50 protein-coding genes (2 of these 50 running past the window's edge) are annotated in these 57,671 nt (G+C 64.8%); 26 read left to right on the top strand and 24 right to left on the bottom strand.

Going from position 1 to position 57,671, the window contains the following annotated elements; genetic code table 11:
• On the top strand, window positions 1–9 hold the 3' end of the coding sequence (mltF, locus tag ACODS5_RS11375) for a membrane-bound lytic murein transglycosylase MltF (protein ID WP_134691722.1). The gene continues 1,449 nt to the left of window position 1, outside the view; the window shows 9 of its 1,458 coding nt (coding positions 1,450–1,458); its start codon lies off the left edge, out of view; it ends in the stop codon at window positions 7–9.
• A 146-nt stretch (window positions 10–155) separates the two neighbouring features.
• Here mltF and tadA read toward each other — a convergent pair whose 3' ends face one another.
• From tadA to ACODS5_RS11395, 4 genes are all read right to left on the bottom strand, one after another.
• On the bottom strand, window positions 156–635 hold the full coding sequence (tadA, locus tag ACODS5_RS11380) for a tRNA adenosine(34) deaminase TadA (RefSeq protein WP_134691665.1): 480 nt from the start codon (window positions 633–635) through the stop codon (window positions 156–158).
• Window positions 635–2,017: a multicopper oxidase family protein gene (locus ACODS5_RS11385; protein ID WP_489108711.1), complete on the bottom strand. Its 1,383-nt coding sequence runs from the start codon at window positions 2,015–2,017 to the stop codon at window positions 635–637. Before ACODS5_RS11385 ends, tadA begins: the two co-directional genes overlap by 1 nt.
• Before the next feature lie 115 nt (window positions 2,018–2,132).
• Window positions 2,133–2,912 carry an APH(3') family aminoglycoside O-phosphotransferase gene (locus tag ACODS5_RS11390; RefSeq protein WP_489108712.1) on the bottom strand — a complete coding sequence of 260 codons (780 nt, stop codon included), beginning with the start codon at window positions 2,910–2,912 and terminating at the stop codon, window positions 2,133–2,135.
• A 137-nt stretch (window positions 2,913–3,049) separates the two neighbouring features.
• A complete protein-coding gene (locus tag ACODS5_RS11395) occupies window positions 3,050–3,637 on the bottom strand; it encodes a TetR/AcrR family transcriptional regulator (RefSeq protein WP_489108713.1) in 588 nt (195 codons plus the stop codon).
• Window positions 3,638–3,759: 122 nt separating this feature from the next.
• Between ACODS5_RS11395 and ACODS5_RS11400 the strand changes: the two genes are divergently transcribed.
• Window positions 3,760–4,962 (top strand): MFS transporter, encoded by a 1,203-nt coding sequence (locus ACODS5_RS11400; RefSeq protein ID WP_489108714.1) that lies wholly within the window; start codon window positions 3,760–3,762, stop codon window positions 4,960–4,962.
• A gap of 68 nt (window positions 4,963–5,030) precedes the next feature.
• On the opposite strand, the gene guaA is transcribed toward ACODS5_RS11400, so the two are convergent.
• From guaA to ACODS5_RS11420, 4 genes are all read right to left on the bottom strand, one after another.
• Complete coding sequence (gene guaA / locus ACODS5_RS11405; protein WP_134691670.1) at window positions 5,031–6,608, bottom strand: glutamine-hydrolyzing GMP synthase; 1,578 nt, start codon at window positions 6,606–6,608, stop codon at window positions 5,031–5,033.
• A gap of 77 nt (window positions 6,609–6,685) precedes the next feature.
• On the bottom strand, window positions 6,686–8,155 hold the full coding sequence (guaB, locus tag ACODS5_RS11410) for an IMP dehydrogenase (RefSeq protein WP_134691671.1): 1,470 nt from the start codon (window positions 8,153–8,155) through the stop codon (window positions 6,686–6,688).
• A gap of 86 nt (window positions 8,156–8,241) precedes the next feature.
• Window positions 8,242–8,799, bottom strand: a complete 558-nt coding sequence (locus ACODS5_RS11415) for a sugar ABC transporter ATPase (RefSeq protein ID WP_134691672.1) — start codon at window positions 8,797–8,799, stop codon at window positions 8,242–8,244.
• A 50-nt stretch (window positions 8,800–8,849) separates the two neighbouring features.
• Window positions 8,850–9,605 carry a sulfite exporter TauE/SafE family protein gene (locus tag ACODS5_RS11420; protein ID WP_489108715.1) on the bottom strand — a complete coding sequence of 252 codons (756 nt, stop codon included), beginning with the start codon at window positions 9,603–9,605 and terminating at the stop codon, window positions 8,850–8,852.
• A gap of 97 nt (window positions 9,606–9,702) precedes the next feature.
• Between ACODS5_RS11420 and ACODS5_RS11425 the strand changes: the two genes are divergently transcribed.
• From ACODS5_RS11425 to leuA, 4 genes are all read left to right on the top strand, one after another.
• Window positions 9,703–10,581, top strand: coding sequence for a LysR family transcriptional regulator (locus tag ACODS5_RS11425; protein WP_489108716.1), 879 nt, complete (start codon window positions 9,703–9,705; stop codon window positions 10,579–10,581).
• Between the two features lie 76 nt (window positions 10,582–10,657).
• The gene (gene xseA, locus ACODS5_RS11430) at window positions 10,658–12,037 is read left to right on the top strand and encodes an exodeoxyribonuclease VII large subunit (protein WP_134691674.1); all 1,380 of its coding nucleotides are present in this window, start codon (window positions 10,658–10,660) and stop codon (window positions 12,035–12,037) included.
• A gap of 3 nt (window positions 12,038–12,040) precedes the next feature.
• On the top strand, window positions 12,041–12,868 hold the full coding sequence (locus ACODS5_RS11435) for a M23 family metallopeptidase (RefSeq protein ID WP_134691675.1): 828 nt from the start codon (window positions 12,041–12,043) through the stop codon (window positions 12,866–12,868).
• A 347-nt stretch (window positions 12,869–13,215) separates the two neighbouring features.
• Window positions 13,216–14,889 (top strand): 2-isopropylmalate synthase, encoded by a 1,674-nt coding sequence (leuA, locus tag ACODS5_RS11440; protein ID WP_134691676.1) that lies wholly within the window; start codon window positions 13,216–13,218, stop codon window positions 14,887–14,889.
• 250 nt (window positions 14,890–15,139) lie between these two features.
• On the opposite strand, the gene ACODS5_RS11445 is transcribed toward leuA, so the two are convergent.
• Genes ACODS5_RS11445 through zwf form a run of 3 tightly spaced genes read right to left on the bottom strand, consistent with a single transcriptional unit; the run spans window position 15,140 to window position 18,001 of the window.
• Window positions 15,140–15,814, bottom strand: coding sequence for a bifunctional 4-hydroxy-2-oxoglutarate aldolase/2-dehydro-3-deoxy-phosphogluconate aldolase (locus tag ACODS5_RS11445; protein WP_134691677.1), 675 nt, complete (start codon window positions 15,812–15,814; stop codon window positions 15,140–15,142).
• Window positions 15,815–15,831: 17 nt separating this feature from the next.
• Window positions 15,832–16,545 carry a 6-phosphogluconolactonase gene (gene pgl / locus ACODS5_RS11450; protein ID WP_489108717.1) on the bottom strand — a complete coding sequence of 238 codons (714 nt, stop codon included), beginning with the start codon at window positions 16,543–16,545 and terminating at the stop codon, window positions 15,832–15,834.
• A complete protein-coding gene (gene zwf / locus ACODS5_RS11455; protein WP_134691679.1) occupies window positions 16,532–18,001 on the bottom strand; it encodes a glucose-6-phosphate dehydrogenase in 1,470 nt (489 codons plus the stop codon). Before zwf ends, pgl begins: the two co-directional genes overlap by 14 nt.
• A gap of 190 nt (window positions 18,002–18,191) precedes the next feature.
• Between zwf and hexR the strand changes: the two genes are divergently transcribed.
• On the top strand, window positions 18,192–19,055 hold the full coding sequence (gene hexR / locus ACODS5_RS11460; RefSeq protein ID WP_218568155.1) for a DNA-binding transcriptional regulator HexR: 864 nt from the start codon (window positions 18,192–18,194) through the stop codon (window positions 19,053–19,055).
• Here the strand turns inward: hexR and ACODS5_RS11465 are convergent.
• The 11 genes from ACODS5_RS11465 to edd all read right to left on the bottom strand — a co-directional run bounded on the left by ACODS5_RS11465 (window position 19,048) and on the right by edd (window position 32,196).
• On the bottom strand, window positions 19,048–19,902 hold the full coding sequence (locus ACODS5_RS11465) for a D-hexose-6-phosphate mutarotase (RefSeq protein WP_134691681.1): 855 nt from the start codon (window positions 19,900–19,902) through the stop codon (window positions 19,048–19,050). The two genes, hexR and ACODS5_RS11465, sit on opposite strands and share 8 nt — an antisense overlap.
• Window positions 19,903–20,019: 117 nt before the next feature.
• Window positions 20,020–21,363: a carbohydrate porin gene (locus ACODS5_RS11470; protein WP_134691682.1), complete on the bottom strand. Its 1,344-nt coding sequence runs from the start codon at window positions 21,361–21,363 to the stop codon at window positions 20,020–20,022.
• 43 nt (window positions 21,364–21,406) lie between these two features.
• A complete protein-coding gene (locus ACODS5_RS11475) occupies window positions 21,407–22,561 on the bottom strand; it encodes an ABC transporter ATP-binding protein (protein ID WP_134691683.1) in 1,155 nt (384 codons plus the stop codon).
• 3 nt (window positions 22,562–22,564) lie between these two features.
• Entirely contained in the window at window positions 22,565–23,410 is an 846-nt protein-coding gene (locus tag ACODS5_RS11480) for a carbohydrate ABC transporter permease (RefSeq protein WP_489108718.1), read from the bottom strand.
• On the bottom strand, window positions 23,403–24,311 hold the full coding sequence (locus ACODS5_RS11485) for a carbohydrate ABC transporter permease (protein WP_023630395.1): 909 nt from the start codon (window positions 24,309–24,311) through the stop codon (window positions 23,403–23,405). Before ACODS5_RS11485 ends, ACODS5_RS11480 begins: the two co-directional genes overlap by 8 nt.
• A gap of 134 nt (window positions 24,312–24,445) precedes the next feature.
• A complete protein-coding gene (locus ACODS5_RS11490) occupies window positions 24,446–25,732 on the bottom strand; it encodes an ABC transporter substrate-binding protein (protein WP_489108719.1) in 1,287 nt (428 codons plus the stop codon).
• A 115-nt stretch (window positions 25,733–25,847) separates the two neighbouring features.
• Window positions 25,848–27,065 carry a D-mannose isomerase gene (locus tag ACODS5_RS11495; protein WP_489108720.1) on the bottom strand — a complete coding sequence of 406 codons (1,218 nt, stop codon included), beginning with the start codon at window positions 27,063–27,065 and terminating at the stop codon, window positions 25,848–25,850.
• 122 nt (window positions 27,066–27,187) lie between these two features.
• Entirely contained in the window at window positions 27,188–28,642 is a 1,455-nt protein-coding gene (locus ACODS5_RS11500) for an ATP-binding protein (protein ID WP_489108721.1), read from the bottom strand.
• A complete protein-coding gene (locus ACODS5_RS11505; protein ID WP_267967174.1) occupies window positions 28,626–29,321 on the bottom strand; it encodes a response regulator in 696 nt (231 codons plus the stop codon). The genes ACODS5_RS11500 and ACODS5_RS11505 overlap by 17 nt, the downstream gene beginning before the upstream one ends.
• A gap of 95 nt (window positions 29,322–29,416) precedes the next feature.
• A complete protein-coding gene (locus ACODS5_RS11510) occupies window positions 29,417–30,373 on the bottom strand; it encodes a glucokinase (protein WP_489108722.1) in 957 nt (318 codons plus the stop codon).
• Window positions 30,370–32,196, bottom strand: a complete 1,827-nt coding sequence (gene edd / locus ACODS5_RS11515; protein ID WP_489108723.1) for a phosphogluconate dehydratase — start codon at window positions 32,194–32,196, stop codon at window positions 30,370–30,372. The genes ACODS5_RS11510 and edd overlap by 4 nt, the downstream gene beginning before the upstream one ends.
• A 265-nt stretch (window positions 32,197–32,461) precedes the next feature.
• Here edd and gap point away from each other — a divergent pair, with 265 nt between their 5' ends.
• From gap to ACODS5_RS11550, 7 genes are all read left to right on the top strand, one after another.
• Window positions 32,462–33,463 carry a type I glyceraldehyde-3-phosphate dehydrogenase gene (gene gap, locus ACODS5_RS11520; RefSeq protein ID WP_134691689.1) on the top strand — a complete coding sequence of 334 codons (1,002 nt, stop codon included), beginning with the start codon at window positions 32,462–32,464 and terminating at the stop codon, window positions 33,461–33,463.
• A 239-nt stretch (window positions 33,464–33,702) separates the two neighbouring features.
• Window positions 33,703–34,215, top strand: coding sequence for an RNA polymerase sigma factor (locus ACODS5_RS11525; RefSeq protein WP_134691690.1), 513 nt, complete (start codon window positions 33,703–33,705; stop codon window positions 34,213–34,215).
• A 93-nt stretch (window positions 34,216–34,308) separates the two neighbouring features.
• Window positions 34,309–35,271: a FecR family protein gene (locus ACODS5_RS11530; RefSeq protein ID WP_489108724.1), complete on the top strand. Its 963-nt coding sequence runs from the start codon at window positions 34,309–34,311 to the stop codon at window positions 35,269–35,271.
• A 125-nt stretch (window positions 35,272–35,396) separates the two neighbouring features.
• The gene (locus tag ACODS5_RS11535) at window positions 35,397–38,006 is read left to right on the top strand and encodes a TonB-dependent receptor (protein WP_134691692.1); all 2,610 of its coding nucleotides are present in this window, start codon (window positions 35,397–35,399) and stop codon (window positions 38,004–38,006) included.
• A gap of 188 nt (window positions 38,007–38,194) precedes the next feature.
• Entirely contained in the window at window positions 38,195–38,800 is a 606-nt protein-coding gene (locus ACODS5_RS11540; RefSeq protein WP_489108725.1) for a biliverdin-producing heme oxygenase, read from the top strand.
• A gap of 49 nt (window positions 38,801–38,849) precedes the next feature.
• Window positions 38,850–39,263 (top strand): YbaN family protein, encoded by a 414-nt coding sequence (locus tag ACODS5_RS11545; RefSeq protein ID WP_489108726.1) that lies wholly within the window; start codon window positions 38,850–38,852, stop codon window positions 39,261–39,263.
• 58 nt (window positions 39,264–39,321) lie between these two features.
• Window positions 39,322–40,656: a CoA transferase gene (locus ACODS5_RS11550; protein WP_489108727.1), complete on the top strand. Its 1,335-nt coding sequence runs from the start codon at window positions 39,322–39,324 to the stop codon at window positions 40,654–40,656.
• Between the two features lie 29 nt (window positions 40,657–40,685).
• Here the strand turns inward: ACODS5_RS11550 and arcD (ACODS5_RS11555) are convergent, their stop codons facing one another.
• The gene (arcD, locus tag ACODS5_RS11555; protein ID WP_134691696.1) at window positions 40,686–42,113 is read right to left on the bottom strand and encodes an arginine-ornithine antiporter; all 1,428 of its coding nucleotides are present in this window, start codon (window positions 42,111–42,113) and stop codon (window positions 40,686–40,688) included.
• A 425-nt stretch (window positions 42,114–42,538) separates the two neighbouring features.
• Here arcD (ACODS5_RS11555) and arcD (ACODS5_RS11560) point away from each other — a divergent pair, with 425 nt between their 5' ends.
• The 12 genes from arcD (ACODS5_RS11560) to ACODS5_RS11615 all read left to right on the top strand — a co-directional run bounded on the left by arcD (ACODS5_RS11560) (window position 42,539) and on the right by ACODS5_RS11615 (window position 56,829).
• Window positions 42,539–43,966 (top strand): arginine-ornithine antiporter, encoded by a 1,428-nt coding sequence (arcD, locus tag ACODS5_RS11560; protein ID WP_134691697.1) that lies wholly within the window; start codon window positions 42,539–42,541, stop codon window positions 43,964–43,966.
• A 33-nt stretch (window positions 43,967–43,999) separates the two neighbouring features.
• On the top strand, window positions 44,000–45,256 hold the full coding sequence (arcA, locus tag ACODS5_RS11565) for an arginine deiminase (protein WP_489108728.1): 1,257 nt from the start codon (window positions 44,000–44,002) through the stop codon (window positions 45,254–45,256).
• A 71-nt stretch (window positions 45,257–45,327) separates the two neighbouring features.
• Window positions 45,328–46,338, top strand: coding sequence for an ornithine carbamoyltransferase (locus ACODS5_RS11570; RefSeq protein ID WP_134691699.1), 1,011 nt, complete (start codon window positions 45,328–45,330; stop codon window positions 46,336–46,338).
• A 118-nt stretch (window positions 46,339–46,456) separates the two neighbouring features.
• Window positions 46,457–47,386: a carbamate kinase gene (arcC, locus tag ACODS5_RS11575; protein WP_046854306.1), complete on the top strand. Its 930-nt coding sequence runs from the start codon at window positions 46,457–46,459 to the stop codon at window positions 47,384–47,386.
• Window positions 47,387–47,442: 56 nt separating this feature from the next.
• Entirely contained in the window at window positions 47,443–47,808 is a 366-nt protein-coding gene (locus ACODS5_RS11580; protein WP_134691700.1) for a DUF5064 family protein, read from the top strand.
• Between the two features lie 169 nt (window positions 47,809–47,977).
• Complete coding sequence (locus tag ACODS5_RS11585) at window positions 47,978–49,486, top strand: sigma-54-dependent transcriptional regulator (protein ID WP_489108729.1); 1,509 nt, start codon at window positions 47,978–47,980, stop codon at window positions 49,484–49,486.
• A gap of 281 nt (window positions 49,487–49,767) precedes the next feature.
• The gene (gene gcvH, locus ACODS5_RS11590; protein ID WP_489108730.1) at window positions 49,768–50,151 is read left to right on the top strand and encodes a glycine cleavage system protein GcvH; all 384 of its coding nucleotides are present in this window, start codon (window positions 49,768–49,770) and stop codon (window positions 50,149–50,151) included.
• Window positions 50,152–50,162: 11 nt separating this feature from the next.
• Entirely contained in the window at window positions 50,163–53,018 is a 2,856-nt protein-coding gene (gcvP, locus tag ACODS5_RS11595) for an aminomethyl-transferring glycine dehydrogenase (protein ID WP_489108731.1), read from the top strand.
• 144 nt (window positions 53,019–53,162) lie between these two features.
• Window positions 53,163–54,539, top strand: a complete 1,377-nt coding sequence (locus ACODS5_RS11600) for an L-serine ammonia-lyase (RefSeq protein ID WP_134691704.1) — start codon at window positions 53,163–53,165, stop codon at window positions 54,537–54,539.
• Window positions 54,540–54,565: 26 nt separating this feature from the next.
• Window positions 54,566–55,687, top strand: coding sequence for a glycine cleavage system aminomethyltransferase GcvT (gcvT, locus tag ACODS5_RS11605; protein ID WP_489108732.1), 1,122 nt, complete (start codon window positions 54,566–54,568; stop codon window positions 55,685–55,687).
• Between the two features lie 348 nt (window positions 55,688–56,035).
• Window positions 56,036–56,248, top strand: coding sequence for a cold-shock protein (locus tag ACODS5_RS11610; protein WP_086979009.1), 213 nt, complete (start codon window positions 56,036–56,038; stop codon window positions 56,246–56,248).
• Window positions 56,249–56,340: 92 nt separating this feature from the next.
• Complete coding sequence (locus tag ACODS5_RS11615) at window positions 56,341–56,829, top strand: RDD family protein (protein WP_134691707.1); 489 nt, start codon at window positions 56,341–56,343, stop codon at window positions 56,827–56,829.
• Window positions 56,830–56,952: 123 nt separating this feature from the next.
• Here ACODS5_RS11615 and lptG read toward each other — a convergent pair whose 3' ends face one another.
• Window positions 56,953–57,671, bottom strand: the 3' portion of a protein-coding gene (lptG, locus tag ACODS5_RS11620; protein ID WP_134691708.1) for an LPS export ABC transporter permease LptG. 343 nt of this gene lie beyond the right edge of the window; 719 of the gene's 1,062 nt are visible here — the last part of the coding sequence; its start codon lies beyond the right edge, outside the window; the stop codon is at window positions 56,953–56,955.

Here is a 57,671-nt window from a genome sequence, read left to right on the forward strand (position 1 = left end):
CCGATGTGATGCTTACCCGCCCTGGGTAGGAGCGGCCTTGTGCCGCGAAAGGGGCGCGTAGCGGCCCCAGGATTTCAGCATTGATGCATGGATCGCCGGGGGCCGCTTTGCGGCCCTATCGCGACACAAGGCCGCTCCTACAGGGATCGTGTCAGCTAGGCTTTCGCCCGCCGAGCCTTGAAGAACTCGCTGAGGATCGCGCCGCATTCCTCGGCCAACACCCCGCCCTCGTACATCACCCGATGGTTGAGAAAACCCTGAGTGAAGAACTGCCCCTGGCTTTGCACGATGCCCGCCTTGGGCTCCAGCGCCCCATACACCACCCGCGCCACCCGCGAATGAACGATCAGCCCCGCGCACATGCTGCACGGCTCCAGCGTCACGTACAGGGTGCTGCCCGGCAAGCGGTAGTTGCTGGCGGACTGGGCCGCCGCGCGAATCGCGACCATCTCGGCATGGGCGCTGGGGTCACTGTCGAGGATCGGCCGGTTGAAGCCCTGGCCGAGCACCTCGCCGTGCTGTACCAGCACCGCGCCCACCGGCACCTCGCCCAGGGCCGCGCCCTGGGCAGCCAGTTCGAGGGCCAGGCGCATGAATTCCTGATCGCGGCTGCGATCGATGATCTGCGGGCGCATCAGACCACCGCGATCGCGGCCATCAGGCCGGTTTCCATGTGATCGATGACATGGCAGTGGAACATCCAGGTGCCTGGGTTATCCGCCACCAGCGCCACCTGTGCCCGTTCGTTCTTGCCCAGCAGGTAAGTATCGGTGAACCACGGCTCGACGATCTTGCGGCGATTGGAAGCGATTACCTTGAAACTCATGCCGTGCAAGTGGATTGGGTGCTGGTACTGGGTCATGTTCTTCAGCTCGAAGATGTAGCTCTTGCCCTTGCGCAGCGTGGCGATGGGGCGGTCGGCGCAGGTCTTGTCGGTGATGTCCCAGGCCTGGCCGTTGATCTGCCACAGGCTCGGCGGCTTGCCGTTCTCGGTGTTCACCGAGACCTTGCCGGCCCATTCGAAATTGAAGTTGAGCTTCTCGGCATTCTCCAGGTCCGGCTCGGCGATGGGGTTGGCCGGCAATGCCTTGGGCCAGTCGCCCGGCGCCTCGCTGCTGGCCACCGAACGCAGGGTGCCCAGGCGCACGAAACCATCGCGCAAGGAGATTTCCTCGCCGGCCTCGGGGATGCGGATCGCCAGACAGATGCGCATGCCCGGGCCAAGCCAGTAGTCCTCGTCCAACGGGCGCGGGGTGATCGGGTTGCCGTCTAGGGCGTAGATCATCGCCTCGCAGTTGCCCTTGAGGTTTAGGCGGTAGGTCCAGGTGTTGTCCAGGTTCAGCAGACGCACCCGCACCACCTGGCCGGCTGGCAACTCGGTCACCGCCTCGGCCTGGCCGTTGATGGTGATCAGACGCCCGGCGGTGCCGTTGCGCGCGGCTTCGCGCGGCACGCTGAAGGACATCCAGGCGCCCTGCTCGTCGACATGCCAGGTTTTCAGGCTGAGGGTGCGCTCATGGGCGAAGCCGGTGGGCTCGCGCTCCTCGACGATCAGCGGGCCGACCAGGCCACGCCCCAATTCCTCGGAACTGCTGACGTGCGGGTGGTACCAGTAGCTGCCGGCGTCCGGCACCCGGAACCTGTAGTCGAAGAACTCACCGGGCTTGACTGGCAGTTGCGAGACATAAGGCACGCCGTCCATTTCCAGCGGCAAGCGGATGCCATGCCAGTGAATGGTGGTTTCCACCGGCAGTTGGTTGATGAAGCGCACCCGCAACCAGGTGCCCTGGCGCACTCGCAACTCGGTGCCCGGTGCCGACGGACCGAAGGCCCAGGCCTCGGTCTTGAAGCCCGGCACCAGTTCGACATCCAGGGGGGCGGCGATCAGTTCGTAGTCGTGCCCGGCGTTGTCATCCTCGACCTTGCCCAGCCAGTAGCGCGCCGCGCCGCCGGCGCCCAGGCCTACCACAACGAGGCCGGTCAGGCCCTTGAGCATTTGTCGACGGGTGAAGGACATCGGTGCGGGTACCTCATTCTGCGCAATCAGTCTGCCAGCAGGCCTGGCAATGAAGGGCGAATACGATACACCTGCATTTGCGAAAGATTAAGTGAAGTCTTGTCGCAGACGGCGTTCAGAAGAACTCGTCCAGCAACCGATAGAAGCGGTTCTTGCCGGGATCGTCCGGCAGACCGTAGGCCGCCAGGAAGGGTTGCACCCATTGTTCGCCCAAATCGGCGGCGATATCCCGGGTGACCAGCGCAAGGTCCTGCCAGCGGTCGGCGATGCCCAGACGGCCGCAATCGATGAAACCGGTGAAACGCTCATCCGCGGCCATCAGGTTCGCCAGACAGGCATCGCCATGAGCCACCACCCGGTCTTCTTCTCCTGGCCGCGCAGCGAGCATTTCGGCGAACACATCGGCGGCGCTGCGCCCCAGGCGCAGCGGATCGAAGTCGTCCTCGTCGACCAGGCCCTCCAGCATACGCGCCTGCGCCAGGCGTACCCGCGCCGCCAGCGCGTGATCGAACGGGCACTGCTCGACCGGCAAGCGGTGCAACTGGCGTAGCGCTTCGGCCACCAACAGCACCGTGGCCCGCGGCGCCTGCGTGGCCGTCGCCTCCAGGCAGCGACCCGGCACGGCGCTCATCAACAGCCAGTGCCAGCCTCGCTCGGTAGCTATATCGATGATGCGCGGCACAGGCTGGCCCTGCTGCGCCATCCAGCGCAGGCGGCTGATTTCGCCGGGCAGTTCGGCCAGCGCGGTGACGGGCTCGGCCTTGACGAACAGATCAGCGCCAGCCTGCCGGCGGACACGCAGCACGGTTGCGCCCGACTTGCCGAGGGTTTGCGCCTCAAGCGCCAGGATGCCATGGGCTTCGCGCCAGCCTTTGGGCAGGTTGCATTCAGTCATCGTTATCTGTGCTCCAGGCGGGTCTGCCTGGAGTGTGGGCAAAAATGGCCGAGGGATCTGTGAACAATCGTATCGGCGCTGACGCAATGACCTGCTTCGTCAGCAAGGCTGGCTTCCACGCGGTCGAGACAGACTATTCATTTACCGGCCAGCAAGCCGTGCAACAGCAGCTCCAGCGCCTCGAGGCTCTGCACCAGGCGCGCATCGCCATCATCCCCTTGGGCGATCCACACCGCGGCTTCGGCCAGGCTGCCATAGATCAGCGCCGCCAGCGCCCGTGGCTCGGCCTGGACCATCACGCCCTCCTCGACCAAGCGCTGCACCACCCGCTGCATCGTCGCCAGGCAGTGCTGGTGCGACGCTTGCGAGGCCCCCCCGAGCACCGCTCGGGCATCGCGCAGCACGATGCGCTGGATATCCCGCTCCAACGCCATCTCCAGATAAGCGCGGCAACGCCGGCGAAAACCGTCCCAGGCATCGTCGGCGCTGTCGGTGATGCTGTTCAGGCGCTGGTCCACCTCGTCGTCGATCTGCGCCACCACCGCCTCGAGCAAGCCTTGCTTGTCGCCAAAGTGGTGGTACAGCGCGCCACGGGTCAAGCCTGCCCGTGCGGTCAAGTCATCCATCGAGGTGGCGGCATAGCCGTGTTCGCTGAACACCCGGCGCGCCGTGACCAGCAACGTGGCACGGGTGGCTTCCATCTCGGCACGCGTGCGTCGAACCATCCAGCGTCTCCTTTACCTACGAATTATCCGATTGCTTACATTCAGAGCGTATGTATATGATCTATTCATACGCGCTGCACGTATTCTCCCCAACTCCAGCTACCGTGACAAGGGACTGAATCATGAGCACCACCCTGGCCGACCCGACGCCCACTACCCGACATGCCTGGCTCGCCATCGGCGCCGTAGGCCTGGCGACCTTCGCCGTCGTGACCACCGAAATGCTACCGGTGGGGTTGTTGACCCCGATCTCCGAGACCTTCGGCGCCAGCGCCGGCACCGTTGCCCTGAGCTTGACCCTGCCGTCGCTGCTAGCCGCGCTGTTCGCCCCTGTAGTGGTGATTGCCGCCGGCAATGTGGATCGGCGCAGGATCCTGCTCGGCCTGCTTGGCCTGCTTGTCAGCGCCAACCTGGCCACAGCCCTGGCGCCAGGCATTGGCTGGCTGCTGGCGGCACGGGTACTGGTCGGGTTCTGCATCGGCGGTGTGTGGGCGATCGCCGGCGGCCTGGCCAGCCGCCTGGCACCCAGGCATGCGGTGGGCCTGGCCACGGCCATCATCTTTGGCGGCGTCGCCGCCGCCTCGGTGCTGGGCGTACCACTTGGAGCGCTGCTTGGCGAGCTGGCCGGCTGGCGCTGGGCGTTCGCTGGCATGGCGGTGCTCAGTGCATTGGCGCTGGCACTGTTGGCCGCGGTACTGCCAGCCTTGCCGGTCGCCAGTGCCATCACCCCCCGCCACTTCATCGCGCAATCCGGCAACCGCGCCCTGCAAGCGGGGCTGTTGCTGACACTGTTGCTGGTGAGCGGGCATTTCATGGCGTTCACCTTCGTGCGCCCGCTGCTGTTGTCCATGTCCGGCTTCGATGTGCGCTGGATCGGCGCCTTGCTGTTCGGCTATGGCATCGCCGGCATGGCCGGCAACTTCCTGGTCGGCCTGCTGGCGCCCACACGCCCGGGCATGACCTTGGCGCTCATCGCCCTGGGGCTGCTGTTGGTGCCGCTGCTGTTCCTGGGTATTGGCCAGGCGCCGGGCGGCGGCGGCATTGCCTTGCTGGCCTGGGGCCTGGCCTATGGCGGGGTGTCGGTCGGCTTGATGACCTGGATGATCCAGTCGGCGCCAGACGCGGTGGAAGTAGCCAGCGCCCTGTTCATTGCCGTGTTCAACGTCGGCATTGCCCTGGGGTCGTGGGCTGGCGGTCAAGTCGTGGACAACTTCGCGCTGCAGCCGCTGTTGTGGCTGAGCGTGACGGTGTTCGCCATGGCGCTGCTGCTGGCCCTGGCCCTTGGTGCACGCCGGGACGGCAGGGTCAGCGACTATTGCTCATGAAAACGCAAAAGCCCGCCTGAAGGCGGGCTTTTGCGTTTAGCGAACAGCGACCGAGGTCAAGCGCTCGATCATTCCCACTCGATAGTGGCCGGCGGCTTGCTCGACACGTCGTAGGTGACGCGGGAAATACCGTCGATTTCGTTGATGATGCGGCCGCTGACGGTTTCCAGCAGCTCGTACGGCAGGTGCGCCCAACGAGCGGTCATGAAGTCCACTGTCTCGACGGCACGCAGGGCCACGACCCAGGCGTAGCGACGGCCGTCGCCGACGACGCCGACCGACTTGACCGGCTGGAACACCACGAACGCCTGGCTGGTCTTGTGGTACCAGTCGGCCTTGCGCAGCTCTTCGATGAAGATATGGTCGGCGCGACGCAGGATGTCGGCGTATTCCTTCTTCACTTCACCGAGGATGCGCACGCCCAGGCCTGGGCCCGGGAACGGGTGGCGGTAGACCATGTCGTACGGCAGGCCCAGCTCCAGGCCGATCTTGCGCACTTCGTCCTTGAACAGCTCACGCAGTGGCTCGACCAGCTTGAGGTTCATTTCCTCCGGCAGGCCACCGACGTTGTGGTGCGACTTGATCACGTGGGCCTTGCCGCTCTTGGCGCCGGCCGACTCGATCACGTCGGGGTAGATGGTGCCCTGGGCGAGGAACTGGATGTTTTCCAGCTTGCTGGCCTCGGCATCGAACACGTCGATGAAGGTGCGGCCGATGATCTTGCGCTTCTTCTCAGGGTCCGCTTCGCCGGCCAGGTTGTCGAGGAACTGCTTCTCGGCGTCGGCGCGAATCACCTTGACGCCCATGTTCTCCTTGAACATGGCCATCACCTGGTCGCCTTCGTGCAGGCGCAGCAGGCCGTTGTCGACGAACACGCAGGTCAGCTGGTCGCCGATGGCGCGATGCAGCAGCGCGGCAACCACCGAGCTGTCGACACCGCCGGACAGACCCAGCAGGACGTTGGCCGAACCCACCTGGGCGCGTACCTGGGCAATGGCGTCCTCGACGATGTTCGAGGCGGTCCACAGGGCTTCACAGCCGCAGATGTCCTGGACGAAACGCGACAGGATGCGACCGCCCTGCTTGGTGTGGGTCACTTCCGGGTGGAACTGCACGCCGTAGTAGCCCAGGGCGTCGTCGAACATGCCGGCGATCGGGCAGCTCGGGGTGCTGGCCAGCACGTGGAAGTTGCCTGGCATCTGGGTGACCTTGTCGCCGTGGCTCATCCACACGTCCAGGCCCAGCACGCCGTCGTCGTCGACATGGTCTTCGATGCCGTCGAGCAGGCGGCTCTTGCCAACCACGTCAACACGAGCGTAACCGAACTCGCGCAGGTCGGAACCTTCGACCTTGCCGCCCATCTGTTCGGCCATGGTCTGCATGCCGTAGCAGATGCCCAGCACGGGCACCTTCAGGTCGAACACCGCCTGCGGCGCGCGCGGGCTGTTGGCTTCGTGGACCGACTCGGGGCCGCCAGCCAGGATGATGCCGCGCGGGTTGAATTCGCGGATCGCTTCATCGTCCATGTCGAACGGGTGCAGTTCGCAGTACACGCCGATCTCGCGCACGCGGCGGGCGATCAGCTGGGTGTATTGGGAACCGAAATCGAGGATCAGGATGCGGTGAGCGTGAATGTCGAGGGCCATGACTCAATCTCGTCAGTGGAAATCGGAAACGACGCGGGGCTGTGTATGACAGCCCCGTTCGGTAATTGCTGGAAGCCTCAGCCTACGCGGTAGTTAGGGGCTTCTTTGGTGATCTGTACATCATGCACATGGGACTCGGCCATGCCAGCGCCGGTGATACGCACGAACTCCGGCTTGGTACGCATCTCTTCGATGGTCGCGCTGCCGGTGTAGCCCATGGACGAACGCAGGCCGCCCATCAGTTGGTGGATGATCGCGGCCAGGGCGCCTTTGTACGGCACGCGGCCTTCGATACCCTCAGGAACAAGCTTCTCGGCGCCGGCCGAGGAGTCCTGGAAGTAACGGTCGGACGAGCCTTGCGCCTGCGCCATGGCGCCCAGCGAGCCCATGCCGCGGTAGGCCTTGTAGGAACGGCCCTGGAACAGCTCGACTTCACCCGGCGCTTCTTCGGTACCGGCGAACATCGAACCCATCATCACGCAGGAAGCACCGGCGACGATGGCCTTGGACAGGTCACCGGAGAAACGGATACCGCCGTCGGCGATCAGCGGCACGCCAGTGCCTTCCAATGCCGCGGCGACGTTGGCGATGGCGCTGATCTGCGGCACGCCGACACCGGCGACGATACGGGTGGTGCAGATCGAGCCTGGGCCGATACCGACCTTGACCGCGTCGGCGCCCGCTTCGGCCAGGGCCTTGGCGGCGGCACCGGTGGCGATGTTGCCGCCGATCACCTGCACTTGCGGGTAGGTCTCTTTCACCCAGCGAACGCGATCGATCACGCCTTTGGAGTGACCGTGGGCGGTGTCGACCACCACCACGTCAACGCCGGCGGCAACCAGGGCGGCAACGCGCTCGCCGGTGTCCTTGCCGGTGCCGACCGCGGCGCCGACGCGCAGGCGACCCTGGTCGTCCTTGCTGGCCAGCGGGTAGGCCTTGGCCTTCTCGATGTCCTTGACGGTCATCATGCCCTTGAGGGCGAACTTGTCGTCGACGATCAGGACTTTTTCCAGGCGGTGCTTGTGCAGCAGCTCGCGGACTTCGTTCTTGTCGGCGCCTTCGCGGACAGTGACCAGACGCTCTTTGGGGGTCATCACGTCGCGGACCTTGGCGTCCAGGCGGGTTTCGAAGCGCACGTCACGGGAGGTGACGATGCCGACCAGGTCGCCGTTCTCCAGTACAGGAACACCGGAGATGTTGTTCAGGCGGGTCAGGTCGAACAGGTCGCGCACGGTGGCGTCGGCCTCGATGGTGATCGGGTCCTTGACCACGCCAGCCTCGAACTTCTTGACCTTGCGTACTTCGCCGGCCTGCTGCTCGATGGTCATGTTCTTGTGGATGATGCCGATGCCGCCTTCCTGGGCCATGGCGATGGCCAGGCGCGCTTCGGTCACGGTATCCATGGCGGCGGAAACCAGGGGAATGTTCAGCTCGATGCCACGAGTCAAACGGGTCTTGAGACTGACTTCATTGGGCAGTACCTCGGAGTAGCCAGGTACAAGGAGGATATCGTCGAAGGTCAGGGCTTCTTGGCTGATACGCAGCATCGCGGGGGCTCCCGGGAGGGAAAAATGGAAGCGCGCCATTATACCCATCCATGGCGCGCCGCTCAATGCAAAAAAGGGGCCTTCGGTCAGCCTTGCGGCAGTTTTACCTGCACCACCGCCACTGGCTGATCCAGCCAGTCGGCGAAGCTGTCGAGGAAGGCCTGGGTAAACCCGGCCTCGCCCCAGTTATTGAAGATGAACCCCAGGTTGGAAAAGGCACACGGCTGCAGGTACAGAAAACCATTGATGTCGTCTTCGAAGCCGCACAGCGGGCAAGTGAAGTTGTCGCTCACCCCAGGCATCCACTCTTCCAGGCTCTCGAACAGCGGCTCGCCGACCTCGCGCCGGCACTCCGGGCAACCGGCTTCTTCGAGAAAACCGTCGGTGGGGGTGTAGATGCAGCGCTTGAGCATCACTTCCAGGCCGTTGACCTGCTCGCCAAGCGGCAGCTTCTCGGGGTGCAGCGCGATCTTGCGCGCCCCTGCGGCCAGGGCATGGCCCATGCGGTTGCCGGTACGGCCACAGGTGCTCAGTTGTTCCTCGACGATCTTCTCACGCACCAGCCAACGCAAAATGGCGCGGGCGCGGGCTTCGTGCACCGGCACGGTGGACAGCTTGGGGACGATGATGCTCTGGGTATTCATGCTTGAGGCGGGCCTGCGAACTGCGGTAATGGCGCAATTCTAGCGCCTGCTCAGGCGCTCAGGTAGCGACCGATAAGCGCCAGGCCGCTAGCCAGCACCAACCAGGTGACCAGGCGGATGAAGGCCTCGCGGGACAGTTTCAAGGTCAGCCGTCGCCCCAGCCAGGTGCCGACGAACATCACCGGCAGCAGGCAGGCGGCAAGCAGCAGCAGGCTGGTATCGGCATACACCCCGGCGATCAGGAACAGCGACAGGCGTACCACCGTGCTGCAGCTGATCAGCGCGACCTGGGTCGCGCGCACCTGTTCCTTGGCCTCCAGGCGGGCACTGAGGTAGATCGCGTAGAGGAATCCACCACTGCCGAACAAGGCGCCGAACAATCCGCCCACCGTGCCCATGGGCACCGCCCAGGCGCCCGACAGGCTAGCCGGGCGGACCTTGACCGCCAGGCCATAGACCGCATAGGCGGTCACGAAGATGCCCATCAGCAACAGCAACACATCGGACTTGAGCCGCAGCAGGAACACCACGCCCAGGGTGCAACCCACGGCCATGAACGGCAACAGCCGCAGCAGCTCGCCGCGCACCACATCGCGTCGCGACGGCAGCAGGTTGCCGAAGGCAGCGACGAAATCCAGCAGTACCAGCAGCGGAATGATCCGCGACAACGGCATGAAGTGGATCAGCACGGGGCCGGCGACCAGCGCGGTGCCGAAGCCGGCAATGCCGAAGACTATATAGGCCACCCCCACTCCCAGCAGGATGGGCGGCCAGTCGAACGTGGATAACGACAGTTGAGCAAGCATTGCGGCAGTTCCTTGGAAGTCCACTAAAGGTTAGCCAGCCACAAGCCATGCCTACTAATATGTATTTTTGCCATTAGCCATCTCTAAAAGGCATGACATGACTTCGATCCGCCAGCTGCGCTACTTCGTCGAAATCGCCGAGGCCGGCAGTTTCAGCGCCGCCGCCGAGCGGCTGTACATTGCCCAGTCGGCCCTCAGCCGGCAGATCAAGGAGCTTGAGCTTCACCTGGGCGCCGTCCTGTTCGAACGCACTGCCCGCCTGCCACGGCTGACCGTCGCTGGGCAGGCCTTTCTCGAGCGCGCCCGCCATCTGCTGGCCGACCTGGACAAGGCCGAGCGCCTGGCCCGGGAAATCGGCCAGGGCCTGCGCGGCAGCCTGCGCCTGAACCACTCCAGCACCGTGCCCCTGACCGGGCAACTGCTGCGGCGCCTCGGCGGCTACCTCGAGGACAACCCCGGCGTTTCCCTGGAGATCGCCCAGCAATCGTCGGAGGCGCAACTGGAGGACATCGCCGAAGGCCGCCTGGAGATCGGCCTGCTGCGCCTGCCGGTGCTACGCCAGCATGAAGGCGTGGAGTTGCATGCGCTGTTCGACGAACCCCTGCTGCTGGCAGTAGCGGCGGGCCACCCACTGGCCACGGCAAGCAGTGTGCGGCTGGGCCAACTGCGCGAGGAACGCTTCATTTCCATCCCCCATCGCCAGCGTGGCGGCCTGAGCTACCTGTCGGCGTCGCTATGCATGAATGCGGGGTTCTTTCCGCAGGCAGCACAGGTGGTATCGCGCAAGACCACGCAACTGCAACTGATCCAGGCCGGGTTCGGGGTGGCGTTGTTGCCGGCGAGCATGCGCGAGATCGCCCCACCGACGCTGCGTTTCGTGCCGCTGGACGAGGCGTGCCAAAGTACCGTGGCGCTGGCTTGCCGGCGCGATGCCGGCGAGCTGGTGCGCCAGTTCGTGGCGATCATGCAAGGCTGAAGGCCTCATCGCGGGTCAAGCCCGCGATAGAGGCCGGCACAGACAACCAGGCCTTCGCTCCTTTATGATGCCCGCCATGATCAGAGACCCTTTCGAACGACTCGGCCTGGACCGCGAGGTCCTCACCGTCAGCCAGCTCAACGGCCGCGCCCGCGTGCTGCTCGAGGACGTGTTCCGCAGCGTCTGGGTGGAAGGCGAGATTTCCAACCTCGCCCGCCCGGCCTCCGGCCACATGTACTTCACCCTCAAGGACAGCGGCGCGCAGATCCGTTGCGCGCTGTTCCGGCAGAACGCCGCCCGGGTACGCCAGGCCCTGCGTGACGGCCTGGCGGTACGGGTGCGCGGCAAGGTCTCGCTGTTCGAAGGGCGTGGCGACTACCAACTGATCCTCGATACGGTCGAGCCGGCCGGCGACGGTGCCCTGCGCCTGGCGTTCGAGGCGCTGAAGGAAAAGCTCGGCGCCGAGGGGCTGTTCAGCACCGAACGCAAGAAGCCGCTACCGGCGCACCCGCAACGCATCGGCATCATCACCTCGCCCACCGGCGCGGTGATCCGCGACATCATCAGCGTGTTCGGCCGCCGTGCGCCGCAGGTCGAGTTGAACCTGATTCCCACCGCGGTACAGGGCCGCGAAGCGATCAACCAAATCGTCCGCGCCCTGCAGATGGCCGACCGACAAGGCTTCGACGCGCTGATCCTGGCCCGTGGTGGCGGTTCGCTGGAAGACCTCTGGTGCTTCAACGAAGAGGCCGTGGCCCGCGCCGTGGCCGCCTGCGTCACGCCCATCGTCAGCGCCGTGGGCCATGAGACCGACGTGTCGATCAGCGATTTCGTCGCCGATGTGCGCGCACCCACGCCGTCCGCCGCCGCCGAGCTGCTCGCCCCCGACAGCAGCGGCCTGCAACAGCGCCTTGACGGCCTGCAACGGCGCCTGCTGCTGCGCATGCAGAACCGCCTGGCCCACGACCGTCTGCGCGTGGATGGCCTGGCCCGGCGTCTGCGCCACCCGGGCGAGCGCCTGCGCCAGCAGGCCCAGCGCCTGGACGACCTGGACATGCGCCTGCGCCGCGCCTTCATGCTCGACATGAACCACCGCCAGCAACGCCTTGGCCGCCTCGACATGCGCCTGGCCGCGCAGCATCCGGGGCGTAACCTGAAGCTGCTCAAGCAGCGCCTGGACAGCCTTGCCGAGCGCCTGCCGCGGGCCATGCGAGACCTGCTCAAGGACCGCCGCCAACGCTTCCAGGCGCAGCTGCAGACGCTGCAGGTGGTCAGCCCCCTGGCCACCCTCGCCCGCGGCTACAGCATCCTCCTGGATGAACGCGGCCAGGCCATCCGCAGCGCCGCGCAGACCCATAACGGCCAACGCCTGACCGCTCGCCTCAACGAAGGCGAGCTCAAGGTGCGGGTCGAGGACAACCACCAGACCCCGGTCACCCTCTCGCTACTGGACTGACACATGCCCCGCCTGTTCGCGCCCTTGCTTGCCCTCGCCCTGCTGCTGCCAGTCACCGCTGCCCAGGCCAGCTACATCACCCGCACCCTGAACAAACCGGTGCCCGGCGGCGTTGCGGTGGTCGACCTGGGGCCGGCCGCCAGCGCTCCATCGGCGCGCTTCGACGGCAAGCCGGTGCTGGTGGTCAACGAGCAGGGCAACTGGCTGGCGATCGTCGGCATCCCGCTGACGCAAAAGCCCGGCAATGCCGTGCTGACCCAAGGCGGACGCAGCATTGCCTTCAGTGTCGCCAGCAAGAAGTACCCCGAGCAGCACATCACCTTGAAGAACAAACGCCAGGTCAACCCTGAACCGCAGGACCTCAAGCGCATCGACCGCGAACTGGCCGAGCAGATCAAGGCCTACCGCAGTTTCAGCCCTGTGCTTCCGAGCAACCTGATCCTCGACAAGCCGGTCAACGGCCCGCTGTCGAGCAAGTTCGGCGTGCGCCGCTTCTTCAATGGCGAGGAGCGCAACCCGCATGCCGGCCTGGACTTCGCCGTGCCCGCCGGCACGCCGATCAAGACCCCGGCCAATGGCAAGGTGATCCTGGTGGGCGACTACTTCTTCAATGGCCGCACGGTGTTCGTCGACCATGGGCAAGGCTTCATCAGCATGTTCTGCCACATGTCCAAGATCGACGTGAAGCCGGGCCAGGCGCTGCGCCGTGGCGAGGTGGTGGGCCGTGTAGGTTCGACCGGTCGGGCCACCGGGCCGCACATGCACTGGAACGTCAGCCTCAACGATGCGCGGGTGGACCCGGCGATCTTCATTGGCGCGTTCCAGCCCTGAAATCGCAATCACGGGGGCCCGCTCCCACGCAGCCAACGGTGGCCCCGCGATTTGCGCAATGAAAAAACTTAAAGCAAGAAAATATCAACAAACCAAAATCAATGGACATAAAAAATCAGTAAACTCGTTTTTTTAAGCATTTCTATCAATTTTTCCGCACTGCTTGCCATCCCCCAACCCACTGGTTAGGGTTGAGCACATGAACATCTTCAGCACCCTCCTCCAACAACACCGCAGCCTCTGCCTGGTCAGCGCCCGACTACCAGGGTGAATCGCGTCGCCTCGCCTTTTCATCTCGTACACGTTCGGCAGGCCCGATCACGGCCGCACATAAAAGGAATGCTTGCATGACCATGCTCAAAGATCCCTCGAAGAAGTACCGCGCCTTCCCGACCATCGACCTGCCCGACCGTACCTGGCCGTCGAAGACCATCACCCAGGCGCCGATCTGGTGCAGTTCCGACCTGCGTGATGGCAACCAGTCGCTGATCGAGCCGATGGATGCCGAGAAGAAGCTGCGTTTCTGGAAGACCCTGGTGCAAGTAGGCGTGAAGGAAATCGAAGCGTCGTTCCCGTCTGCATCGCAGACCGACTTCGACTTCGTGCGCACCCTGATCGAAGACGGCCACATCCCGGACGACACCACCATCCAGGTGCTCACCCAGGCCCGTGAAGACCTGATCGCCCGCACCTTCGAATCCCTGCGCGGCGCCAAGAAGGCCATCGTCCACCTGTACAACGCCACCTGCCCGTCGTTCCGCCGCATCGTCTTCAACCAGGACAAGCAGGGCGTCAAGGACATCGCGGTCAACGCCGCCAAATTGTTCGTCAAGTACGCCGCGCAGCAGCCGCAAACCCAGTGGACGTTCCAGTACTCGCCTGAAACCTTCAGCGCCACCGAACTGGAATTCGCCAAGGAGGTGTGCGACGCGGTGATCGAGGTGTGGAACCCAACCCCCGAGCACAAGATCATCCTCAACCTGCCGGCCACCGTCGAAGTCGCCACGCCGAACGTCTACGCCGACCAGATCGAGTGGTTCTGCCGCAACATCAACCGCCGTGACAGCGTGATCATCAGCCTGCACACCCACAACGACCGTGGCACCGGCGTCGCCGCCACCGAGCTGGGCCTGATGGCCGGCGCCGACCGTGCCGAAGGCTGCCTGTTCGGCAATGGCGAGCGTACCGGCAACGTCGACCTGGTGACCCTGGCGCTGAACCTCTACACCCAGGGCATCGACCCGCAACTGGACTTCTCCGATATCGACGGCGTGCGCAAGGTCGTCGAGGAGTGCAACCAGCTGCCGGTGCACCCACGTCACCCGTACGTCGGCGACCTGGTCCACACCGCCTTCTCCGGCTCGCACCAGGACGCCATTCGCAAGGGCTTCGCCAAGCAGCAGGACGGCGAACTGTGGGAAGTACCATACCTGCCGATCGACCCGGCCGACATCGGCCGCAGCTACGAGGCGGTGATCCGCGTCAACAGCCAGTCGGGCAAGGGCGGCATCACCTACCTGCTCGAGCAGGAGTACGGCATCAGCCTGCCGCGCCGCATGCAGATCGAGTTCAGCCAGGTGGTCCAGGGCGAAACCGATCGCCTGGGCCTGGAAATGACCGCCGAGCAGATCTACAAGCTGTTGCAGAAGGAATACCTGCAAGCCAACGCGCCGTACGCACTGGTCAGCCACCGCCTGCAGGAAGAGAACGGCAGCAGCCACGTGCAAGTGGAAGTCTCCGGTGAAGGCGAAACCACCCTGCACTGGCACGGCAAGGGCAACGGCGCCCTGGAGGCGCTGGTCGCCGGCTTGCCGGTCAACGTCGAGATCATGGACTATAACGAACACGCCATCGGTGCCGGCACCAACGCCAAGGCCGCGGCCTATATCGAGCTGCGCGTGGCCGGTGGTCGTCCGGTGCACGGCGTGGGCATCGACGAGAACATCACCACTGCCAGCTTCAAGGCACTGTTCAGCGCGCTGAACCGCTCGCTGAGCCAGCAGCAGGCCAAGGCGGCGTAAGCCATCGCAGAAAAGCAAAGCCCGCATCCTTGATGCGGGCTTTTTTGCCTGTGGCAGGGCACTGCATACCCGTGTAGGAGCGGCCTTGTGTCGCGAAAGGGCCGCAACGCGGCCCCCAGGATATCAGCGTTCATGCAAAGATCGCTGGGGCCGCTTGGCGGCCCTTTCGCGACACAAGGCCGCTCCTACAGGCGAAAAAAAGGGGCGCCGACCAAGCGCCCCATAACCGTGTAGCACACAACGAAATCGGTCAGTCCAGCAGCGCCATCGCCTCGGCGCTGCACGCCTCGATCCGCGCCCAGTCGCCGTTCTTGATCCAGCTGCTGTCGAGCATCCAGGTGCCGCCCACGCACATCACATTGGGCAGGGCCATGTAGTTGCGCACGTTGGCCGGGTTGACCCCGCCGGTGGGGCAGAAGCGAATGTCGCCAAACGGGCCGCCGAACGCCTTGATAGCCGCCACGCCGCCGCTGATTTCCGCTGGGAACAATTTGAAGCGGCGGTAGCCCAGGGCATACCCCAGCATGATTTCCGATGGCGTGCTGATACCGGGCAGCAGTGGAATGTCGCTTTCCACACCCGCCTGGAGAACGTCCGGGGTGATGCCCGGGGTAACGACGAACTGCGCGCCCGCCGCCTCGACGGCCGCGAACATGCCGCGGTCGAGCACGGTACCGGCACCGACGCACAGCTCCGGTCGCTGTTCACGCAGCACCTGGATGGCCTTCAGGCCGTGCTGCGAGCGCAGGGTCACTTCCAGGGTGCGGATGCCGCCAGCGGCCAACGCGTCGGCCAGGGGCAGGATGTCTTCCTCACGGGCGATGGTGATCACCGGCAGGATGCGCGCCTTGTTGCAGATCGCGTCGATGCGTTCGGCTTTCTCGGCCATCGAGAGCAAAGGCTGGGGGCGTTCGAGGGTGGTCATGACAATGGGTCCTTGGCTCATGGGCACCAGTAGATGTCCAGGGGGTCGTGAAGAAAGGCGCGAATCGGCATTTCGGTTGGGTCTTCTGCCGCCAGCGCGGTGCGCAGGGTGGCGAGCTTGCCCGCGCCCTGCACCGACAACAGGGTCAGGCCGGCAGTGGCCAGCAGTGCGCGGGTCATGCTCAGGCGCTGGTGCGGCACGCTGGGCGCCAGCATCGGCAGGCAGCGGCGTTCGCCGACCTTGGCCAGGCCCTGGCGCAGGTTGGGGCTGGCCGGGAACAGCGAGGCGGTATGGCCATCGTCGCCCATGCCCAGCACCAGCACGTCGATCGGCGGCAGGTCGGCCAAAACCTGGTCGGCTTGCTCGGCAGCGGCTTCGAGGGTGGCAGCGGATTGGTAGAGCCCAATAAAACGGGCCTTGGCCGCCGGCCCCTTGAACAGGTGGCGGGCCAGCAGGCCGGCGTTGCTGTCGTCGTGCGCCACCGGCACCCAACGCTCGTCGGCCAGGCTCACGGTGACCCGGGCCCAGTCCAGCGCCTCGCCGGCCAGCTTCTCGAGAAACGGCACCGGGCTACGCCCGCCAGACAGCACCAGGCAGGCCTGCCCCTTGCTGGCGATCGCCTGGCGCAAGCGCTCGGCCACATCATGGGCCTGGGTCGCCGCCAAGGTTTTCGGATCGGCCAGCTGATGGACCTTCACGGTCGCAGGCAGTTGCAGTTCAGATATCGCCATACCAGGCCCTCCCATCGCGGGTAATCAGTGCAATCGAGCTCATCGGCCCCCAGGAACCGGCCGCATAGGGCTTGGGGGCGTCGCCGGTGTGCTTCCAGCCAGCGATCAGCTGGTCGCACCACTTCCAGGCGTACTCGATCTCGTCCTTGCGCACGAACAGATTCTGGTTGCCGCGCATCACTTCCAGCAGCAAGCGTTCGTAGGCATCCGGAATCCGCGCGCTGCGCCAGGTGTCGGAAAAATTCAGCTGCAGCGGGCCGCTACGCAGTTGCATGCCCTTGTCCAGGCCCTGCTCCTTGGTCATCACCCGCAGCGAGATGCCTTCGTCCGGTTGCAGGCGGATGATCAGCTTGTTGCCGATCTGCAAACGCTGTTCCGGGGCGAAGATGTAGTGCGGGGTTTCCTTGAAGTGGATGACGATCTGCGACAGTTTCTGCGGCATGCGCTTGCCGGTACGCAGGTAGAACGGCACGCCCGACCAGCGCCAGTTGCGGATATCGGCACGCAGGGCGACGAAGGTCTCGGTGTCGCTCTGGGCGTTGGCGTTGTCCTCTTCGAGGTATCCCGGCACCGGCTTGCCGTCGCTGAAACCGGCGATGTACTGGCCGCGCACCACATGGGTGCTCAGACCCTCGCCGGTGATCGGCGCCAGTGCCTTGAGCACCTTGACCTTCTCATCGCGGATACTGTCGGCCGAGAGATCGCTGGGCGGGTCCATGGCGATCAGGCACAGCAGCTGCAACAGGTGATTCTGGATCATGTCGCGCAACTGGCCGGCCTTATCGAAGTAGCCCCAGCGGCCCTCGATGCCGACCTTCTCGGCGACGGTGATCTCCACGTGGGAGATGGAGTTCTGGTTCCACTGGGTTTCGAACAGGCTGTTGGCGAAGCGCAGGGCGATCAGGTTCTGCACCGTCTCCTTGCCCAGGTAGTGGTCGATGCGGTACACGCGGTTCTCGGGGAAGAAGCGCGCCACGGCATCGTTGACCCGGCGCGAAGATTCCAGGTCGTGGCCGATGGGTTTCTCCAGCACTACCCGGGTGCGCGGCGCCAGGCCTGCACGGTCGAGGTTTTCGCATATGGCGCCATAGACTGCCGCCGCCGTGGCGAAATAGGCAATCAGTGGCTGATCGCTCGGCGCCTGTGCGGCCAGGGCCTGGTAGCCCTCGGGCTCGACGAAGTCCAGGTGCAGATAGCTCAGGCGCCCGAGGAAGCGGCCCAGGGAGGCAGCGTCGATTTCCGCCTCCGGCACATGCAGGCGCAAATGGGCCTCGATGTTGTCCAGGTGCGCCTGTGCGCTACCGGCTTCGCGGGCCAAGGCCAACAGACGAGTGTCCGGGTGCAGGAGGTCGGCACGGTCGAGCTGGTAGAGCGCAGGAAACAGCTTGCGCAATGCCAGGTCGCCGAGGGCGCCAAAAAGGGCAAAGGTGCAAGGTTCGACACTGATCGCTGCCATGATGTTGGTTCTTTTATAAAGTTGAGCTAGGAATACCGCTTTCAATCCTGCTTTTCAAGGGTCAATGTAGTAAAAACCACAACATTAGTAACAACCATTACAGACAAGTGGTGTGACAATCTTACCGACAGTAGGATACACAGCATCGCAAAAAGCTTGCTTCCCGACCCAAGGACCCACCATGGACCGCGTGCGCAACCTCCTGGAACAGATCCAGGGCCGCCTCGACGAGCTGAACAAGGCCGAGCGCAAAGTCGCCGAAGTCATCCTGCTCAACCCGCAACAGGCCACCCGCTTCAGCATCGCCGCCCTGGCCCAGGCCGCCAAGGTCAGCGAACCGACCGTCAACCGCTTCTGCCGCTCGTTCGGCGTCAGCGGCTACCCCGAGCTCAAGCTGCAACTGGCGCAAAGCCTGGCCAGCGGCGCCGCCTACGTCAGCCGCGCGGTGGAGGCCGACGACGACCCGGCGGCCTATACCCAGAAGATCTTCGGCAGCGCCATCGCCTCGCTGGACAGCGCCTGCCAGGCGCTCGACCCGCAACAGGTCAGCCGCGCCGTGGACATGATGATCCAGGCCCGGCAGATCCACTTTTTCGGCCTCGGCGCCTCGGCCCCGGTGGCCCTGGACGCCCAGCACAAGTTCTTCCGCTTCAACCTGGCGGTGACGGCCCATGCCGATGTGCTGATGCAGCGCATGCTGGCCTCGGTGGCGCATACCGGTGATCTGTTCGTGATCATCTCCTACACCGGGCGCACCCGCGAGCTGGTCGAGGTGGCGCGCCTGGCACGGGAGAACGGCGCCTCGGTACTCGGCATCACCGCCGCCGGCTCGCCGCTGGCCCAGGCCTGCAGCTTGAGCCTGTTCCTGCCGCTGCCCGAAGACACCGACATCTACATGCCGATGACCTCGCGGATCATCCAGCTCACCGTGCTCGATGTGCTGGCCACCGGCATGACCCTGCGCCGCGGCGTGGACTTCCAGCCGCACCTGCGCAAGATCAAGGAAAGCCTCAACGCCAGCCGCTATCCGGTCGCCGACGACGACCTCAGCTGAGCCGGTGCGCCTGCAAGCGCAGGTGTGCCCGCTCGCCCGGGGCCAGGCTGAGGCCCTCATCGCTGCCACTGGCGACCTCGACGCAGACGAACCCCTGGCACTCGCGCCCGCTCACGCCCATCAATGGCCGGTTGCCCGGGTGCCAGACCACGGTGTCGTCGCTGTCTCCGGTATCGATGCACAGCTCACGCTGCCAGGCCGGATCCTGCAACTGCACCCGCGGCGTGCCCGGGTAGACCTTCTGGCAGCCGCCCTTGAGCGTCAGCGCGCCATCTTCGCGGCAGGCCTGCCGATTGAGGCGATCATAGCCGTCGATGTCCTCGAGCCCAGACAGCGCTATCTTCGACACGTCGCTGATGCGCCAATAGGCCAGTAGCGCATGGCTCAGCTGACAGGGCTCGCTGTCCTGGTGCTCGGTGCAGAGGCTCAGTTCCATGCTCGCGCCCAGGCGGGCGTGCAAGTCGACCTGCCAGTCGCACAGGTCCAGGCGCCAGGTCAGGCTCACGCCCTCCTCATCCTCGCGGCTGTCGACCAGCTTCCAGTCCAGAAGCCGCGCCCAACCGTGGGCCGGCCACAGGTCCTCGCTGGGATGGCGACCGTACCAGGGCCAGCATACCGGCACGCCGCCACGTATGGCGCCAACCTGCGGCCATTGCTCGGCGCACCACAGCCAGGGCTTTTCACCGGCCGGCTGGAAATGCAGCAACTGCCCGCCCTGGCGGCTGAACACCGCCTGGCAACGGGGATGATCGATGATCAGGACATCGCGCTGCTGGTAACGCTCCCACTCGAAGGTTGGCCGGGGCCTTTGCCCAGTGAAGAAGCGATGTAGCGGATGTTCAGGCATGGTTCCAAGCTCTTTTGTTGTTCGAGATAGCGCTGTCTTGGCCTGGTCCCACTCACCACTGCTGACCAGTGGTGAGTGGGAGGCCAAATGGATGGCGTAAATTTACAACAATTTTTCTCAGAATGACGACTGAATCTTCAAGCCCGCGACCAGCGCGTTGTCCACCTCGTCGACCCCGCCTGGGCTCTTGATGTACTGCAGGTTGGGGCGCACGGTCAGCCAGTTGGTGACATGGAAGCCGTAGTAGAGCTCGGCGTTGTATTCAGTGCGTTGCAGCGGCACGAAGCCTGGGTTGTCGTAGTCGTTGATGCCGGACTGGGCGTTGAGCAGTTCGGCACGCTTCTTCACGTCGTCGTTGACGTGGATACGGGCGATGCCGAAACCGATGTCGTCCTTGGGCCGGGCATCGAAGGCGCCCTTGTAGACCAGGCCGACCTGCTGGTAGTTGTCGACCACGTTGGTGGCCTTGTCGTGCACGGTGAAGTTGGCGAACAGGCTCAGGCCGCGGTTGACGTCGCCGGCCTGGGCGGTGACTTGCTGCTGCGCCACCACCCACCAGCCATGCTTGCTGGAGCGCGACTTGAACGCCGCTCCGGTCAGCGCCTGCGGGTTGCCGTTGACGTCGTCGTACACGTCGTCGGCCTTGGCGGTGCTGTAGTAGTAACCCAAGCGGTACTCGCCGGGCAGGCCGTTGACCTTGGGCGACCACACCGCCTCCACCGGCAGGATCGCGCCCTTGGTGCCGCTACCGCTGAGCTTGAAGCCGTTGCCGGTCTCCAGGTTCGACGGGTTCTGCTCGAAGGCGCCGACCTGGACGAAGAATTCCGGGGTGATGTTGTACTTGACCCGCAGCGCCCACTGGCTGACCGGCCAGTTGTACCAGATGCCGCCAACCCAGTTGCCTACCTGCGAGCCGCAGAACGCCAGGTTCTGGAAGTCGCAGGGGAAGCTGTTGAAGTCCTCGCCCTCGCCGAAGCGGCCGAATTTCACATCCAGGGCCCCATCGAAGTACTTCTGCTTGATCCACATCTGGGTCAGGCGCCAGGTCTGGCCACGGCCCCAGACCTCTTGCACCGAGCTGAACTGCCCGGCACGTGGGTCGCTGATGCGGTCGTTGGACAGGTTGCGGCCGCTACGTTCGGTGATTGCCAGCTTGAACTCGGTGTCCTTCCAGCCGAAGATCTTCTCCAGGTCCAGGTGCGCGCCCAGGGCGAACTGGTCGCTGTAGCGGGCTGTCTTGTCATCGTTGTAGCCGCCGTGCAGATTGCCAGCCACCTCCCCCACATAGTCGAGGGTGAAGTCGTAGCCCTTCTCCAGCAGCTCGGTGCGGGTGCCGCCCCAGTCGCCGGTCATCCATTTGGACTCCGACGAGAAAGCCTCGGCGGCCTGGGCCCCGCTGCTGCCGACCACCGCCAGCAGCGCCAGCGAGCCCAGGGTTGTGATGCGATTGCGCTGTTCCATCCCTTAACGTCCTCTTTTCTTGTTATGCATTGTTGTAGACGATTCAACGGCCCTTGAAGCGAGCCACGTTGTCCTTCACCGCATTGTCATCGGCCCTCAGATCCAGGCGTTCGCCACTGGCTGCGTCGAACAGCAGCACCCGTGCCGGGTCAAATTGCAGGTTGAGGCTGTCACCGACCTGGCATGCCACATCGGGCGCCAGGCGACAGCAGACCTTGGTCTGGTTGAGGGTGACGAACACCAGCAGGTCCGGCCCGGTGGGCTCGGTAACCTGCACCTCGGCGCGGATACCCGGCAGGCCATTGCCCTGCGCCGTGCCCAGGCTGATCTGCTCCGGACGCACGCCAAGGATCACCTCACGCCCCTCCAGCTCATCCGCCGCCACGCCCAGCGGCAGCTCGCAGCGCGCCTGGCCGCTGTCGAGCAGGGCCAGCACCCGGCCTTCCTGGCGGCTCAGGCGCACCGGGATGAAGTTCATCGGCGGCGAACCGATGAAGCTGGCGACGAACAGGTTGGCCGGGTCGTTATAGATCTGCTGCGGGGTGCCGAACTGCTGGATGATGCCGTCCTTCATCACCGCCACCTTGTCGCCCAGGGTCATGGCCTCGATCTGGTCATGGGTGACATACACCGTGGTGGTCTTCAGCCGCTGGTGCATCAGCTTGATCTCGGTGCGCATCTCCACCCGCAGCTTGGCGTCGAGGTTCGACAGCGGTTCATCGAACAGGTAGATCTTCGGCCGCCGCGCCAGCGCCCGGCCCATGGCCACGCGCTGCTGCTGGCCGCCGGACAGCTGCCCGGGCTTGCGCCCCAGCAGGTGCTCGATCTGCAGCAGCTTGGCGACCCGCGCCACCTCTTCGTCGATGGCCGCCTGGGGCAGCTTGCGGATCTTCAGGCCAAAGGCGATGTTGTCGCGCACGTTCATGGTCGGGTACAGCGCGTAGGACTGGAACACCATGGCGATGTCGCGATCCTTGGGGCTCATGCCGCTGACGTCCTCGTCGTCGATGAGGATCGCCCCGCCGCTGATGCTTTCCAGGCCGGCGATGCAGTTCATCAGCGTCGACTTGCCGCAGCCCGAGGGCCCGACCAGGATCAGGAACTCGCCGTCCTTGATCGCCAGCTGGATATCCTTGAGCGTGTCCGGCAGGCCCGCGCCGTAGGTCTTGTGCACATTGCGAAGCTCGAGTGTTGCCATGACTTACCCCTTGACCGCGCCGGCGGTCAGCCCGCGCACGAAATACTTGCCCGCAATCACGTAGACCAGCAGCGTCGGCAGCCCGGCGATCATCGCCGCGGCCATGTCGACGTTGTATTCCTTGGCCCCGGTGCTGGTGTTGACCAGGTTGTTCAAGGCCACGGTGATCGGTTGCGAGTCGCCGCTGGAGAACACCACGCCGAACAGGAAGTCGTTCCAGATCTGGGTGAACTGCCAGATCAGGCAGACCATGATGATCGGCGTCGACATCGGCAGGATGATCCGCCCGAAGATGGTGAAGAACCCGGCGCCGTCCAGGCGCGCGGCCTTGACCAGCGCCTCGGGGATGCTCACGTAGTAGTTACGGAAGAACAATGTGGTGAAGGCCAGGCCGTACACCACATGCACCAGCACCAGGCCGCTGGTGGTGCTGGCCAGGCCGAGCTTGCCGAGGGTGAACGAGGCCGGCAGCAGCACGGTCTGGAACGGCAGGAAGCAGCCGAACAGCAGCAGGCCGAAGAACAGCTGCGAGCCACGGAAGCGCCACATCGACAGCACATAGCCGTTGAGCGCGCCGATGGCCGTGGAGATCAGCACCGCCGGCACGGTGATCAGGATCGAGTTGAGGAAGTAGCCGTTGACCGTGGCCCAGGCCTTGGCCCAGCCGATGCCGCTGAACGCCGCCGGCCAGCTCAGCAGGTTGCCGCTGCCGATGTCCTCGGGGGTCTTGAAGCTGGTCAGCAGCATGACCACCAGTGGCACCAGGTACAGCAGCACCGCCAGCAGCAGCACCGCGTGGATGGCGATGCGGCTGAGGTTCAGCGCGGGTTTGTCGACAGGACTAGTCATGGCGTTTGCCCCGCAGTTCGGAGTACAGGTAGGGGACGATGATCGCCAGGATCGCGCCCAGCATGAGGATGGCGCTGGCCGAGCCCATGCCCATCTGCCCACGGCTGAAGGTGAACGAATACATGAACATCGCCGGCAGGTCCGAGGAGTAGCCCGGCCCGCCCGCGGTCATCGCCGCGACCAGGTCGAAGCTCTTGATCGCGATGTGCGCGAGGATCATCAGCGAGCTGAAGAACACCGGGCGCAGGCTGGGCAGCACCACGGTCCAGTAGATGCGCGGCAGGCTGGCGCCATCGAGCTGGGCGGCGCGGATGATCGACTGGTCGACGCCGCGCAGGCCGGCGAGGAACATCGCCATGATGAAGCCCGAGGCCTGCCACACGGCCGCGATCACCAGGCAGTAGACCACCCGGTCGGGGTCGATCAGCCAGTCCAGGCGAAAGCCTTCCCAGCCCCAGTCACGCAGCAGCTTGTCCAGGCCCATGCCGGGGTTGAGCAGCCACTTCCAGGCGGTACCGGTGACGATCATCGACAGCGCCATGGGGTACAGGTAGATGGTGCGGATGAAGCCTTCGCGGCGGATGCGCTGGTCGAGCAGCACGGCAAGGAACACGCCGATGGCCAGGGTGATGCCGATGAACAGCCCGCCGAACAGCAGCAGGTTCTTGCTCGCCACCCACCAGCGGTCGTTGTCGAACAGCCGGGCGTACTGCGCCAGGCCTGCCCACTTGTAGGTGGGCAGGAAGGTCGAGGTGGTGAACGAGAGGACGAAGGTCCACAGGATGTAGCCGTAGAAACCCACCAGGACGATGAACATGCTCGGCGCCAGCACCAGTTTCGGCAGCCAGCGCTGCAGCGCGTCCAGGGGTGAGGCCCGCAGGCGGGCGGTTGCTGTGGTCATGATCTGGGTTCCCGATGCGAGATTGCCTGCACGCGCCTCATCGCTGGCAAGCCAGCTCCCACAGGTACAGGTGTGCTCAGGCTGATCACTGTACCTGTGGGAGCCGGCTTGCCGGCGATAGGGCCGTCAGATCCTTACTTGGCGGCGTTGACGGCTGCGGCCAGCTTCTTCGCCGCGTCGGCCGGATCGGCCTTGGGATCGTTGATGTAGTTGGTCACCACATCGAAGAACGCCCCCTGTACCGCCAGGGTGGTGGCCATGTTGTGCGCCATGCTCGGTTGCAGGCCGCCGGACTTGGCGTCGGCCAGGAAGTCCTTGGCTGCCGTCTGGGCACAGCTGTCGAAGCCGTACTTGCCCATGTCGGCGAGCATGTCGTTACGCACCGGGATCGAGCCCTTGTTGATGCTGAAGACCTTCTGGAAGTCCTCGCCCAGGACCTTGCGGGCGATGTCCTGCTGGCCTGCCGCGGTACCCTTGTCCTTCTGCTTGAACACCACCAGCGAGTCGATGTTGTAGAGGAAGGCCTGGTCGGTGCCTGGGAAGGCCACGCACTGGTAGTCCTTGCCGGCGGTCTTCTTCGCCAGGGTCCATTCGCTCTTGGCCCAGTCGCCCATGATCTGCATGCCGGCCTTGCCGTTGATGACCTTGGCCGCTTCAAGGTTCCAGTCCTGGCCCTTGCCGTCAGGGTCCATGTAGGTGGCGACCTTCTTCAGCTCGCTGAGCGCCTTGACCATCTCGGGGCCGGTCAGGGCCTTTTCGTCCAGCTCGACCAGGGCCTTCTTGTACCCCTCGACGCCCATCACCGAGAGCACCACATTCTCGAACACGGTGCTGTCCTGCCATGGTTGGCCACCGTGGGCCAGTGGGATGAAACCGGCGGCCTTGAGCTTGTCGGCGGCGGCGTAGAATTCATCGAGGGTAGTCGGAGCCTTGTCGATACCGGCCTTCTTGAACACTTCCGGGTTGATCCACAGCCAGTTGATACGGTGGATGTTCACCGGCACGGCCACGTAGTCGCCGTCGTACTTCACGGTGTCGGCGACTTTCTTGTCGAGCAGGCCGTCCCATTTCTCGTCCTTGGCCACGCCCTTGAGCACGTCGGGATCGAGCAGCCCGGTGGCGGCCCAGTCCTGGATATCCGGGCCCTTGATCTGCGCGACCCCGGGCGGGTTGCCGGCCACGGCGCGGCTCTTGAGCACGGTCATGGGGGGGGCGGCCCCCCCCCCACCCCCCCCGCCGCCCTTCCAGGTGAAGCCGTCCTTCTCGACCTGCGCCTTGAGCACGTCGACCGCGGCCTTCTCGCCGCCGGAGGTCCACCAATGGACGACTTCCACGCTGCCTTTGGAATCGGCGGCCTGGGCACTGAGGGAGAACAGGGAAGCGAAGGAGATCGCGGCGGCGAGACGAAGCGTCGGATGCATGGGATTACCTTTCTTGTTGTTATGCGAGGCAAGACTGTCGCTTGCATGGCATGGAGTGTAGGGAGCTCGCGCCCGGCGCCAGGTAACGAACGGATGCGCGAATGTCATCGTCTGGTTACAAAGCCAGAGCCGTGGCCAGGCTCGGCGCCAGCGGCAGGCGTGGCAGCAGCAGGGCCTGGTAGGCGTGGTAGAGGTCAGGCTTGCCGCCCCAGATGCGCGCACTGGGCAGCAGGGCCGGGTCGAGTTCGTGGTGCCAGCCGCCGTGGGCGCGGTCGATGAAGTGGCTGGCGATGAAGTCCCAGAAGCAGCGGTACCAGTGTTCGTACTGGGCTTCACCGGTACGTCGCAACAGCGCCGCGGCAGTGGCACAGGCCTCGGCATGCACCCAGTGCAGGCGCTCGCGCACCACCGGGCGATCGTGCCAGTCCAGGGTGTAGACCAGCCCCTGCATGCCATCTGCCTGCCAGGCGTGGCGACAGGCGCTGTCGAACAGGCTCCGGGCGGCTGGCAGCAAGGACGCGGGCGCAGGCAGTCGCGCCCTTTGCAGGGCCGCCTCCAGGTGCAGTAACAGGCGCGCCCATTCGAAGGCGTGGCCCGGCGTGGTCCCGTAGGGACGGAAGCCATCGGCGGGGTTTTCGCGGTTGTAGTCGGGGAGCGCCTGCCACTGCGCATCGAAATGCTCCGTGACGCGCATACTGTCGTCGGCGGCGCGGGCCAGGACCAAGCGCTCGACGATCCGTTGGGCGCGCAGCAACCACTGCGTGTCGCAGGTGACGTCGGCCAGGGCGAGGAAGGCCTCGACGCCGTGCATGTTGCTGTTGGCGCCCCGGTAGGCCTCCGCGTGCAGCCAGTCGCGGGAGAACGACTCGCGCAGGGCGCCCTCCTCTTCGCACCAGAAGCGCTGCTCGATGACCTGGGTGACCGCCTCCAGCAACGCCGACGCCTGGCTGATGCCCGCCACCACCGCCGAGCTGGCGGCAAGGGCGACGAAGGCATGCAGGTAGGCGGCCTTGCCGGTGTCGCCATGACCTTCGGGCTGCGCGTACCAGCCGTCATGCTCCAGGTCGCGCAACGGGCCTTGCAGGGCGCCGATGCCATGTTCGACCAGCTCGCGGCAACCCGGAACACCCTGGATATGCGCCAGGGCGAAGCTGTGGCTCATGCGCGCGGTGTTCATGGTTTCGGCCAGGGCCCCACGGGGCAGCCGGCCCTGGTCATCGAGGTTGCCGAAACCTTGGGGCAGGCGCGAGGCCCTGGCGAAGGCGAGCAGGCGCAGGGCCTCGGCGTCGAGCCATGCATGGTGTGTCGGGGAGTCGATCCAGCGGTTGGCCATGGGCGAGGTCTTCCTTGTTGTTGTCAGCCGATTCTAGTCAGCCGTCCTGGCTGGCATGTCACGAAGACCGACTCGATTGTCACCACATCGTTACATCCAAGTCTTTATCGCGGGGCAAGGGCTCATTCGGCTGTACGCGGCAGGTACAAGGTCACCCGCAATCCCCCTTCACGCAGGTTGACCAGGCTCACCTCGCCACCATGGCTGTGAGCGATGTTGCGCGCGATCCCCAGCCCCAACCCATAGCCCTGCTGCTGCCCGGCCAGGCGGAAGTGCGGTTCGAATACCTGTTCCAGGCGCTGTTCCGGCACCCCCGGCCCCTGGTCGTCCACCTGCAGCACGAAGCTCTCGGCGGTATCGATGATACGCAGCTGCGCGCGCTCGCCGTACTTGATGGCGTTGTCGATCAGGTTGCCGATGCAGCGGCGCAACGCCAGCGATTTGCCGGGGTACGGTGCCAATGCCTGCCCCTCCACGGTGATGCGCCCATCGCCGAGATAAGGCTCGGCCAGCATCTCCAGCACCTGGTTGAGATCGATCGGCTCGATGTTCTCGTGGATATCGGTGTCCTTGACGCATTGCAGCGCGCCCTTGACCAGCAGCTCCAGCTCGTCGAGATCGCGGCTGAACTTGGCCTGCAGCTTTTCGTCCTCGAGCAGTTCCACGCGCAGGCGCAGGCGCGTGATCGGTGTGCGCAGGTCATGGGAAATGGCGCTGAACAGCTGCGAACGCTCGGTCAGGTAGCGGCTGATCCGTTCACGCATGCTGTTGAACGCCCGCCCCACCTCGACCACCTCGCTGCCGCCGCCTTCGGCCACCGGGGCCACGTCGGCGCCCAGCGACATTTCCCGCGCCGCCCGTGCCAGGCGCTTGAGCGGTCGGCTCTGCCAGTGCACCAGCAGGCCGATGAACAGCAGCAACAGCACGGTGGTCAGGGCAATGAAGCCGATCTGCTGACGCGGCAGGCGTTCGGCCTCGAGGCTGGTGTAGGGCTCGGGCAGCAGCGAGGCGATGTACAGCCACTCGCCCTCGCCGAGGCGGATCTGGGTCACCAGCACCGGCGGGTTGAGCGGCTCGAGGGTGAGCGAATAGTGCGCCCAGGAGCGGGGCAGCTCATCGAGTTTCAGGCCGCTGTTGAAGATGCGCAGATCGTCGGGGCTGACGAACTCCACGGAGATCTCCATCTGCTGGCCAAGGCGCTCGTGCAGCACCTCCTGGAATACGTCGATCACCGCCTGCTTGCGCGGGGTGATCGGCAACACCGGCATTTCCAGCGGTTTGACGTTGAGCGAGACGAAGAAGCGCGTGCCGCCCATGCTGCGCAACTGGTCCAGCACCATGGGCCGGTAGGCCACCGGCAGCGAGCGGAAGTAACTGACACTGGCACTCATCGAATGCGCGAGGCTGCTGGCGCTGGCGCGCAGGCCCTGCAGCTGGCTGGCGCGCAACTGCGCGACCCAGATCACGCTGGACAGGCCCTGGGCCAGCAACACCACCAGCAAGGTAAGCAGCAGCATGCGCCCCAGCAGCGAGCGCGGCAGCAGGCGCCAGCGACGCTCGTCAGGCCGGGCAGACATTGGCCGCCAGCAGGTAGCCGCTGCCACGCACGGTGCGGATCAGCCGGGGTGGTTTTTCCGTGTCGCGCAGGCGCTGGCGCAGGCGGCTGACCGCCATGTCGACGATACGGTCCAGCGGCATCGGCTCGCGGCCCCGGGTGGCGTTGCCGATGGTGTCGCGGTCGAGGATCTGCTGCGGGTGGTCGAGAAACAGTTTGAGCAGGGCGAAGTCGGCGCCAGAGAGGATCACCTCTTCGCCGTCGCGGTGGAACAGGCGGTGGCTGATCGTGTCCAGGCGCCAGTCATCGAAGGCCAGCACCGCACTGGCCGGCGCCGCCTGGCCGAAATCGGCACGGCGCAACAAGGCCTTGATCCGCGCCTGCAACTCACGCGGGCTGAAGGGTTTGCCGAGGTAGTCATCGGCGCCCAGTTCCAGGCCGATGACCCGGTCGGCTTCATCGGAGCTGGCGGTAAGCATGATGATCGGCACCCGCGCCTGGCGCGGGTGCTGGCGAACCCAGCGACACAGGCTGAAGCCGTCTTCGTCGGGCAGCATCACGTCGAGGATCACCAGGTCGTAGGGGTTGGCGTCCAGGGCGCGGCGAAAGCCCTGGCCGTCAGGTTCGGCGTGCACCTGCAGGCCGCAGCGGGCGAGGTAGGTCTGCAGCAGTTCGCGGATGTCCTGGTCGTCGTCGACCATCAGGATCGATTTGCCGGCAGTGGTCACAATGGTCAGTCCTTTTGTAAACGCAGATCTTGATGCCTGCTGTGGGGACCGCTTTGCGGCCCCGGCTATTAGAGGTCCAGCGCCTGCTGCAGAGCCACCCCGGCCCCCAGCAACCCGGAAAACTCCGCCGTCACCAGCCATACCGGCACCCCGGCGAAATACCCGCTCATGCAGCCCTTGTCGGCGAAGCTCGCGGCAAAGCCGCTGCGCAGGAACAATTCGGCGAAACGGGGAATCACGCCACCGACAATGTAGACGCCACCCCGCGCCCCGAGGGTGAGCACATTGTTGCCCGCCACCCGGCCGAGAAACCGGCAGAACTGCTCGACCACCGCCAGCGCCCGTGGCTCGTTGGCCAGCGCCGCGTCGGTGATCTGCGCTGGGGTCTTGTGCGTCGGCGCAGCACCATCGAGCGCACAGATGGCCTGGTACAGGCGCACCAGCCCACCGCCACTGAGCACGGTCTCGGCACTGACATGGCCGATCTGCCGATGGATTTCCTGGTGAATCGCCGCTTCGCGGGCATTGCCCACCGGCAGGTCGACATGCCCGCCCTCCCCCGGCAGCGCCAGCCAGTGCTCACCGTGGCGCAGCAGGCTGCCCACGCCGAGGCCGGTACCGGGGCCGATCACCAGCGCCGGGCGCGATGGATCGGGCTGGCCTGCGCAGACTTCACGAAATTCGCCTGCGCGCAGGCGGGTCATGCCCAGCGCCATCGCGGAAAAATCGTTGATCAGCAACAGGCGATCGACCTGCAGTGTCTGGCAGAACGCGCTGCGGCTCAGGCGCCAGTGGTTGTTGGTAAAGCGGAATTCGTCGCCGTCCACGGGGCCTGCCACCGCCAGGCACACCGCCGCCAGGCCGCCACGGGCGATACCCTGGTCGGCCAGGTAGGCCTCGATGGCCTGTTCGGGGCTGGTGTAGTCGGCGGTGGCCAGCACCTGGACCGCCTGCAGTTCATTGTCGCGCCACACGGCGAAACGCGCGTTGGTGCCGCCGATGTCGCCGACCAGCAAGGCCTTCATTCGAGGTTCTCCAGAGCCGAGGTGAAGGCGCTCGCGCCTTGCTCGGCGGAACTGAACGCCACACGCATGAAACCGAACAGCTCACGCCCGCAGCCCAGGTCGTTACCCTTGGGTGGCGCAGGCAGTTCACGGTCGGCCAGCTCCTGGGCCGAGACCATGATCTGCAGCGTGCCTTCGGCACCATCGACGCGCACGATATCACCATCGCGTACCCGCGCCAGCGGGCCACCATCGAAAGCCTCCGGGCAGACGTGGATGGCCGCCGGGATCTTGCCCGAGGCGCCAGACATGCGTCCGTCGGTGACCAGCGCCACCTTGTAGCCGCGATCCTGCAACACGCCGAGGAACGGCGTCAGCTTGTGCAACTCGGGCATGCCGTTGCAGCGCGGCCCCTGGAAACGCACCACGGCGACGAAATCACGCTCCAGCTCACCGGCCTTGAACGCATCGGCCAGCGACTGCTGGTCGTGGAACACCCGGGCGGGCGCCTCGACTACCCGGTGCTCGGGCGCCACGGCGGAAACCTTCATCACGCCACGGCCAAGGTTGCCTTCCATTACCCGCAAACCGCCCTCGGCGGAGAACGGCCGCGCCACCGGGCGCAGGATGCTTTCGTCGAGGCTGTGCTGCGGCCCTTCGCGCCAGACCAGGCGGCCATCCTCGAGGAACGGCTCCTGGGTGTAGCGGCGCAGGCCATGCCCGGCCACGGTGTTGACGTCCTCGTGCAACAGGCCCGCGTCGAGTAGCTCGCGAATCAGGAAAGCCATCCCGCCAGAGGCCTGGAAGTGATTGATGTCGGCCTTGCCGTTGGGGTAGACGTGGGACAGCGTCGGCACCACCTCGGACAGGTCGGCCATGTCCTGCCAGGTCAGCTGGATGCCGGCGGCCTGGGCGATGGCCGGGATGTGCAGGGTATGGTTGGTCGAGCCGCCAGTGGCGTGCAGGGCGACGATCGAGTTGACCAGCGCCTTCTCGTCGACGATCTCGCCAATGGGCATGAAACTGCCACTGGCCTTGGTCATGCGCGTGACCTGGCGCGCAGCCTCGACGGTAAGGGCATCGCGCAGCGGCGTGTAGGGATTGACGAACGAGGCGCCCGGCAGATGCAAGCCCATCACCTCCATCACCAGTTGGTTGGTGTTGGCAGTGCCGTAGAAGGTGCAGGTGCCTGGGCCGTGGTAGCTCTTCATTTCCGATTCGAGCAATTCCTCGCGACTCGCCTTGCCCTCGGCGTAGCGCTGGCGCACATCGGCCTTTTCCTTGTTGGAAATGCCGGAGACCATCGGCCCGCCCGGCACGAACACGGTGGGCAGATGGCCGAAGCGCAGGGCGCCCATCATCAGGCCGGGCACGATCTTGTCGCAGATGCCCAGCATCAGCGCGGCGTCGAACATGTTGTGCGACAGCGCGATGGCAGTGGACATGGCGATCACTTCACGGCTGGCGATGGCCAGCTCCATGCCCGGCTCGCCCTGGGTGACGCCGTCGCACATGGCCGGCACGCCGCCGGCGAACTGGCCGACCGAACCGACTTCGCGCAGCGCCTGTTTGATCTGTTCGGGGAAGTGCTGGTACGGCTGGTGCGCCGAGAGCATGTCGTTATAGGCCGAGACGATGGCCACGTTGGCGGCGTTCATCAGCCGCAGGGTCTGCTTGTCGTCCCCACCGCAGCCGGCCACGCCATGGGCGAAGTTGGCGCACTGCAACTGGGCGCGCATGGGTCCGTCACTGGCCGCCCCACGGATCAGCTCAAGGTAGCGTTCACGGGTACGGCGGCTGCGGGCGATCAGCCGTTCGGTAACCTCAAGGATGCGCGGATGCATGTACTGGACTCCAGGCTAACTGTGGGGCGGCTTACTGGGGCATTTTCCCTCCAAACGATTGCGACCTAGTCTCTAGGAAAAGGCGCCAGCACCGCTCGAGAAGGAGACAACCCAACCACTCGTTGTATGTTTAAACAAAATACTGCCAGCAAAAAGGCTTGTTTTCTATCTCTCGGTGAATAATCTTGTAATTCCAACAACAAAACCGTTTCAGTGAAGCTGTCCTTTGTGCCACAGGCTTCACCCGACTGCCAGAGGTAATACCATGACCCTACGCATCGCCATCAACGGATTCGGCCGCATCGGACGCAACGTCCTGCGCGCACTGTACACGCAGGGCTACCGCCAGGACCTGCAGGTCGTCGCCATCAACGACCTGGGCGACAGCGCGATGAACGCCCACCTGCTCAAGTACGACAGCGTCCACGGCACCTTCGACGCCGCTGTCGAGGCCGACCACGAAAGCCTCACCGTCAATGGCGACCGCATCGCCGTCAGCGCCATCCGCAACCCTGCCGAGCTGCCCTGGAAAACCTTGGCCATCGACGTGGTGTTCGAATGCACCGGGCTGTTCACCGAACGCGCCAAGGCCGCCGCGCACCTGAGCGCCGGGGCCGGCAAGGTGATCGTCAGCGCCCCGGCCAAGGGGGTCGACGCCACCGTGGTCTACGGGGTCAACCACGATGTGCTGCGCGCCTCGCACCAGATCATCTCCAACGCCTCGTGCACCACCAACTGCCTGGCGCCGATCGCCCAGGTGCTGCACCGCGAGTTCGGCATCGAGCAGGGGCTGATGACCACCATCCACGCCTACACCAACGACCAGGTGCTCACCGACGTCTACCACGGCGACCCCTACCGCGCCCGCTCGGCCACCCAATCGATGATCCCGAGCAAGACCGGCGCCGCCGAGGCCGTCGGCCTGGTATTGCCGGAACTGGCCGGCAAGCTCACCGGCATGGCCGTACGGGTGCCAGTGATCAACGTGTCGCTGGTCGACCTCACCGTCAACCTGCAACGCGAAACCAGCGCCGAGGAAGTCAACCAGCTGTTCCTCGAGGCCAGCCGCCATTCGCGGGTGCTGGGCTATAACACCCTGCCGCTGGTCTCGTGCGACTTCAACCACAACCCGCTATCGTCGATCTTCGACGCCAACCATACCCGCGCCAACGGGCGCATGCTCAAGGTGCTGGCCTGGTACGACAACGAATGGGGCTTCTCCAACCGCATGCTCGACAACTGCCTGGCGCTGTTCAACGCCAGGTGAATGCTTGCGTGTCCCCTGAAGGAGCGGCCTTGTGCCGCGAAAGGGCCGCAAAGCGGCCCCGGCAATAAAAGCTGCGTAGCTGAAATCCTGGGGCTGCTATGCAGCCCTGTCGCGGCACAAGACCGCTCCTACAGGGATCGCGTTGGTTGCAATATTTACCTGCTCGTGACATTTCCACGCTTGACCCGAGGCATGGATGATAAGCATTATCATTCACCCCACAGCGGCCAGGTTTCCCCGTGAGTCAGTCCCGGTTCAACTCAGTTTTCCTCGTCCAGCGCCTCAGCCTGCTGCGTACCTTGCAGCGCATGGTGGGCAACCCCAGTACGGCCGAGGACCTGCTGCAGGAAACCTACCTGCGGGTGACCCGCGCCTTGGGCGAGCGCCCCATCGAGCACCTCGAGCCGTTCGTCTTCCAGACCGCGCGCAACCTCGCGCTGGACCACCTGCGCGCACGCCGGGTGCAGGCCCGCACCCTGGTCGACGACGTGCCCGACCAGGTGCTGCACAACATCGCCGCCCCCGTGGGCAGCAGCGAGGACGCCGCCCACGCCGAGCAATTGCTCAAGCACCTGAGCGTGAGCCTGGGCCAGCTCAGCCAACGCCAGCAACGCATCTTCATCCTCAGCCGCCTGCATGGCGCCAGCTACCTGGAAATTGCCGAGCAGTTGCAGGTTTCGGCCAGTACGGTGCAGAAGGAACTGAAACTGATCATGGCCATCTGCATGGGCGTGGCCGACCGTCACCAGTGATGCGACCGCTCGCCGCTGACGTGCGCAAAGCTCTTGCCATGCGCCAGGCCTGCGCAGATCATGCGCAAAAAACGCACCCCGCAAGGATCCCCCGTGACCGACCCGTCCCCGCCTCGCCCGACAGCCGCCGCGCCCGACGCTCGCGCCCGTGCCCGCGAAGAAGCGCTGGACTGGTTGATCCGCCTGCAATGTGCCGACCCCGACGACACCCAAGCCTTCGAGCAGTGGCTCGGCGCCAATGCCGAAAACGCCGAAGCCTATGTCGAGGCCGAAGCGCTATGGAACGGCGCTGCGTTGCGCCAGGCCGCCGGCCAGTTGCACCAGCAGCGCAAGCGTTCGCTGGGCGGGCGCCTGCGCAGCCACTGGAAACCGCTGGCCAGCGCCGCCGTGCTGCTGGTCGGGCTGTTCACCTTCGGCAACCTGCCAGTGCGCTTGCAGGCCGACCACCTGACCGTGGTCGGCGAACGCCAGCGCCTGCAACTGGACGATGGCGCCCAGGTGTTGCTCAACACCAACTCGGCCTTCGCCAGCGATGTGCGCGATGGCCGCCAGGTCGCCCGGCTGTTGCAAGGCGAGGCGTATTTCCAGGTGCCGGCCAGCAGCCAGCCAGCGCTTGAGGTGCAGGCCGGGCCGTTGCGCGCCAGCGTGCGCGACACCGATTTCGCCGTGCGCTACCTCGACGGCGAGGCCCAGGTACGCGTGCAGCGCGGCGATGTCGACCTGCAAGGCGCAAGCGACCAGCGCATCCGCCTGCGCGCCGGCGACAGCATTAGCGTCGGCCCCCAGGGTTTCAGCCAGCCCCAGCGTCCCGACCTGCACAAGGACCTGGCCTGGGTCGAGGGCCGCCTGGTATTCGAGAACTGCCCGCTGAGCCAGGTGCTCGCCGAGGTACGCCGCTACTACCCCGGCTGGATCATCAGCCGCAACGCGCACCTGGAGCAGGTCGCGGTCACCGGCAACTACCGCCTCGACCAGCCGCTGGAAACCCTGCGTGCCCTCGCCCACATCACTTCGGCACAGCTGCACGAATACCCGGCACTGGTCATTCTCAACTGACGCAAAAGTTTTTTTACGCGATCGCCTGCCCTGGCCCGTCTCGTTATAGCCAATACGATTGATTCTCGTTCGAAAACGAGAACAGCCACTGCCTATAACACTTCGCGCGACAGGGAGCGCTCTCGATGCCCACAGGTCAAACCCGCCCGTCCTCTTCTTCCCGCCGCCGCGGGCAATTGTCCCTGTTGACCCTGGCCTTGCTCGCCAGCGGCGCCTGCAGCCTGCCGGCCCTGGCCGTGGAGCCGGCCCAGGCCAGCAGCCCGCGCATGGGCGACTACCGCTTCGCCATCGGCCAGCAGCCGCTGGTCGAAGCGATCAATGCCTTCAGCAAGGTCACCGGCTGGCAGGTGGGCTTCAGCGCCGAGCTAGCCGACGGCATAGCCTCGCCCGGCGTACAGGGCGCACTGGCGCCGGAAGCGGCGTTGCAGCGCCTGTTGCGCGGCACCGGCCTGGGCTATCGGAAGATCGGCAACGCCAATGTGGTGCTCGAACGCCAGGCGGCGAGCAACGTCATCGCCCTGCAGCAGGTAACTGTTAGCGCCACCCGCAGCGCCCAGGACGTCAGCCAGGTGCCAAGCAGCGTCAGCGTGCAGACCCGCGAGCAACTGGACCGGCAGAACGTCAACGACATCAAGCAACTGGTGCGCTACGAGCCCGGCGTGTCGGTATCCGGCACCGGCCAGCGTAGCGGCTTGAACGGTTACAACATCCGTGGCATCGACGGCGACCGGGTGCTGACCCAGGTTGACGGCGTGTCGGTACCCGACAGCTTCTTCTACGGGCCCTATGCCCAGACCCAGCGCAACTACGTCGACCCCGAGATCGTCAAGCGCGTGGAGATCCTGCGTGGTCCGGCTTCGGTCCTGTACGGCAGCAATGCCATCGGCGGCGCGGTCAGCTACTTCACCCTCGATCCCGAGGACATCATCAAACCCGGCAAGGATGTTGGCGCGCGCTTGAAAACCGGCTACAGCTCGGCCGACGAAAGCTGGCTCACGTCGGCCACCGTCGCAGGCCGCCACGGTGATTTCGACGGCTTGCTGCACCTGAGCCAGCGCAACGGCCACGAGACCGACGCCTATGGTGAGCACGGCGGTACCGGCCTTGCCCGCAGCGAGGCCAACCCCGAGGATGTCCGCACCACCAACGTCCTGGCCAAGATGGGTTGGAACTACGCCGATGACGCGCGCCTGGGGCTGACGTACGAGCGCTACAAGGACGACCGCGACCAGAACGTCCTGAGCGCCGTTGGCGGGCCGTTCGTTCCCGGTTTCCCGGCGATGAACGCCTACCGTGCACGCCAGGGCAACGATACCGTCACCCGTGAGCGCTTCGGCATCAATCATGAGTTCGGGCTGGACAGCCTGCTGGCCGACAACATGAAGTGGAGCCTGAACTACCAGATCGCCAAGACCGACCAAACTACCGACGAACTCTACTTCGCTCGCGGCCGCCAGGTCGCCCGGGATCGCCAGACCACCTACAAGGACCGCCAGTGGGTGCTCGACGCGCAACTGGACAAAGCCTTCAGCATCGGCGCGACCGATCACCTGCTGACCTACGGCACTACCCTCAAGCACGAGAAGATCACCGGTTCGCGCAGCGGCACCGGTACCTGCCTGAATGTCGGCGGATCATGCCGCGCGATCGGCCAGGTCAGCGCGGACGACACCCAGGCGCGCGTGAGCGACTTCCCGGACCCGACCGTCGATACCTATAGCCTGTTCGCCCAGGACGAAATCCGCTGGAACCAGTGGACCTTCCTGCCCGGCCTTCGCTACGACTACACCCGGCTCGACCCGCGCATGACCGACGCCTACCTGCTGGGGCTGCAGAACGGCGCTAGCGCGCCAGCGAACCGCGTGGATGATTCCGAGAAGAAGTGGCACCGCGTCTCGCCCAAGCTTGGCGTCACCTACGCCTTCGATGACCACTACACCTGGTACGGCCAATACGCCGAAGGTTTCCGCACGCCGACCGCCAAAGCCTTGTATGGACGCTTCGAGAACCTCGCCGGCGGCTACGTGGTCGAGCCCAACTCGAACCTGGAGCCGGAAAAAAGCAAAAGCTACGAAACCGGCCTGCGCGGTAACTTCGACGCCGGCAACTTCGACGTGGCGGTCTTCTACAACAAGTACCGCGACTTCATCAACGAAGATGCCGTGCAGTCCTCCAACCTGGGCTCGACCTTCCAGGCCAACAACATCAAGCACGCCACCATCAAGGGCGCGGAGATCAAAGGCCGCCTGAACCTGGACCGATTCGGCGCCCCCCAAGGCCTGTACTCGATCGCCTCGGTGGCCTACGCCTACGGCCGTAACGACGATACCGGCCAGCCGCTGAACAGCGTCAATCCGCTGACCGGGGTGTTCGGCCTAGGCTACGAACAGGTGGACTACGGCACCCAACTGAACTGGACAGTGGTCAAGCGCAAGAACCGCGTGGACGACACTCAGTTCTTCGCCCCCGATGGCTCCAGCTCCGAGTTCCGCACCCCAGGCTATGGCGTGCTCGACCTGACCGGGTTCTATCGGATCAGCGACGACCTGACCATCAACGGCGGCTTGTACAACCTGACCGACAAGAAGTACTGGCAATGGGACGATGTACGCAAGTACGCGAGCGTCGGCAACAACACGGGAGTAAGCGAGGCCGCGGTCACCCAACCGGCCAACCTCGATCGCCTGACCGCGCCTGGCCGCAACTTCGCCATCAACCTGGTGTGGGATATCTGACCGATTGAGCTCGTCGTCGCGGGGCAAGCCCGCTCCCTCGGCCCTCGGGCCACCTGTGGGAGCAGGCTTGCCGCGCGCTGCGCCAAACCCGGTGAGAATGATTTCACTTCGCAGGTGAGGTTTTTTTACTGTTCCGCGTCTTCTCTTTCGTCTTGTCACTAGACAGCCCCATTTTCCAAGGATGCCCCATGACCGCCCCTTCTTCCGAACGCGCCGCCCTGCGCTCCCAGCACCTCAACCAGGTGACCCACGCTCCGCACACCGAGCTGGACGCCCTGGTCAAGTCGCACAAGCCGTTCGACAGCCGCGAGAGCTTCGCCCGCTTCGTCGTCGCCCAGTACCTGTTCCAGTCCGAGCTGCAGGCGCTGTACACCGACCCACAGCTGATCGCCATCGTCCCCGACCTCGCCGAGCGCTGCCGCGCCGAGCAGGCCCGCCTGGACCTGGCCGACCTGGACACCGAAGTCCCGGCACCTTTCGCCGGCGCGCTGGGCAAACCCAGCCTGGGTGAAGCCCTGGGCTGGATCTTCGTCTCCGAAGGCTCCAAACTGGGCGCCGCGTTCCTGATCAAGCGCGCCGTGGCCCTGGAGCTGTCCGAGACCTTCGGCGCCCGCCACCTGGGCGAGCCGGCCGGTGGCCGTGCCGAGGGCTGGAAGCAGTTCACCCGCATTCTCGACAGCCTGGAATTGTCGCCCGAGGAAGACGCCGCCGCCGAACGTGGCGCGGTCGCTGCCTTCGAGCGCTTCACCGAGCTGCTCAAGCATGCCTATGCGGCCGACGCGGCGCTGGCCTGATACGCTTTACCCGGCCGCCTGCGGGCGGCCGCACCGTTGCAGTGAGACCATGACCCGAATCGCCCGCTCCAAAGTATCCCGCCTGCTGTATGCGATCCTGGCCTATGTCAGCCTGGGGATCGGCCTGGTCGCCATCGTCATCCCCGGGCTGCCGACCACCGAATTCATCCTGCTTGCCGCCTGGGCCGCCACCCGCAGCTCGCCGCGCCTGTCGGCCTGGCTGGAGAACCACCGGCTATTCGGGCCGATCCTGTACAACTGGCGCAACGGCAAGGTGATCCAGCGCCGCGCCAAGGTCAGCGCGACAATCAGCATGCTGCTGTGCGCCGGGTTGATGCTGACCTTCCTCGAACACCGCTGGCCGGTGTTCCTGGCCATCAGTGGCATGGCCCTGGGCAACCTTTGGATCTGGTCGCGCCCGGAACGTCCGACGCCACCAGCCGCTGTCGAACTGCAAGGTTGATTCATTTGCGCTGCGGCGCCGGATGTACTGCAATGGGATCCACGAAGGAGGATCCGGCATGCAGCCATTGCTCGACAGCATCGCCCATTCACTACAACTCTCCCCCACCGCCGTAAGCTGGCACGGCATCGGCGCCCTGCCCTCCACATTTGCAGTAACCGAACTGGCCGCCGCCAGTCTCGCCGCCTGCGGCCTGGCCCTGGCCGATCTGCTCCAAGGCCAGACGGGCCACTGCCCCCTGGTGCACATCGACCGCCGCCTGGCGTCCTTCTGGTTCGCCACCAGCCTGCGGCCTTGCGGCTGGGAGCCACCGCCGCTGTGGGATGCCATCGCCGGCGACTATCAGGCCCGCGACGGCTGGATCCGCCTGCACACCAACGCGGCGCACCACCGCACCGCCGCCCTGCAGGTACTGGGTGCCCAAGCCGACCGCGCCAGTGTCGCCAACAAGGTCGCCCGCTGGGACGCCGATGCACTGGAAGCTGCGGTAGTGAGAGCCGGTGGCTGCGCGGCGCGGATGTGCAGTTGGCCCGAATGGTGCGCGCATCCCCAGGGATTGGCAGTGAACCAGGAACCGCTGATCCTGCGCCAGGTCTTCACCGCAACCACCCTGGCCTGGCGCGGCAGCGCAGATCGACCGTTGGCCGGCATCAAGGTCCTCGACCTCACCCGCATCCTCGCCGGCCCCATTGCCACCCGCCTGCTGGCCGCTTTTGGTGCCGACGTGCTACGGATAGACCCACCCGACTGGGAAGAGCCCGCGGTGGCCGCCGAGGTTACCCTGGGCAAGCGCTGCGCCCGCCTGGACCTGCGCACTCTTGCCGGCCGTCAATGCTTCGAGCGCTTGCTGGCCGAGGCTGATGTACTGGTACACGGTTACCGCGCCGATGCCCTCGAACGGCTCGACCTGGGTGTCGAACGACGACGCCAGCTCAACCCCGGGCTGATCGATGTGAGCCTGAACGCCTATGGCTGGAGCGGACCATGGCAAGACCGTCGCGGATTCGACAGCCTGGTGCAGATGAGCACCGGCATCGCCCGCGAAGGCATGCGCTGGCGCCAGGCGGATCGGCCTGTACCGCTACCGGTGCAGGCGCTGGATCACGCCAGCGGATACCTGATGGCGGCCGAAGTGATACGGGCGCTGGGGCGAGGCAAGGGATGCCGGTCGAGGCTGTCACTGGCACGCACGGCGGCATTGCTGATCGAACGAGGCACCGTGGAAGAGGACCTGACACTGGCCACGGAGTCGGCGCTGGACATCAATCCGCGCATCGAACACACACCTTGGGGCGCAGCACAGCGCATCAGGGCGCCGTTGAAGGTGGGTGAGGCCACCATGAGCTGGGCGCGTGGAGCCTGCGAGCTTGGCTCAGCGCCTGCCCAGTGGTGACTGCCGGATCCCCTGTAGGAGCGGCCTGATCACAGGCTCAACAACCCCGAGTACAGGGCATATGCCGCCAACCCCGCCCCCGCCAGCACCGCCGCGAAGATCAGCTTCTCCCAGGCGGTGAACAACATCTGCCCCTGCTCACGCTTGGCCTGGGCGAACAGGATCACCCCCGGGGCGTACAGCAGCGCCGACAACAGCACATATTTGAGCCCACCGGCATACAGCAGCCACACCGCATATAGCAGCGCGATCAGCGCCACCAGCATGTCCTTGCGCCGCAACCCCGGCTGCCCCTGGTAGCTTTCGCCCTTGAACGTCAGCAACACCGCATAAGCCGCCGACCAGAAGTACGGCACCAGGATCATCGACGAGGCCAGGTAGATCAGGCTGGTGTAGGTACCGGCCGAGAACAGGGTGATCAGCAGGAAGCCCTGGATCATCACGTTGGTCAGCCACAAGGCGTTGGCCGGCACATGGTTGGCGTTCTCCTGCGCCAGGAACTGCGGCATGGTCTTGTCACGCGCGGTGGCGAACAGGATCTCGGCACACAGCAGCGCCCAGGACAGCAACGCCCCCAGCAGCGAGACCGCCAAGCCGATACTGATCAGCAACGCGCCCCAGGGCCCGACGATATGCTCCAGCACCGAGGCCAGCGACGGGTTCTGCAACCCGGCCAGCTCCGGTTGGGTCATCACTCCCAGCGACAGCACGTTGACCAGCACCAGCAGGGCCAGCACCCCAAGAAAACCGATCACCGTGGCCTTGCCCACATCCGAACGGTGTAGCGCACGCCCCGAATAGACACTGGCCCCCTCGATGCCGATGAACACGAACACGGTCACCAGCATCATGTTGCGCACCTGCTCCATGACGCTGCCGAATTGCGGATTGCTCATGCCCCAGATGTCCCGGGTGAAGATGTCGGCGCGAAAGGCAGCAGCGGCGATGACGATGAAGATCAGCAGTGGCACCACCTTGGCCACGGTGGTCACCTGGTTGATGAACGCCGCCTCCTTGATGCCGCGCAACACCAGAAAGTGCACGGCCCACAGCAACAGCGAGGCGCAGCCGATGGCCACCGGGGTATTGCCCTGGCCGAACACCGGGAAGTAGAAGCCCAAGGTGCTGAACAGCAGCACGAAGTAACCGACGTTGCCCAGCCAGGCGCTGATCCAGTAACCCCAGGCCGAGGAAAAGCCCATGTACTCGCCGAAACCGGCCTTGGCATAGGCATACACCCCCGAGTCCAGCTCGGGCTTGCGGTTGGCCAGGCTCTGAAACACGAAGGCCAGCGCCAGCATGCCCACCGCGGTGATGCCCCAGCCGATCAGCACCGCCCCTACGTCCGCCCGGGCCGCCATGTTCTGTGGCAACGAAAAGATCCCGCCGCCAATCATCGATCCGACCACCAGCGCGATCAGCGCGCCAAGGCGCAGTTTCTGTCCCGGTTCGCTCATGGGGCTCCTCGTGCGCGCGTGCGCGTGAACGTATTAACCAACATAAATGTTACAAGTTTTTTATTGAATAGAGCCATTAAACCTATAGCACTCATAACCGAAATGTCTATAGCCGCCCCGCTGTTAAACATGACAGTGCGAAGTGCCTCGCGGCTCGCCTAAACCTGTCGCTATTTACTGTGAAAAATTTGCGAAACCCCTAAAAGAGACTAACTTCTCATTTCGCAGGCGAAACGGAGCGTTTGCTCTAGAAGGACATGGAGGTGCCAGCGCACAAGGCCTGCGACGAAGCTGTCGGCATCCTCCAGGAGACGCGTGAGGGATTTTTCTTACCTTCATGCGGGCATGAACTGATCTAAGTCAGCGAATGATCCAGGCGTCAGATTTATTCTGAGGTCAACTTTCTCCTGGTACGGAGTCGTTAAATGTCTGATTCTCCCGGAAAACTAAAACTGGGTGCACTTGTTGCACTTGTCGTCGGCTCGATGATCGGCGGCGGGATCTTTTCGTTGCCACAAAACATGGCTGCCAGCGCGGGCGTCGGCGCCGTGCTGATCGGCTGGGCCATCACCGCGGTGGGCATGCTCACCCTTGCCTTCGTATTCCAGACCCTGGCCAACCGCAAGCCAGACCTTGACGGCGGGGTATATGCCTACGCCAAGGCCGGTTTCGGCGACTACATGGGCTTCTCCTCGGCCTGGGGCTACTGGATCAGCGCCTGGCTGGGCAACGTCGGCTACTTCGTGTTGCTGTTCAGCACCCTGGGGTACTTCTTCCCGGTGTTCGGTGAAGGCAATACCCCGGCGGCGGTGATCGGCGCGTCGATCCTGCTGTGGGCGGTGCACTTCCTGGTGCTGCGCGGTATCAAGGAAGCGGCGTTCATCAACCTGGTCACCACCGTGGCCAAGGTCGTGCCGCTGGCACTGTTCGCCCTGATCTGCCTGTTCGCCTTCAGGCTCGACATCTTCACCGCGGATATCTGGGCCCTGGGCACGCCGGAACTGGGCAGCGTGATGAACCAGGTGCGCAACATGATGCTGGTCACCGTGTGGGTGTTCATCGGCATCGAGGGCGCGAGCATCTTTTCCTCGCGGGCGGAAAAACGCTCGGACGTGGGCAAGGCCACGGTCATCGGCTTCGTCACCGTGCTGCTGTTCCTGGTGCTGGTCAACGTGCTGTCGCTGGGGGTGATGACCCAACCGGAACTGGCCAAGCTGCAGAACCCGTCGATGGCCGCGGTGCTCGAACACGTGGTCGGCCACTGGGGCGCGGTGCTGATCAGCGTCGGCCTGATCATCTCGCTGCTCGGGGCCCTGCTCTCCTGGGTGCTGCTGTGCGCCGAGATCATGTTCGCCGCGGCCAAGGACCATACCATGCCGGAGTTCCTGCGCCGCGAGAACGCCAACCATGTACCGGCCAATGCCCTGTGGCTGACCAACGCCATGGTGCAGATCTTCCTGGTCATCACCCTGTTCTCCAACAGCACCTACCTGTCGCTGATCTACCTCGCCACCTCGATGATCCTCGTGCCCTACCTGTGGTCGGCCGCCTATGCGGTGCTCCTGGCGGTGCGCAGCGAGACCTACGAACAGGCCCTGGCCGAGCGCAAGAAAGACCTGATTATCGGCGGCATCGCCCTGCTGTATGCCATCTGGCTGCTGTACGCCGGCGGAGTGAAATACCTGCTGCTGTCGGCCCTGCTCTACGCCCCTGGCGCGATTCTATTCGCCAAGGCCAAGCGCGAGGTCGGCCAACCAATCTTCACCAACGTCGAGAAACTGATCTTCGCCGCCGTGGTGCTAGGCGCCCTGGTGGCGGCCTACGGGCTCTACGATGGCTTCCTGACTCTCTGAACCCAACGTCTTCGCTTTACAGGAGGATTCACCATGTCCACCGAGAAACAGAAATACGGCGTCCATTCCGAAGCCGGCAAACTGCGCAAAGTGATGGTCTGCAGCCCGGGCCTGGCGCACAAGCGCCTGACCCCGAGCAATTGCGACGAGCTGCTGTTCGACGACGTGATCTGGGTCGACCAGGCCAAGCGCGACCACTTCGACTTCGTCACCAAGATGCGCGAGCGCGGCGTCGATGTGCTGGAGATGCACAACCTGCTGACCGACATCGTCCAGCAACCTGAAGCGCTAAAGTGGATTCTCGACCGCAAGATCACCTCCGACACCGTCGGCGTTGGCCTCACCAATGAAGTACGCAGCTGGCTCGAAGGCCTCGACCCGCGCCACCTGGCCGAATTCCTGATCGGCGGCGTGGCCGGCCAGGACCTGCCGGAAAGCGAGGGTGCCAGCGTGGTCAAGATGTACAACGACTACCTGGGCCACTCCAGCTTCATCCTGCCGCCGTTGCCCAATACCCAGTTCACCCGCGACACCACCTGCTGGATCTACGGCGGCGTGACGCTCAACCCGATGTACTGGCCGGCGCGACGCCAGGAAACCCTGCTGACCACCGCGATCTACAAGTTCCACAAGGAGTTCACCGAAAAAGGCGATTTCCAGGTCTGGTACGGCGATCCGGACAAGGACCACGGCAACGCCACCCTCGAGGGCGGCGACGTGATGCCGATCGGCAAGGGCATCGTGCTCATCGGCATGGGCGAGCGCACCTCGCGCCAGGCCATCGGCCAGCTGGCGCAGAACCTGTTCGCCAAGGGCGCGGTGGAGAAAGTCATCGTCGCCGGCCTGCCCAAGTCTCGCGCCGCCATGCACCTGGACACCGTGTTCAGCTTCTGCGACCGCGACCTGGTCACGGTCTTCCCGGAAGTGGTGAGAGAGATCGTGCCGTTCATCATCCGCCCGGACGAAAGCAAGCCCTACGGCATGGACGTGCGCCGCGAGAACAAGTCGTTCATCGAGGTGGTTGGCGAGCAGTTGGGGGTCAAGCTGCGCGTGGTCGAGACCGGCGGCAACAGCTTCGCCGCCGAGCGCGAACAGTGGGATGACGGCAACAACGTGGTGGCCGTGGAGCCCGGCGTGGTCATCGGCTACGACCGCAACACCTACACCAACACCCTGCTGCGCAAGGCCGGGATCGAGGTCATCACCATCAGCGCCGGCGAACTGGGCCGGGGCCGCGGCGGCGGCCACTGCATGACCTGCCCGATCATCCGCGACCCTATCGACTACTAACGCCCATTGCACCCGGTCGCGTCCAACAGACAGCGGCCGGGCATACCTCACCGAATCCAAGGAGAACCGTCATGGCGTTCAACATCCACAACCGCAACCTGCTCAGCCTCGAACACCACAGCACCCGCGAGCTGCGCTACCTGCTCGACCTGTCCCGCGACCTCAAGCGGGCCAAGTACACCGGCACCGAGCAGCAGCACCTGAAGGGCAACAACATCGCCCTGATCTTCGAGAAGACCTCGACCCGCACCCGCTGCGCCTTCGAAGTCGCCGCCTATGACCAGGGCGCCAACGTCACCTACATCGACCCCAACTCCTCGCAGATCGGCCACAAGGAAAGCATGAAGGACACCGCCCGCGTGCTAGGGCGCATGTACGACGCCATCGAATACCGCGGCTTCAAGCAGGAAATCGTCGAGGAACTGGCCAAGTTCGCCGGCGTGCCGGTGTTCAACGGCCTGACCGACGAGTACCACCCGACCCAGATGATCGCCGACGTGCTGACCATGCGCGAGCACAGCGACAAGCCGCTGCACGACATCAGCTACGCCTACCTGGGCGACGCCCGCAACAACATGGGCAACTCGCTGCTGCTGATCGGCGCCAAGCTCGGCATGGACGTGCGCATCGCCGCGCCCAAGGCGCTGTGGCCGCATGACGACCTGGTCGAGCGCTGCAAAAAGTACGCAGAAGAAAGCGGCGCGCGCATCACCCTGACCGAAGACCCGAAAGCCGCGGTCAAGGGCGTCGACTTCGTCCACACCGACGTGTGGGTATCGATGGGCGAGCCGGTCGAGGCCTGGGGCGAGCGTATCCAGCAACTGCTGCCGTACCAGGTGAACAAGGAGCTGATGAAGTCCACTGGCAACCCTCGCACCAAGTTCATGCACTGCCTGCCGGCGTTCCACAACTCCGACACCAAGGTCGGCAAGCAGATCGCCGAACAGTACCCGCACCTGGCCAACGGTATCGAAGTGACCGATGACGTGTTCGAGTCGCCAGCGTGCATCGCCTTCGAGCAGGCGGAAAACCGCATGCACACCATCAAGGCGATCCTGGTGTCGACCCTGGCCGACCTGTAAGTCCACGCTCCCCTGTAGGAGCCAGCCTTGCTGGCGAACCGGTCCACCGATGCCAATGGCATTCACCGGTAAAGCCGGCTCCTGCAGGGACCGCGTCACCATCAGAAGGACATTCCCCATGCGTATCGTTGTTGCATTGGGCGGCAACGCCCTGCTGCGCCGCGGCGAGCCGATGACCGCCGACAACCAGCGCGCCAATATCCGCACCGCCACCGAACAGATCGCCAAGATCCACCCCGGCAACGAACTGGTCATCGCCCACGGCAACGGCCCGCAGGTTGGCCTGTTGTCTCTCCAGGGCCTGTCCTACAAGCCCGACGAAGCCTACCCGCTGGACGTGCTCGGCGCCGAGACCGAAGGCATGATCGGCTACATGATCGAACAGGAGCTGGGCAACCTGCTGGACTTCGAGGTGCCGTTCGCCACGCTGCTCACCCAGGTTGAAGTGGACGCCAACGACCCGGCGTTCAAGGATCCGACCAAGTTCATCGGCCCCGTGTACGCCAAGGACGAAGCCGAGCGCCTGGCCAAGGAAAAAGGCTGGGTGGTCAAGCCCGACGGCGACAAGTACCGCCGGGTGGTGGCCAGCCCGAAACCCAAGCGCATCTTCGAGATCCGCCCGATCAAGTGGCTGCTGGAAAAAAGCAGCATCGTGATCTGCGCCGGCGGTGGCGGCATCCCCACCATGTACGACGAAAACCGCAAGCTCAAGGGCATCGAGGCGGTGATCGACAAGGACCTGTGCTCGGCGCTGCTGGCCGAACAGCTGGATGCCGACCTGCTGATCATCGCCACCGACGTTGACGCGGCGTACATCGATTTCGGCAAGCCGACACAGAAGGCCATCGCCCAGGCGCACCCCGACGAGCTCGAGAAGCTGGGCTTTGCCGCCGGCTCCATGGGGCCCAAGGTGCAGGCCGCCTGCGATTTCGCCCGGCATACCGGCAAGGTCGCGGTAATCAGCTCGCTGGAGAACATCGAGGACATCGTCAAAGGCACCGCCGGTACCCGCGTTTCCACCGCCAAGCCGGGAATCAGCTACCGTTGAACGCAGTTGGCCGGTGCCTGGCACCGGCCGTTTTCAACCTTCCGGAGGACCTCGCCATGGCCCAGTATCAACCCGGTCACGTGCATATCGAGCGCACTGCGCTGAACACCAACGACCACAGCTACGACCTGTGCATCGACTACGAGGCCGTGTCCGACCCCAGCGAAGGCCGCGGCATCCAGTTCCGCATGCATGGCCACATCGAGGGCAAGGCCGTCGATGAGAAGTTCTTCCTGGCCAAGGACCAGGTGCTGCCCAGCTTTCTGATGCAGTTGAGCCGCAAGGCCCAGTCGTACCTGCCAGCGCCGAAGAAGTTCGAGAACCTCGGCTCGCCGCACAAGCTGTATGACTATATGTTCGAAGACATCCGCGCCAAGCTGGATGTTAAATCGGGCGACCCGATCAAACCTGAGCATCTTTAGTGATCCTCGAGGGACCTTTCGCGGCACAAGGCCGCTCCTACAGGTACGTACGATCCCTGTAGGAGCGGCCTTGTGCCGCGAAAGGGCTGCGCAGCAGCCCCGGCAATAGTGGGCTAGAACGACATCGCAAGGCATACTGACGCCCATTCCGGCCAAACCCTCGCTCATCATGCGCATCCACGTCAGCTTCATCGACCGCGTCGGCATCACCCAGGAAGTCCTGGCCCTGCTCGGCGCCCGCAACCTCAACCTCGATGCAGTGGAGATGGTCCCGCCGAACGTCTACATCGACGCCCCGACCCTGAGCCCTGCCGTGCTCGAAGAGCTGCACGACGCATTGTTCGAGGTGCGCGGCGTGCAATCGGTGGAAGTGGTCGACATCCTCCCCGGCCAGCGCCGGCACCTGCAGCTCGACGCTCTGCTCGCCGCCATGAGCGACCCAGTACTGGCGGTGGACAGCGCTGGCAAGGTGCTGCTGGCCAACCCGGCACTGATTGCCCTGTGCGGGCGCGAATCGGCCGGACGCTCGGTAGGCGAGCTGTTCGCCGACCCCGACCTGCTCCAGGCCCTGCTGGACAACAATTTCCACCTGCCCATGCGCGAGATGCAGCTCAACGGCCAGAGCCTGCTGCTCGATGCCACGCCGATCACCCACGCCGGCGGCCTGCTGACCCTTTACCCACCGAACCGTATGGGCGAGCGCCTGTCGGCGCTACACCACGACCACGCCGAAGGCTTTGACGCCATGCTTGGCGATTCCCCGGCGATTCGCACCCTCAAGGCTCGCGCCCTGCGTGTGGCTGCCCTCGACGCGCCGCTGCTGGTGCATGGCGAGACTGGCACCGGCAAGGAACTGGTGGCCCGCGCCTGTCACGCCATCAGCAGCCGCCATGCCGCGCCGTTCCTGGCGCTGAACTGCGCGGCGCTGCCCGAGAGCCTGGCCGAGAGCGAGCTGTTCGGCTATGCCCCGGGCGCCTTCACCGGCGCGCAACGTGGCGGCAAACCCGGCTTGATGGAGCTGGCCAACCAGGGCACGGTGTTCCTCGACGAGATCGGCGAGATGTCGCCGTACCTGCAAGCCAAACTCCTGCGTTTTCTCAGCGATGGCAGCTTCCGCCGGGTCGGTGGCGACCGCGAGGTGAAAGTGGATGTGCGCATCATCAGCGCCACCCACCGCGACCTCGAGCGCATGGTCGCCGAGGGCACCTTCCGTGAGGACCTGTTCTACCGCCTCAATGTACTCAACCTGCAGGTGCCGCCCCTGCGCGAGCGCGGCCAGGACATCCTGTCACTGGCGCACTTTTTCATGCAGCAAGCCTGCACCCAGATCCAGCGCCCGGCCTGCCGCCTGGCCCCGGCCACGCACCCGGCGCTGCTGGCCAACCCCTGGCCGGGCAACGTGCGCCAGTTGCAGAACGTGATCTTCCGCGCCGCGGCCATCTGCGAAAGCAACCTGGTGGATATCGGCGACCTGGATATCGCCGGCACCTCGGTGGCACGCGGCCAGGATGGCGAGGTCGCCAGCCTGGAACAGGCGGTGGGGGATTTCGAGCGCGAACTGTTGCAGCGGCTGTATGCCAGCTACCCCTCGACCCGACAGCTGGCGGGGCGCTTGCAGACTTCGCACACAGCCATCGCCCAGCGCTTGCGCAAATATGGAATTTCAAGCAAAGCTTGATTCAACCGGCACCGATCGTATCGATTTAAATACAGCGTATCGATATCGTTACACACCCATTTGCATGCGTCTTTGCAAGGGTTTGATCCCTCGACGCTTTTGATTCCCCGCTCACTCGTATCGATTTCGTTCCACGAAAATGACAAAAAACTATAAAAAAATCTTCAACTATCTGATTAATAAGGTTTTTTAACAGCTGGCCGCATTATTGCTAAGGGAATTCCAACCTTAAGAGCGCGGAGCCTACCGCGCCCAACGCCCCTGCTTCCCGAGGAATTCCCATGAGCGAGTTGCGTTTCACCGAAGATCACGAATGGCTGCGCGTCGAAGCCGATGGCAGCGTCACCGTGGGCATTACCGCCTACGCCCAGAACGCGCTGGGTGATGTGGTCTATGTGCAACTGCCGGAGCTGCAGCAGTACGACAAGGGCGCCGAAGCCTCCACCGTGGAATCGGTCAAAGCCGCCAGCGGCGTGTACATGCCACTGACCGGTGAAGTGGTCGCGGTCAACGAAGGCCTCAACGACAGCCCCGAGCTGGTCAACGAAGACCCGCTGGGCGAAGGCTGGTTCTTCCGCTTCATCCCCGCCGACATGAGCCAAGTGGCCGCCCTGCTCGACCAGGACGCCTACGACCGTCTGCTCAAAGCCAACGACGACGCCTGAGGTACCGCACCATGACCATCAACCTCGGCACCGCCAACGAATTCATCGCCCGTCACATCGGCCCGCGCGCCGCTGACGAGCAGGCCATGCTCAACGCGCTGGGCTTCGACTCGCTGGAAGCAATGACCGCCGCAGTCATCCCCGACAGCATCAAGGGCACCAGCGTGCTCGGCAGCGAAGACGGCCAGAGCGAGTCCGACGCCCTCGCCGCATTGAAAGCCATCGCCGGCCAGAACCAGCTGTTCAAGAGCTACATCGGCCAGGGTTACTACAACACCCACACGCCAGCGCCGATCCTGCGCAACCTCCTGGAAAACCCGGCCTGGTACACCGCCTATACCCCGTACCAGCCAGAGATCTCCCAAGGCCGCCTGGAAGCGCTGCTGAACTTCCAGACCCTGATCAGCGACCTCACCGGCCTGCCAATCGCCAACGCCTCGCTGCTCGACGAAGCCACCGCCGCCGCAGAAGCCATGACCTTCTGCAAGCGCCTTTCGAAAAACAAGGCCAGCCATGCCTTCTTCGCCTCCGTGCACTGCCACCCGCAGACCCTCGACGTGCTGCGCACCCGCGCCGAGCCACTGGGCATCGAGGTAGTGGTAGGCGATGAAGGTGAACTGAGCGACGTCAGCGCCTACTTCGGCGCCTTGCTGCAATACCCGGCAAGCAACGGTGACCTGTTCGACTACCGCGAAGTGGTGCAGCGCTTCCACGGCGCGGGCGCCCTGGTGGCCGTGGCCGCCGACCTGCTGGCCCTGACCCTGCTGACGCCACCTGGCGAGTTCGACGCCGACGTGGCCATCGGCAGCGCCCAGCGCTTCGGTGTGCCGCTGGGCTTCGGTGGCCCGCACGCGGCTTACTTCGCCACCCGCGACGCGTTCAAGCGCGACATGCCGGGCCGCCTGGTCGGTGTGTCGATCGACCGCTTCGGCAAGAGCGCCCTGCGCCTGGCCATGCAGACCCGCGAACAGCACATCCGCCGCGAGAAGGCCACCAGCAACATCTGCACCGCCCAGGTGCTGTTGGCCAACATCGCCAGCATGTACGCCGTGTACCACGGCCCGGCGGGCCTCAAGCGCATCGCCGAGCGCACCCACGCACTGACCGCGATCCTCGCCACCGGCCTGACCAAGCTGGGCGTCAAGGTCGTCACCGGCGAGTTCTTCGACACCCTGACCCTGGCCACCGGCGCCAACACCAGCAAGCTGCACGACAAGGCCCGCGCCCAAGGCATCAACCTGCGCCAAATCGACACTACCCATCTGGGCCTGTCGCTGGACGAAACCAGCAGCCAGGCCGATGTCCAGGCCCTGTGGCAGCTGTTCGCCGACGGCCAGGCAGCCCCGGACTTCGCCACCCTGGCCGCCACCGTCGCCCAGCGCCTGCCAGCCAAGCTGCTGCGCCAGTCGGCCATCCTCGAGCACCCGGTGTTCAACCGCTATCACAGCGAAACCGAGCTGATGCGCTACCTGCGCCGCCTGGCCGACAAGGACCTGGCGCTGGACCGCAGCATGATTCCGCTGGGCTCGTGCACCATGAAGCTCAACGCCGCCAGCGAGATGATCCCGGTGACCTGGGCCGAGTTCGGCAACCTGCACCCGTTTGCCCCCGCCGCGCAAAGCCAGGGCTACCGGCAGATGACCAGCGAACTGGAAGCCATGCTCTGCGCCGCCACCGGCTACGACGCCGTGTCGCTGCAACCCAACGCCGGCTCCCAGGGCGAGTACGCCGGCCTGCTGGCGATCCGCGCCTACCACCGCAGCCGCGGCGACAGCCACCGCGACATCTGCCTGATCCCGTCCTCGGCCCACGGCACCAACCCCGCCACCGCGCACATGGCCGGCATGCGCGTGGTGGTGACCGCCTGCGACGCGCGCGGCAACGTCGACATCGACGACCTGCGCGCCAAGGCCATCGAGCACCGTGAGCGCCTGGCGGCGATCATGATCACCTACCCGTCGACCCACGGCGTGTTCGAGGAGGCCATCGGCGAGATCTGCGCGATCATTCACGACAACGGCGGCCAGGTGTACATCGACGGCGCCAACATGAACGCCATGGTCGGCCTGTGCGCCCCAGGCAAGTTCGGCGGCGACGTTTCGCACCTGAACCTGCACAAGACCTTCTGCATCCCCCACGGCGGTGGCGGCCCGGGCGTCGGCCCGATCGGCGTCAAGGCGCACCTTGCACCGTTCCTGCCTGGCCACGCGACGCTGGAGAACACCACAGGCGCCGTGTGCGCCGCGCCGTTCGGCAGCGCGAGCATCCTGCCGATCACCTGGATGTACATTCGCATGATGGGTGGCGCCGGCCTCAAGCGCGCCTCGCAGATGGCGATCCTCAACGCCAACTACATCGCCCGTCGCCTGGAAGAGCACTATCCTGTGCTGTACACCGGCGGCAACGGCCTGGTGGCGCATGAGTGCATCCTCGACCTGCGCCCGCTCAAGGACACCAGCGGCATCAGCGTCGACGACGTCGCCAAGCGCCTGATCGACTTCGGTTTCCACGCCCCGACCATGTCCTTCCCGGTGGCCGGCACGCTGATGATCGAACCGACCGAGAGCGAGTCCAAGGAGGAACTGGACCGTTTCTGCGCTGCCATGATCCAGATCCGCGAGGAGATCCGTGCGGTGGAGACTGGCAGCCTGGACAAGGACGACAACCCGCTGAAGAACGCACCGCACACCGCGGCGGAACTGGCCGGCGAGTGGGCCCACGGCTACAGCCGCGAGCAAGCGGTCTACCCGCTGCCGAGCCTGGTGGAAGGCAAGTACTGGCCACCGGTGGGCCGGGTCGACAACGTGTTCGGCGACCGCAACCTGGTCTGCGCCTGCCCGTCGATCGAGAGCTACCAGGACGTTTGATAGCGAGTGTCGTCATCAGGGGTGCTTTGCGCCCCTGATGACGACACAAGGCCGCTCCTACACGGACGGCAATGATCCCTGTAGGAGCGGCCTTGTGTCGCGAAAGGGCCGCAAAGCGGCCCCGGATGTTCAGGAGGTACCACCATGTCACTGAGCGTCTTCGACCTGTTCAAGATCGGCATCGGCCCCTCCAGCTCACACACGGTCGGGCCGATGCGCGCCGCCGCGCGCTTCGCCGAAGGCCTGCGCCGCGATGGCCTGCTGGCCAGCACGGCCAGCGTCAAGGCCGAGCTGTATGGCTCGCTCGGCGCGACCGGCAAGGGTCACGGCAGCGACAAGGCGGTGCTGCTCGGCCTGGAGGGCGAGCACCCCGACAGCGTCGACACCGAAGCCATTCCCGCGCGCCTGCAGGCCATTCGCGACAGCGGCCGGCTCAGCCTGCTCGGCGAGCACGCCATCGACTTCGTCGAAAAACAGCACCTGGCGATGATCCGCAAGCCGCTGGACTATCACCCCAACGGCATGATCTTTCGTGCCTTCGACGCCGCCGGCCTGCAGATCCGCAGCCGCGAGTACTATTCAGTGGGCGGCGGCTTCGTGGTCGACGAAGAGGCCGCGGGCCACGACCGCATCGTCGAGGACAGCACCGTGCTGGCCTACCCGTTCAAAACCGCCAAGGAGCTGCTGGCCCATTGCACCACGCAACAGCTGTCGTTCAGCCAGGTGATGCTGGCCAACGAGGCCGCCTGGCGCCCCGAGGCCGAGACCCGTGCCGGCCTGCTGCGCATCTGGCAGGTGATGCAGGACTGCGTCGAGGCCGGTTGCCGGCACGAAGGTATCCTGCCTGGCGGGCTGAAGGTCAAGCGCCGGGCTCCGGCGTTGTACCGCCAGCTCAGCCGCCACCCGGAAGCCAGCCTGCGCGATGCGCTGTCGGTGCTCGACTGGGTCAACCTCTACGCCCTGGCGGTGAACGAGGAAAACGCCTATGGCGGACGCGTGGTCACCGCGCCGACCAACGGTGCGGCGGGCATCGTGCCGGCGGTGCTGCACTACTACATGCGCTTCGTCCCCGGCGCCAGCGAGGACGGCGTGGTGCGCTTCCTGCTCACCGCTGCGGCCATTGGCATCCTCTACAAGGAAAACGCCTCGATCTCCGGCGCCGAGGTCGGTTGCCAGGGCGAGGTTGGCGTAGCCTGCTCGATGGCTGCTGGCGCATTGTGCGAAGTGATGGGCGGCACCCCACAACAGGTGGAGAACGCCGCCGAGATCGGCATGGAACACAACCTGGGCCTGACCTGCGACCCCATCGGCGGGCTGGTCCAGGTGCCTTGTATCGAGCGCAACGCCATGGGCTCGGTGAAGGCGATCAACGCGGTGCGCATGGCCCTGCGCGGCGACGGGCAGCACTACGTGTCCCTCGACAAGGTCATCCGCACCATGCGCCAGACCGGCGCCGACATGAAAAGCAAATACAAGGAGACCGCCCGCGGCGGTCTGGCCGTCAACATCATCGAATGTTGACCCGAATAAAAACCAAGGAGTCACCGATGTCCGAAACACTGCACAAGACCCCGCTGCACGCCCTGCACCTGGAACTGGGCGCGCGCATGGTGCCGTTCGCCGGCTACGACATGCCCGTGCAATATCCCTTGGGCGTGCTCAAGGAGCACCTGCACACCCGCGAGCAGGCCGGCCTGTTCGACGTTTCGCACATGGGCCAGATCATCCTGCGCGGCAACGACGCCGCCAAGGCCCTGGAAACCCTGGTGCCGGTGGACATCATCGACCTGCCGGTGGGCATGCAGCGCTATGCCATGTTCACCAATGCCGAGGGTGGCATCCTTGACGACCTGATGGTCGCCAACCTCGGTGACGACACCCTGTTCCTGGTGGTCAACGCCGCCTGCAAGGACCAGGACCTGGCCCACCTGCGCCAGCACATCGGCAGCCGCTGCGAGATCCAGCCGCTGTTCGAGGAGCGCGCCCTGCTCGCCCTGCAAGGCCCGGCGGCGGTCAAGGTGCTGGAGCGCCTGGCACCAGCGGTGGCGAAGATGACGTTCATGCAGTTCCAGCCTGTTCAACTGCTGGGCGCCGACTGCTATGTCAGCCGCTCGGGCTACACCGGTGAGGACGGTTTCGAGATTTCCGTGCCGGCCGACAAGGCCGAAACGCTGGCGCGCCGGCTGCTGGCCGAGCCAGAGGTACAGCCAATCGGCCTGGGCGCACGCGACTCACTGCGCCTGGAAGCCGGCCTGTGCCTTTACGGCCACGACATGGACACCACCACCACGCCGATCGAGGCCAGCCTGCTGTGGGCCATCTCCAAGGTGCGCCGCGCCGACGGTGCACGTGCAGGTGGTTTCCCGGGTGCCGACGCTGTGTTTGCCCAGCAACAGGCTGGCGTGGCGCGCAAGCGCGTAGGCCTGCTGCCCCAGGAGCGCACCCCGGTGCGTGAAGGCGCGCAGATCGTCGACGCGGCAGGCAAGGTGGTCGGCGAGGTGTGCAGCGGCGGCTTCGGCCCGACGCTCGGCGCCCCCGTGGCGATGGGCTATGTCGATAACGAACATGCCGCGCTGGATACCGCTTTGTTTGCCGTTGTGCGCGGTAAGCAAGTTGCCCTCAAAGTCAGCAAAATGCCTTTCGTGGCGCAGCGTTACTACCGTGGCTGAATGAGTGGATCGGGCAGGCTCGACATATTCGTTTTCGAACCTGCCCAATAACTTCTGAACATAGCGCCAGGCCAGGCGCCACGCCGTTTCCGACAAATCGCTCGGTGATCGGGAAAAGCCTGATTTTCACCCATCGCGAGGGCTTGTTTTTCGCTCGGCAGTTGGCGTAGAGTCACAGCACTGTGTTTGCATGGGTCGCAACAGTTCGTGACCTGGGCCAGTAGCTGCAATCTGCTACAACCCGTTCGACGTCTCTTACTTTCCTGCAACCCAGCCCAGTAGTCTTTCACTTACAAAAAGTGTGAAAGAAACTGTCATCAATATTTAAGCTTCATAGGAAATAAGACAATGGCTGAGCGTCAGAACGGTACCGTCAAGTGGTTCAATGACGAAAAAGGTTACGGCTTCATCACCCCAGAAAGCGGTCCGGATCTGTTCGTGCACTTCCGCGCCATCCAAGGCAACGGCTTCAAGAGCCTGAAAGAAGGCCAGAAAGTGACCTTCGTGGCCGTCCAGGGCCAAAAAGGCATGCAGGCTGACGAAGTCCAGCCAGAAGCCTGATATCCGATAAAGAGCCCCTGTGTTGACGCACAGGGGCTTTTTTGTGCGCGCAATTCCATAGAATGGGCCTTTGCCATCCGGAGCTGCCATGCATGTCCAAGCCTTTGCTCATTCCCCAGGGTGATTTTCCACCGGTCGGCCTGGGCCGTCGCCTGGCCGCGATGTTCTATGACTTCCTGCTGTGCACCGCCCTGCTGATCGTGACTGCCGGCGCCTACAAGATGATCCAGATGGCGATCATCGGCGAGGCCCGCATGCGCGAGCTGACCGAGGCCGGCGCGCTGGACGGCGACCCCTTGCTGTCGACGATCCTGCTGTTCGCGCTGTTCGGCTTCTTCGCCAAGTTCTGGACCCATGGCGGCCAAACCCTGGGCATGCAGGTGTGGGGAGTGCGCGTGCAGAACGCTGATGGCAGCGCCATCAGCCTCTGGCAGGCATTGCTACGTTTCGTGGTGTCGATCGCGTCGTGGCTGTGCCTGGGGCTGGGCTTCATCTGGTCGTTGTTCGACAAACGCAAACGCAGCTGGCACGACATCTACTCCGAGACCCAACTGGTACGCCTGCCCAAACGCAAGAAATAGCCACCACAGATCCCCTGTAGGAGCCAGCCTTGCTGGCGAACCCCGGTCCCCCGGTTCGCCAGCAAGGCTGGCTCCTACAGGCACAAAAAAGCCGACCCTGGGGTCGGCTTCTTGTTTGGCGGATCAACCCGCCCTGCGCATCAACCACAAACCGGCCAGCGCACAGATGCCAGCGGGTATCACCACCGCCAGCAACGGTGGGAAGCCGAACACCTGGCTCGACGGCCCCAGCAGATCACCCGCGATACGGAACACGAAGCCCACCAGTACGCCGGTGAACACGCGCTGGCCGAGAGTCACAGAACGCAGCGGGCCGAAGATGAACGAAATCGCCATCAACACCAGCGCCGCGGTCACCGCCGGCTGCAGCACCTTGGTCCAGAACGCCAGCCAGTAACGGGAGTTGTTCAGGCCTTGGTCGGACAGGTAGTGGATGTAGTCCCACAACCCGGTGATAGACAGCGACTCCGGTGCCAACACCACGGTATTGAGCAATTCCGGAGTCACCGAAACATCCCAGACTTCTTCAGGCGCGTTGACCACTTCGGTGTGGTCGCCACGGAAATAGGTGGTGGCGACATCGTTCAGTATCCACTTGCCGTCCTGATACTGCGCCCGGCGGGCGAAGCTGGAGGTCTGGATCTTGCGCTCGTCGTCGAAACGGTAGCGGGTCACGCCCAGTAGCAGGCCGTTGGGCTGCACCGAGTTGATGTGCACGAACTCCTCGCCCTGGCGATGCCACATGCCGCGTTTGGAGCTTTGCGCCTCGCCACCGCCCTGGGCCAGGGAACGGTCGGCCTGGGCCTTGTTCTCGGTGACCGGGGCGACGTATTCGCCAATCA

It is taken from the genome of Pseudomonas sp. FG47 (assembly GCF_057809115.1).

Excerpts from the sequence above, each read along its gene's own strand:
- ACODS5_RS11480 (WP_489108718.1), bottom strand. The coding sequence starts at position 23,410 with ATGACTAGTCCTGTCGACAAACCCGCGCTGAACCTCAGCCGCATCGCC.
- ACODS5_RS11435 (WP_134691675.1), top strand. The coding sequence starts at position 12,041 with ATGCCCCGCCTGTTCGCGCCCTTGCTTGCCCTCGCCCTGCTGCTGCCA.
- guaA (WP_134691670.1), bottom strand. The coding sequence starts at position 6,608 with ATGGCCCTCGACATTCACGCTCACCGCATCCTGATCCTCGATTTCGGT.
- ACODS5_RS11475 (WP_134691683.1), bottom strand. The coding sequence starts at position 22,561 with ATGGCAACACTCGAGCTTCGCAATGTGCACAAGACCTACGGCGCGGGC.
- ACODS5_RS11495 (WP_489108720.1), bottom strand. The coding sequence starts at position 27,065 with ATGGCCAACCGCTGGATCGACTCCCCGACACACCATGCATGGCTCGAC.
- gcvP (WP_489108731.1), top strand. The coding sequence starts at position 50,163 with ATGACCATCAACCTCGGCACCGCCAACGAATTCATCGCCCGTCACATC.
- ACODS5_RS11550 (WP_489108727.1), top strand. The coding sequence starts at position 39,322 with ATGCAGCCATTGCTCGACAGCATCGCCCATTCACTACAACTCTCCCCC.
- ACODS5_RS11445 (WP_134691677.1), bottom strand. The coding sequence starts at position 15,814 with ATGACCACCCTCGAACGCCCCCAGCCTTTGCTCTCGATGGCCGAGAAA.
- arcD (WP_134691697.1), top strand. The coding sequence starts at position 42,539 with ATGTCTGATTCTCCCGGAAAACTAAAACTGGGTGCACTTGTTGCACTT.
- gcvH (WP_489108730.1), top strand. The coding sequence starts at position 49,768 with ATGAGCGAGTTGCGTTTCACCGAAGATCACGAATGGCTGCGCGTCGAA.
- arcC (WP_046854306.1), top strand. The coding sequence starts at position 46,457 with ATGCGTATCGTTGTTGCATTGGGCGGCAACGCCCTGCTGCGCCGCGGC.
- ACODS5_RS11545 (WP_489108726.1), top strand. The coding sequence starts at position 38,850 with ATGACCCGAATCGCCCGCTCCAAAGTATCCCGCCTGCTGTATGCGATC.
- ACODS5_RS11615 (WP_134691707.1), top strand. The coding sequence starts at position 56,341 with ATGTCCAAGCCTTTGCTCATTCCCCAGGGTGATTTTCCACCGGTCGGC.
- leuA (WP_134691676.1), top strand. The coding sequence starts at position 13,216 with ATGACCATGCTCAAAGATCCCTCGAAGAAGTACCGCGCCTTCCCGACC.
- ACODS5_RS11500 (WP_489108721.1), bottom strand. The coding sequence starts at position 28,642 with ATGTCTGCCCGGCCTGACGAGCGTCGCTGGCGCCTGCTGCCGCGCTCG.
- ACODS5_RS11490 (WP_489108719.1), bottom strand. The coding sequence starts at position 25,732 with ATGCATCCGACGCTTCGTCTCGCCGCCGCGATCTCCTTCGCTTCCCTG.
- guaB (WP_134691671.1), bottom strand. The coding sequence starts at position 8,155 with ATGCTGCGTATCAGCCAAGAAGCCCTGACCTTCGACGATATCCTCCTT.
- arcA (WP_489108728.1), top strand. The coding sequence starts at position 44,000 with ATGTCCACCGAGAAACAGAAATACGGCGTCCATTCCGAAGCCGGCAAA.
- ACODS5_RS11390 (WP_489108712.1), bottom strand. The coding sequence starts at position 2,912 with ATGACTGAATGCAACCTGCCCAAAGGCTGGCGCGAAGCCCATGGCATC.
- ACODS5_RS11485 (WP_023630395.1), bottom strand. The coding sequence starts at position 24,311 with ATGACCACAGCAACCGCCCGCCTGCGGGCCTCACCCCTGGACGCGCTG.
- ACODS5_RS11585 (WP_489108729.1), top strand. The coding sequence starts at position 47,978 with ATGCGCATCCACGTCAGCTTCATCGACCGCGTCGGCATCACCCAGGAA.
- zwf (WP_134691679.1), bottom strand. The coding sequence starts at position 18,001 with ATGGCAGCGATCAGTGTCGAACCTTGCACCTTTGCCCTTTTTGGCGCC.
- ACODS5_RS11420 (WP_489108715.1), bottom strand. The coding sequence starts at position 9,605 with ATGCTTGCTCAACTGTCGTTATCCACGTTCGACTGGCCGCCCATCCTG.
- ACODS5_RS11600 (WP_134691704.1), top strand. The coding sequence starts at position 53,163 with ATGTCACTGAGCGTCTTCGACCTGTTCAAGATCGGCATCGGCCCCTCC.
- ACODS5_RS11465 (WP_134691681.1), bottom strand. The coding sequence starts at position 19,902 with ATGCCTGAACATCCGCTACATCGCTTCTTCACTGGGCAAAGGCCCCGG.
- ACODS5_RS11415 (WP_134691672.1), bottom strand. The coding sequence starts at position 8,799 with ATGAATACCCAGAGCATCATCGTCCCCAAGCTGTCCACCGTGCCGGTG.
- ACODS5_RS11395 (WP_489108713.1), bottom strand. The coding sequence starts at position 3,637 with ATGGTTCGACGCACGCGTGCCGAGATGGAAGCCACCCGTGCCACGTTG.
- ACODS5_RS11540 (WP_489108725.1), top strand. The coding sequence starts at position 38,195 with ATGACCGCCCCTTCTTCCGAACGCGCCGCCCTGCGCTCCCAGCACCTC.
- arcD (WP_134691696.1), bottom strand. The coding sequence starts at position 42,113 with ATGAGCGAACCGGGACAGAAACTGCGCCTTGGCGCGCTGATCGCGCTG.
- gcvT (WP_489108732.1), top strand. The coding sequence starts at position 54,566 with ATGTCCGAAACACTGCACAAGACCCCGCTGCACGCCCTGCACCTGGAA.
- edd (WP_489108723.1), bottom strand. The coding sequence starts at position 32,196 with ATGCATCCGCGCATCCTTGAGGTTACCGAACGGCTGATCGCCCGCAGC.
- ACODS5_RS11400 (WP_489108714.1), top strand. The coding sequence starts at position 3,760 with ATGAGCACCACCCTGGCCGACCCGACGCCCACTACCCGACATGCCTGG.
- xseA (WP_134691674.1), top strand. The coding sequence starts at position 10,658 with ATGATCAGAGACCCTTTCGAACGACTCGGCCTGGACCGCGAGGTCCTC.
- ACODS5_RS11535 (WP_134691692.1), top strand. The coding sequence starts at position 35,397 with ATGCCCACAGGTCAAACCCGCCCGTCCTCTTCTTCCCGCCGCCGCGGG.
- ACODS5_RS11470 (WP_134691682.1), bottom strand. The coding sequence starts at position 21,363 with ATGGAACAGCGCAATCGCATCACAACCCTGGGCTCGCTGGCGCTGCTG.
- ACODS5_RS11580 (WP_134691700.1), top strand. The coding sequence starts at position 47,443 with ATGGCCCAGTATCAACCCGGTCACGTGCATATCGAGCGCACTGCGCTG.
- ACODS5_RS11505 (WP_267967174.1), bottom strand. The coding sequence starts at position 29,321 with ATGGTCGACGACGACCAGGACATCCGCGAACTGCTGCAGACCTACCTC.
- pgl (WP_489108717.1), bottom strand. The coding sequence starts at position 16,545 with ATGGCGATATCTGAACTGCAACTGCCTGCGACCGTGAAGGTCCATCAG.
- ACODS5_RS11610 (WP_086979009.1), top strand. The coding sequence starts at position 56,036 with ATGGCTGAGCGTCAGAACGGTACCGTCAAGTGGTTCAATGACGAAAAA.
- tadA (WP_134691665.1), bottom strand. The coding sequence starts at position 635 with ATGCGCCCGCAGATCATCGATCGCAGCCGCGATCAGGAATTCATGCGC.
- gap (WP_134691689.1), top strand. The coding sequence starts at position 32,462 with ATGACCCTACGCATCGCCATCAACGGATTCGGCCGCATCGGACGCAAC.
- ACODS5_RS11570 (WP_134691699.1), top strand. The coding sequence starts at position 45,328 with ATGGCGTTCAACATCCACAACCGCAACCTGCTCAGCCTCGAACACCAC.
- ACODS5_RS11510 (WP_489108722.1), bottom strand. The coding sequence starts at position 30,373 with ATGAAGGCCTTGCTGGTCGGCGACATCGGCGGCACCAACGCGCGTTTC.
- ACODS5_RS11425 (WP_489108716.1), top strand. The coding sequence starts at position 9,703 with ATGACTTCGATCCGCCAGCTGCGCTACTTCGTCGAAATCGCCGAGGCC.
- ACODS5_RS11385 (WP_489108711.1), bottom strand. The coding sequence starts at position 2,017 with ATGTCCTTCACCCGTCGACAAATGCTCAAGGGCCTGACCGGCCTCGTT.